The sequence below is a fragment of the Pseudomonas sp. NPDC087626 genome (assembly GCF_044743405.1).
Taxonomy (GTDB): domain Bacteria; phylum Pseudomonadota; class Gammaproteobacteria; order Pseudomonadales; family Pseudomonadaceae; genus Aquipseudomonas.
Genome location: NZ_JBIUWJ010000001.1, coordinates 112492 through 167594, shown reverse-complemented (window position 1 = coordinate 167594; position 55103 = coordinate 112492). Strand labels below are relative to the sequence as shown.

Annotated in this window: 58 protein-coding genes (2 of these 58 only partly in view); 34 read left to right on the top strand and 24 right to left on the bottom strand. The window is 62.6% G+C overall.

Features of this window, described 5'->3' with window-relative positions; translation table 11 throughout:
* Positions 1-1357: the 3' portion of an adenosylmethionine--8-amino-7-oxononanoate transaminase gene (locus tag ACIOVD_RS00805; protein WP_095164481.1), read on the top strand. 50 nt of this gene lie to the left of the window's left edge; 1357 of the gene's 1407 nt are visible here — the last part of the coding sequence; the start codon falls outside the window, past its left edge; its stop codon occupies positions 1355-1357.
* Between the two features lie 80 nt (positions 1358-1437).
* Positions 1438-2157: a 16S rRNA (uracil(1498)-N(3))-methyltransferase gene (locus ACIOVD_RS00800; RefSeq protein WP_401125545.1), complete on the top strand. Its 720-nt coding sequence runs from the start codon at positions 1438-1440 to the stop codon at positions 2155-2157.
* 31 nt (positions 2158-2188) lie between these two features.
* Here the strand turns inward: ACIOVD_RS00800 and ACIOVD_RS00795 are convergent, their stop codons facing one another.
* From ACIOVD_RS00795 to ACIOVD_RS00785, 3 genes are read right to left on the bottom strand one after another with little or no spacing between them, the layout of a single operon-like run.
* Positions 2189-3091 carry a transporter substrate-binding domain-containing protein gene (locus tag ACIOVD_RS00795; protein ID WP_095164485.1) on the bottom strand — a complete coding sequence of 301 codons (903 nt, stop codon included), beginning with the start codon at positions 3089-3091 and terminating at the stop codon, positions 2189-2191.
* A 30-nt stretch (positions 3092-3121) separates the two neighbouring features.
* Positions 3122-3472 (bottom strand): RidA family protein, encoded by a 351-nt coding sequence (locus ACIOVD_RS00790; RefSeq protein WP_320333193.1) that lies wholly within the window; start codon positions 3470-3472, stop codon positions 3122-3124.
* Between the two features lie 28 nt (positions 3473-3500).
* Positions 3501-4742 carry a D-amino acid dehydrogenase gene (locus ACIOVD_RS00785; RefSeq protein ID WP_159998382.1) on the bottom strand — a complete coding sequence of 414 codons (1242 nt, stop codon included), beginning with the start codon at positions 4740-4742 and terminating at the stop codon, positions 3501-3503.
* A 107-nt stretch (positions 4743-4849) separates the two neighbouring features.
* On the opposite strand from ACIOVD_RS00785, the gene ACIOVD_RS00780 reads away from it, so the two are divergent.
* The gene (locus tag ACIOVD_RS00780) at positions 4850-5764 is read left to right on the top strand and encodes a LysR family transcriptional regulator (protein ID WP_095164490.1); all 915 of its coding nucleotides are present in this window, start codon (positions 4850-4852) and stop codon (positions 5762-5764) included.
* 29 nt (positions 5765-5793) lie between these two features.
* On the opposite strand, the gene ACIOVD_RS00775 is transcribed toward ACIOVD_RS00780, so the two are convergent.
* The 9 genes from ACIOVD_RS00775 to pilG all read right to left on the bottom strand — a co-directional run bounded on the left by ACIOVD_RS00775 (position 5794) and on the right by pilG (position 17554).
* The gene (locus tag ACIOVD_RS00775; RefSeq protein ID WP_401125541.1) at positions 5794-6411 is read right to left on the bottom strand and encodes a hemolysin III family protein; all 618 of its coding nucleotides are present in this window, start codon (positions 6409-6411) and stop codon (positions 5794-5796) included.
* Positions 6412-6545: 134 nt separating this feature from the next.
* Complete coding sequence (locus tag ACIOVD_RS00770; RefSeq protein WP_320333195.1) at positions 6546-6968, bottom strand: hypothetical protein; 423 nt, start codon at positions 6966-6968, stop codon at positions 6546-6548.
* The gene (locus tag ACIOVD_RS00765) at positions 6931-7560 is read right to left on the bottom strand and encodes a nucleotidyltransferase domain-containing protein (protein ID WP_320333196.1); all 630 of its coding nucleotides are present in this window, start codon (positions 7558-7560) and stop codon (positions 6931-6933) included. The genes ACIOVD_RS00770 and ACIOVD_RS00765 overlap by 38 nt, the downstream gene beginning before the upstream one ends.
* A gap of 54 nt (positions 7561-7614) precedes the next feature.
* Positions 7615-8088: a chemotaxis protein CheW gene (locus ACIOVD_RS00760; protein WP_401125539.1), complete on the bottom strand. Its 474-nt coding sequence runs from the start codon at positions 8086-8088 to the stop codon at positions 7615-7617.
* Entirely contained in the window at positions 8081-13978 is a 5898-nt protein-coding gene (locus ACIOVD_RS00755; protein WP_401125537.1) for an Hpt domain-containing protein, read from the bottom strand. Before ACIOVD_RS00755 ends, ACIOVD_RS00760 begins: the two co-directional genes overlap by 8 nt.
* Positions 13979-14016: 38 nt before the next feature.
* On the bottom strand, positions 14017-16077 hold the full coding sequence (locus ACIOVD_RS00750; protein WP_401125534.1) for a methyl-accepting chemotaxis protein: 2061 nt from the start codon (positions 16075-16077) through the stop codon (positions 14017-14019).
* Between the two features lie 99 nt (positions 16078-16176).
* Entirely contained in the window at positions 16177-16716 is a 540-nt protein-coding gene (locus ACIOVD_RS00745; protein WP_095164500.1) for a chemotaxis protein CheW, read from the bottom strand.
* 10 nt (positions 16717-16726) lie between these two features.
* Positions 16727-17092: a twitching motility response regulator PilH gene (gene pilH, locus ACIOVD_RS00740; protein ID WP_095165186.1), complete on the bottom strand. Its 366-nt coding sequence runs from the start codon at positions 17090-17092 to the stop codon at positions 16727-16729.
* Positions 17093-17149: 57 nt separating this feature from the next.
* Complete coding sequence (pilG, locus tag ACIOVD_RS00735) at positions 17150-17554, bottom strand: twitching motility response regulator PilG (RefSeq protein WP_095164502.1); 405 nt, start codon at positions 17552-17554, stop codon at positions 17150-17152.
* A gap of 280 nt (positions 17555-17834) precedes the next feature.
* Between pilG and gshB the strand changes: the two genes are divergently transcribed.
* The 7 genes from gshB to ACIOVD_RS00700 all read left to right on the top strand — a co-directional run bounded on the left by gshB (position 17835) and on the right by ACIOVD_RS00700 (position 23754).
* Positions 17835-18788 carry a glutathione synthase gene (gene gshB, locus ACIOVD_RS00730; RefSeq protein ID WP_095164504.1) on the top strand — a complete coding sequence of 318 codons (954 nt, stop codon included), beginning with the start codon at positions 17835-17837 and terminating at the stop codon, positions 18786-18788.
* Positions 18789-18865: 77 nt separating this feature from the next.
* Positions 18866-19765, top strand: a complete 900-nt coding sequence (locus ACIOVD_RS00725; protein ID WP_095164506.1) for an energy transducer TonB — start codon at positions 18866-18868, stop codon at positions 19763-19765.
* Between the two features lie 94 nt (positions 19766-19859).
* The gene (locus ACIOVD_RS00720; protein WP_095164508.1) at positions 19860-20432 is read left to right on the top strand and encodes a YqgE/AlgH family protein; all 573 of its coding nucleotides are present in this window, start codon (positions 19860-19862) and stop codon (positions 20430-20432) included.
* A complete protein-coding gene (gene ruvX / locus ACIOVD_RS00715) occupies positions 20432-20869 on the top strand; it encodes a Holliday junction resolvase RuvX (protein WP_008007435.1) in 438 nt (145 codons plus the stop codon). Before ACIOVD_RS00720 ends, ruvX begins: the two co-directional genes overlap by 1 nt.
* Positions 20870-20950: 81 nt before the next feature.
* Positions 20951-21454: a bifunctional pyr operon transcriptional regulator/uracil phosphoribosyltransferase PyrR gene (gene pyrR / locus ACIOVD_RS00710; RefSeq protein ID WP_095164510.1), complete on the top strand. Its 504-nt coding sequence runs from the start codon at positions 20951-20953 to the stop codon at positions 21452-21454.
* A gap of 27 nt (positions 21455-21481) precedes the next feature.
* A complete protein-coding gene (locus tag ACIOVD_RS00705) occupies positions 21482-22486 on the top strand; it encodes an aspartate carbamoyltransferase catalytic subunit (RefSeq protein WP_095164512.1) in 1005 nt (334 codons plus the stop codon).
* Positions 22483-23754, top strand: a complete 1272-nt coding sequence (locus tag ACIOVD_RS00700) for a dihydroorotase (RefSeq protein ID WP_095164514.1) — start codon at positions 22483-22485, stop codon at positions 23752-23754. Before ACIOVD_RS00705 ends, ACIOVD_RS00700 begins: the two co-directional genes overlap by 4 nt.
* A gap of 97 nt (positions 23755-23851) precedes the next feature.
* On the opposite strand, the gene ACIOVD_RS00695 is transcribed toward ACIOVD_RS00700, so the two are convergent.
* Entirely contained in the window at positions 23852-24283 is a 432-nt protein-coding gene (locus ACIOVD_RS00695; RefSeq protein WP_095164516.1) for a TM2 domain-containing protein, read from the bottom strand.
* Between the two features lie 250 nt (positions 24284-24533).
* Here ACIOVD_RS00695 and ACIOVD_RS00690 point away from each other — a divergent pair, with 250 nt between their 5' ends.
* On the top strand, positions 24534-25154 hold the full coding sequence (locus tag ACIOVD_RS00690; RefSeq protein WP_095164518.1) for a C40 family peptidase: 621 nt from the start codon (positions 24534-24536) through the stop codon (positions 25152-25154).
* Between the two features lie 71 nt (positions 25155-25225).
* On the opposite strand, the gene ACIOVD_RS00685 is transcribed toward ACIOVD_RS00690, so the two are convergent.
* On the bottom strand, positions 25226-26260 hold the full coding sequence (locus tag ACIOVD_RS00685; RefSeq protein WP_401125526.1) for a type IV pilus twitching motility protein PilT: 1035 nt from the start codon (positions 26258-26260) through the stop codon (positions 25226-25228).
* A gap of 56 nt (positions 26261-26316) precedes the next feature.
* Between ACIOVD_RS00685 and ACIOVD_RS00680 the strand changes: the two genes are divergently transcribed.
* From ACIOVD_RS00680 to ACIOVD_RS00635, 10 genes are all read left to right on the top strand, one after another.
* Positions 26317-27009, top strand: coding sequence for a YggS family pyridoxal phosphate-dependent enzyme (locus tag ACIOVD_RS00680; RefSeq protein WP_401125524.1), 693 nt, complete (start codon positions 26317-26319; stop codon positions 27007-27009).
* A gap of 53 nt (positions 27010-27062) precedes the next feature.
* The gene (proC, locus tag ACIOVD_RS00675) at positions 27063-27881 is read left to right on the top strand and encodes a pyrroline-5-carboxylate reductase (protein WP_095164524.1); all 819 of its coding nucleotides are present in this window, start codon (positions 27063-27065) and stop codon (positions 27879-27881) included.
* 10 nt (positions 27882-27891) lie between these two features.
* On the top strand, positions 27892-28482 hold the full coding sequence (locus tag ACIOVD_RS00670) for a YggT family protein (protein WP_401125520.1): 591 nt from the start codon (positions 27892-27894) through the stop codon (positions 28480-28482).
* Positions 28482-28778: a DUF167 domain-containing protein gene (locus ACIOVD_RS00665; protein ID WP_095164528.1), complete on the top strand. Its 297-nt coding sequence runs from the start codon at positions 28482-28484 to the stop codon at positions 28776-28778. The genes ACIOVD_RS00670 and ACIOVD_RS00665 overlap by 1 nt, the downstream gene beginning before the upstream one ends.
* Positions 28779-28960: 182 nt before the next feature.
* A complete protein-coding gene (locus tag ACIOVD_RS00660; protein WP_095164530.1) occupies positions 28961-30100 on the top strand; it encodes a homoserine O-acetyltransferase in 1140 nt (379 codons plus the stop codon).
* Positions 30101-30107: 7 nt separating this feature from the next.
* The gene (metW, locus tag ACIOVD_RS00655) at positions 30108-30728 is read left to right on the top strand and encodes a methionine biosynthesis protein MetW (RefSeq protein ID WP_095164532.1); all 621 of its coding nucleotides are present in this window, start codon (positions 30108-30110) and stop codon (positions 30726-30728) included.
* 24 nt (positions 30729-30752) lie between these two features.
* Positions 30753-31187: a DUF4426 domain-containing protein gene (locus ACIOVD_RS00650; protein WP_159998394.1), complete on the top strand. Its 435-nt coding sequence runs from the start codon at positions 30753-30755 to the stop codon at positions 31185-31187.
* Entirely contained in the window at positions 31184-31780 is a 597-nt protein-coding gene (gene rdgB / locus ACIOVD_RS00645; RefSeq protein WP_095164536.1) for an RdgB/HAM1 family non-canonical purine NTP pyrophosphatase, read from the top strand. Before ACIOVD_RS00650 ends, rdgB begins: the two co-directional genes overlap by 4 nt.
* Positions 31777-32982 (top strand): radical SAM family heme chaperone HemW, encoded by a 1206-nt coding sequence (hemW, locus tag ACIOVD_RS00640; protein ID WP_095164537.1) that lies wholly within the window; start codon positions 31777-31779, stop codon positions 32980-32982. The genes rdgB and hemW overlap by 4 nt, the downstream gene beginning before the upstream one ends.
* A 23-nt stretch (positions 32983-33005) precedes the next feature.
* Entirely contained in the window at positions 33006-33329 is a 324-nt protein-coding gene (locus tag ACIOVD_RS00635; RefSeq protein ID WP_095164539.1) for a DUF3392 domain-containing protein, read from the top strand.
* Between the two features lie 158 nt (positions 33330-33487).
* On the opposite strand, the gene trmB is transcribed toward ACIOVD_RS00635, so the two are convergent.
* The 4 genes from trmB to ACIOVD_RS00615 form a co-directional block, all read right to left on the bottom strand.
* Positions 33488-34213, bottom strand: coding sequence for a tRNA (guanosine(46)-N7)-methyltransferase TrmB (gene trmB / locus ACIOVD_RS00630; RefSeq protein WP_159998400.1), 726 nt, complete (start codon positions 34211-34213; stop codon positions 33488-33490).
* A 9-nt stretch (positions 34214-34222) separates the two neighbouring features.
* Positions 34223-35017, bottom strand: a complete 795-nt coding sequence (locus tag ACIOVD_RS00625) for a thiazole synthase (RefSeq protein ID WP_095164543.1) — start codon at positions 35015-35017, stop codon at positions 34223-34225.
* 66 nt (positions 35018-35083) lie between these two features.
* Positions 35084-35284, bottom strand: coding sequence for a sulfur carrier protein ThiS (gene thiS / locus ACIOVD_RS00620; RefSeq protein ID WP_162530216.1), 201 nt, complete (start codon positions 35282-35284; stop codon positions 35084-35086).
* 71 nt (positions 35285-35355) lie between these two features.
* Positions 35356-35736 (bottom strand): DUF423 domain-containing protein, encoded by a 381-nt coding sequence (locus ACIOVD_RS00615; RefSeq protein WP_401125515.1) that lies wholly within the window; start codon positions 35734-35736, stop codon positions 35356-35358.
* Positions 35737-35810: 74 nt separating this feature from the next.
* On the opposite strand from ACIOVD_RS00615, the gene mtgA reads away from it, so the two are divergent.
* Positions 35811-36533 carry a monofunctional biosynthetic peptidoglycan transglycosylase gene (gene mtgA / locus ACIOVD_RS00610; RefSeq protein ID WP_159998404.1) on the top strand — a complete coding sequence of 241 codons (723 nt, stop codon included), beginning with the start codon at positions 35811-35813 and terminating at the stop codon, positions 36531-36533.
* A 113-nt stretch (positions 36534-36646) separates the two neighbouring features.
* On the opposite strand, the gene rpoH is transcribed toward mtgA, so the two are convergent.
* The 4 genes from rpoH to ftsY form a co-directional block, all read right to left on the bottom strand.
* Entirely contained in the window at positions 36647-37501 is an 855-nt protein-coding gene (rpoH, locus tag ACIOVD_RS00605) for an RNA polymerase sigma factor RpoH (RefSeq protein ID WP_095164548.1), read from the bottom strand.
* Between the two features lie 112 nt (positions 37502-37613).
* On the bottom strand, positions 37614-38636 hold the full coding sequence (ftsX, locus tag ACIOVD_RS00600; RefSeq protein ID WP_095164550.1) for a permease-like cell division protein FtsX: 1023 nt from the start codon (positions 38634-38636) through the stop codon (positions 37614-37616).
* A complete protein-coding gene (gene ftsE / locus ACIOVD_RS00595) occupies positions 38633-39304 on the bottom strand; it encodes a cell division ATP-binding protein FtsE (RefSeq protein WP_095164552.1) in 672 nt (223 codons plus the stop codon). Before ftsE ends, ftsX begins: the two co-directional genes overlap by 4 nt.
* Positions 39301-40860 (bottom strand): signal recognition particle-docking protein FtsY, encoded by a 1560-nt coding sequence (ftsY, locus tag ACIOVD_RS00590; protein ID WP_401125511.1) that lies wholly within the window; start codon positions 40858-40860, stop codon positions 39301-39303. The genes ftsE and ftsY overlap by 4 nt, the downstream gene beginning before the upstream one ends.
* Before the next feature lie 344 nt (positions 40861-41204).
* On the opposite strand from ftsY, the gene ACIOVD_RS00585 reads away from it, so the two are divergent.
* The 9 genes from ACIOVD_RS00585 to ACIOVD_RS00545 all read left to right on the top strand — a co-directional run bounded on the left by ACIOVD_RS00585 (position 41205) and on the right by ACIOVD_RS00545 (position 50657).
* Positions 41205-42566 (top strand): pitrilysin family protein, encoded by a 1362-nt coding sequence (locus tag ACIOVD_RS00585; protein ID WP_095164556.1) that lies wholly within the window; start codon positions 41205-41207, stop codon positions 42564-42566.
* Positions 42559-44049, top strand: coding sequence for a pitrilysin family protein (locus ACIOVD_RS00580; protein ID WP_095164558.1), 1491 nt, complete (start codon positions 42559-42561; stop codon positions 44047-44049). Before ACIOVD_RS00585 ends, ACIOVD_RS00580 begins: the two co-directional genes overlap by 8 nt.
* On the top strand, positions 44049-44660 hold the full coding sequence (rsmD, locus tag ACIOVD_RS00575; protein ID WP_095164560.1) for a 16S rRNA (guanine(966)-N(2))-methyltransferase RsmD: 612 nt from the start codon (positions 44049-44051) through the stop codon (positions 44658-44660). The genes ACIOVD_RS00580 and rsmD overlap by 1 nt, the downstream gene beginning before the upstream one ends.
* A 136-nt stretch (positions 44661-44796) precedes the next feature.
* Entirely contained in the window at positions 44797-46140 is a 1344-nt protein-coding gene (locus ACIOVD_RS00570; RefSeq protein WP_401125508.1) for a M16 family metallopeptidase, read from the top strand.
* A complete protein-coding gene (locus tag ACIOVD_RS00565) occupies positions 46133-47611 on the top strand; it encodes a M16 family metallopeptidase (RefSeq protein ID WP_401125506.1) in 1479 nt (492 codons plus the stop codon). The genes ACIOVD_RS00570 and ACIOVD_RS00565 overlap by 8 nt, the downstream gene beginning before the upstream one ends.
* Before the next feature lie 70 nt (positions 47612-47681).
* Complete coding sequence (locus ACIOVD_RS00560) at positions 47682-48692, top strand: hydrolase (protein WP_401125504.1); 1011 nt, start codon at positions 47682-47684, stop codon at positions 48690-48692.
* 4 nt (positions 48693-48696) lie between these two features.
* Positions 48697-49539: an AraC family ligand binding domain-containing protein gene (locus tag ACIOVD_RS00555; protein ID WP_401125502.1), complete on the top strand. Its 843-nt coding sequence runs from the start codon at positions 48697-48699 to the stop codon at positions 49537-49539.
* Positions 49540-49611: 72 nt separating this feature from the next.
* On the top strand, positions 49612-50331 hold the full coding sequence (locus ACIOVD_RS00550; RefSeq protein ID WP_401125500.1) for an AzlC family ABC transporter permease: 720 nt from the start codon (positions 49612-49614) through the stop codon (positions 50329-50331).
* Positions 50328-50657 carry an AzlD domain-containing protein gene (locus ACIOVD_RS00545; RefSeq protein ID WP_401125498.1) on the top strand — a complete coding sequence of 110 codons (330 nt, stop codon included), beginning with the start codon at positions 50328-50330 and terminating at the stop codon, positions 50655-50657. The genes ACIOVD_RS00550 and ACIOVD_RS00545 overlap by 4 nt, the downstream gene beginning before the upstream one ends.
* 3 nt (positions 50658-50660) lie before the next feature.
* Here the strand turns inward: ACIOVD_RS00545 and ACIOVD_RS00540 are convergent, their stop codons facing one another.
* Both ACIOVD_RS00540 and ACIOVD_RS00535 read right to left on the bottom strand, forming a co-directional pair.
* The gene (locus ACIOVD_RS00540; protein WP_401125495.1) at positions 50661-51515 is read right to left on the bottom strand and encodes a sulfurtransferase; all 855 of its coding nucleotides are present in this window, start codon (positions 51513-51515) and stop codon (positions 50661-50663) included.
* A gap of 34 nt (positions 51516-51549) precedes the next feature.
* On the bottom strand, positions 51550-52221 hold the full coding sequence (locus ACIOVD_RS00535; protein WP_095164574.1) for a TetR/AcrR family transcriptional regulator: 672 nt from the start codon (positions 52219-52221) through the stop codon (positions 51550-51552).
* 146 nt (positions 52222-52367) lie between these two features.
* Between ACIOVD_RS00535 and ACIOVD_RS00530 the strand changes: the two genes are divergently transcribed.
* The 3 genes in view from ACIOVD_RS00530 to ACIOVD_RS00520 are tightly spaced (at most 44 nt apart) and all read left to right on the top strand, a layout consistent with a single transcriptional unit that may run on beyond the window.
* The gene (locus ACIOVD_RS00530) at positions 52368-53798 is read left to right on the top strand and encodes a coniferyl aldehyde dehydrogenase (protein ID WP_401125493.1); all 1431 of its coding nucleotides are present in this window, start codon (positions 52368-52370) and stop codon (positions 53796-53798) included.
* Positions 53799-53824: 26 nt separating this feature from the next.
* The gene (locus ACIOVD_RS00525; protein WP_401125490.1) at positions 53825-54370 is read left to right on the top strand and encodes a twin-arginine translocation pathway signal protein; all 546 of its coding nucleotides are present in this window, start codon (positions 53825-53827) and stop codon (positions 54368-54370) included.
* A 44-nt stretch (positions 54371-54414) separates the two neighbouring features.
* On the top strand, positions 54415-55103 hold the start of the coding sequence (locus ACIOVD_RS00520; RefSeq protein WP_401125487.1) for a GMC family oxidoreductase N-terminal domain-containing protein. The gene runs 907 nt beyond the window's last position; only the first 689 of its 1596 coding nucleotides appear in the window; the start codon lies at positions 54415-54417; its stop codon lies beyond the right edge, outside the window.

The window sequence follows — 55103 nt, the reverse complement described above, 5'->3', positions numbered from 1 at the left end:
TCCCTGCACCCAGATGAAAGATCACGAACAACTGCCGTTGATCCCGATCAAACGCGGTGAAGGGGTGTGGCTGGAGGACTTCGAAGGCAAGCGTTACCTCGACGCCGTCAGCTCCTGGTGGGTCAACGTGTTCGGCCACGCCAATCCGCGGATCAACCAGCGGATCAAGGATCAGGTCGATCAACTCGAGCACGTGATCCTCGCCGGCTTCAGCCACCAACCGGTAATCGAACTGTCCGAGCGCCTGGTGAAAATGACGCCCGAAGGGCTGACCCGGTGTTTCTACGCCGATAACGGCTCATCGTGCATCGAAGTCGCGTTGAAAATGAGCTTTCACTACTGGCTCAACCGCGGCCAGCCGAACAAGAAGCGCTTCGTCACCCTGACCAACAGCTACCACGGCGAGACCATGGCCGCCATGTCGGTCGGCGACGTGCCCCTGTTCACCGAGACTTACAAGGCCCTGCTGCTGGACACCATCAAGGTGCCGAGCCCCGATTGCTACCTGCGCCCCGACGGCATGAGCTGGGAGGAACACTCGCGGAACATGTTCGCGGCGATGGAGCACACCCTGGCCGAGCATCACGACAGCGTTGCAGCAGTGATAGTCGAGCCGTTGATCCAGGGCGCGGGCGGCATGCGCATGTACCACCCGGTGTACCTGAAACTGCTGCGCGAGGCCTGTGACCGCTACGGCGTGCACCTGATCCACGACGAAATCGCCGTCGGTTTCGGCCGCACCGGGACCATGTTTGCCTGTGAGCAGGCCGGCATCCGCCCGGACTTCCTGTGCCTGTCCAAGGCCCTGACCGGCGGCTACCTGCCGCTGGCGGCCTGCGTCACCACCGACGAGGTCTACAGCGCCTTCTACGACGACTACCCGACCCTGCGCGCGTTCCTCCATTCCCACAGCTACACCGGCAACCCGCTGGCCTGTGCCGCCGCGTTGGCGACCCTGGATATCTTCGAGCAGGACAACGTCATCGAGAACAACAAGGCCCTGGCCCAGCGCATGGCGACCTCGACCGCACACCTGGCCGATCACCCGAACGTGTCGGAGGTGCGTCAGACCGGCATGGTGCTGGCCATCGAGATGGTCAAGGACAAGGCCAGCAAAGAAGCCTATCCCTGGCAAGAACGTCGGGGCCTGAAAGTATTCCAGCACGCCCTGGAGCGCGGCGCGCTGTTGCGCCCGCTGGGCAGCGTGGTGTACTTCCTGCCGCCCTACGTGATCACCCCCGAGCAGATCGACTTCCTCGCCGAAGTGGCCAGCGAAGGCATCGACATCGCCACCCGCGACTCGGTCAGTGTCGCCGTGCCGAAGGACTTCCACCCAGGGTTCCGTGATCCGGGCTAGCAGCCACGAGCTCCTACAAGGGCTGTGCCTAAGCAGGCAAATCCAACTCAGATGAACGACCCCTTTTACAGAGACCCCGCATGAGACTGTCGCGCTTTTTTATCGATGCCCCCTTGAGCCTTGGCGAGCATGAGCTGCCGGAGGCCCAAGCCCATTACATCAGCCGCGTGCTGCGCATGGCCGAGGGCGATGCGCTGCAGGTGTTCGATGGCTCAGGCCAGGAATACCTCGGCACACTGGTGGAAGTCGGCAAGAAACGCGTGCGCGTGGCGTTGAGCGAAAGTTTCGCCGGGCAAATCGAGTCGCCGCTGCAGATTCACCTGGGCCAGGGCCTGTCCCGGGGTGAGCGCATGGATTGGGCGATTCAGAAAGCCACGGAGCTGGGGGTGAGTGAAATCACGCCGATCTTCAGTGACCGCTGCGAAGTACGACTCAAGGACGAGCGCGCCGACAAACGCCTGCAGCACTGGCGCCAGGTCGCGATCAGCGCCTGCGAGCAATGTGGGCGCTCGCGGGTGCCTGTGATCCATCCGCCGATGCTGCTGGCAGACTGGATCAAGCAGGTCCCGGCCGAGCTGAAACTGGTGCTGCACCCGGTGGCAGAGCCATGGGCCAGCCACGCCAAGCCCGCGACCCTGGCATTTCTGATCGGCCCCGAAGGTGGCTTGTCGGACACTGAAGTAGAGCAGGCCAAGGCGGGCGGTTTTCACGCCGCACGCCTCGGCCCTCGCGTGTTGCGCACCGAAACCGCGCCGGTAGTGGCGCTGGCGGTAGCACAACAGCTATGGGGCGATTTCTAAGCCCTTAGCCTGCGAGTTCTTGAGCTGAAAATCACTGCACCGGATCACTGGTCGGCTTGGCAATGATCGCCTTGAGTTCGCTGGTCATCGGGAACTCGAGGTTCAAGCCTTTTGGCGGGATCGGCTGTTCAAACCAGCGCTGGTAGATCCCGTTGATTTCCCCTGAGCTGTACAGCTCGCCCAACGTCGAGTTCACCAGCGCCAGGAACTGCGGATCGTCCTTGCGCACCATGCAGCTGTAGATCTCCCGCGACTGCTCTTCCCCGACCACCACCCACTTGTGCGGGTCGCGAGCCTTGGCGCGCTCGCCGTAGAGCAATGCATCGTCCATGTAGAACGCCGCTGCCCGACCGGACTGCAACATCTGGAAGGCTTCGCCGTGGTCCTTGGCGCTGATCACGAACATGTCGATCTTGTTATCGACGTTGTAGCTCTTCAGATAGCGCTCGTTGGTGGTGCCGGCGGTGGTCACCACGTTCTTGCCGCGCAGGTCGGCGAAGCTCTTGACCCCACTGTCGTTGGCGGTCAGCAACTGGCCTTTGACATAGATAAAGCCGTAGGAAAACGCCACCTGCTTTTGCCGCTCAGCGGTCACGCCGGTCGAACCACATTCCAGGTCGACCGTGCCGTTCTGCACCAGCGGAATACGGGTTTGCGAGGTCACCAGGTTGTATTTGACCTTGAGCTGGGGCGCTGCGAGCTTCTGCTGCACACGCTCGACTATCTTGCTCGCCAGGTCCACCGAGTAACCCATCGGTTGACCCGAGTGATCACCCACGTAGGAGAAGGGCACCGACGCATCGCGATAACCCAGGGTAATGCTGTTAGTGCTGGCAATCTTGCTCAGGGTCGGGCCCAGCGGGGCTTCTTCAGCCTGCACTTGAGTGCCGAGCAACACGCCCAGGGTGCAGCCGAGCAACGTGATTTTTTGCATTGTTATTCTCCGTTGTGGGTGATGGATTACTTAGCGGCGGGCCGCGATAACGCTGATTTCGACTCGCACCTGCGGGCGGGCCAACTCGGCCTGCAAGGTCGTGCGACTCGGTGCCTGGCCAGGCGACAACCAGGCCGACCAGACGTCATTCATCGCCGCGAAATCCTCACCAATATCCTTCAGGTAAATGGTCGCGCTGAGCAGATGATCCTTGTCGCTGCCCGCCTCGGCCAGCAGCGCGTCGATTTTTTCCAGCACCTGGCGAGTCTGGCCAGTGGCGTCGGTGGCATCACCCGGTACTTGGCCGGAGAGAAACACCAGCTCGCCAAAGGTCACGGCAGCGGACAAGCGTGGATTGGTCTGGATACGGCTGATGGTCATCGGATAGTCCTTCTCTTGGGTAATGGTTTCAGGCCGCACGGGGCGTAAAGCCCTGCAGGTCAATGGAGGGGCGGCGCTGGCCGATCAGCTCACTGAGCAACTGCGCGCTGCCGCAAGCCAGGGTGAAACCCAGGGCGCCATGGCCGAGGTTAAGCCACAGGTTGCAATACGCCGTTGCGCCCAGCAGCGGCACGCCGCTAGGGGTCGCCGGGCGCATGCCGGCCCACTCGATGGCCTGCTCGTAGTCGCCGGCATTGGCAAAGGTGTCGCGTGCCTGGCGCTTGATCAGGGCCAGCCGCTTGGGGTCCAGCGCCGGGTCAAAACCGACGATGTCGACCATGGCCGCCACCCGCAGTTGCTCGCCAATGCGGGCGTAGACGATCTTGCGGTCATAGTCGGTGATGCTCAGGTCCGGGGCCCGATGTTGGGCGCCGATCGGCACAGTCAGGCTATAACCCTTGAGCGGGTACAGTGGCAGGTGCACCCCAGGCAACGCCAGCAGTGGGCTGCGATGACCGGCGGCAATCACCAGATGTTCCACTGGCAGCACTTCATCCCCCAGTTCGATTGCGCTCACCACACCATTGGCCTGGCGAATGCCGGTCACGGCCTGGCCCAGGCGGAACTCGCAACGACCTGAGGCCCGCAAACGCGCCGCCAGTTGCTGGCAAAAACCGTGGCAGTCACCGACTTCCTCATCCGGGGTGTAAATCGCACCCACGAAGGGTGCATCGGCCAGTGCCGGGTCCAGGCGGGCGCACTCGGCGGGCGACAGCACCTGTTGTTGCTGGGGGTCGGCCAGTTTTTGGCGGGCATGCTCGAAGCTGGCGGTGCTGCGAAAGGTCACCAGCTTGCCGTTGCGCCGCCAGTGGAAACCCTCCAGGGCATCGGCTTCGCGCCAGGTCTGCAGGGTGGACTGGCTGAACAGCGCCAGGCGCAACAGATGGGCTGCGTTGGCGCGGTTGACCGAAGAACGGCAGGCACCCAGGAAGGACGCCATCCAGCGCCACTGCGCCGGGTCGAAGCGTGGACGCAGCTTCAGCGGTGAGTCACCACGCAACATCCAGCCAATGGCCTGCAACGGCACGCCTGCATCGGCCAGGGGCGCCACGTAGCGATAGGACAACTGGCCGCCATTGGCAAAGCTGGTTTCGCTGCCCAGCGAATCCCGCGCCTCGACCAGGGTCACCTCAACGCCATCGCGCACCAGTGCGTAGGCCGTTGCCAGGCCGATGACGCCGCCGCCGATGATGCATACACGCTGAGCCATGTCAGTCCTTAATCGTGGTTGAGACGAGCCCGAGGTTAGAGCCAGGTGACAGGCGCCGAACAATGAATAAAGATGGTCATCCCATAAACAAAGGTTATGGACTCACCATGCGCCTTCGCCACATCGAGATTTTCCAGGCCATCCGCCAGACCGGTTCGGTCAGCGCTGCCGCGCAATTGCTGCACGTCTCCCAACCCGCCGTGACCAAAGTGCTGCAACACGCCGAGCAGCACCTGGGCTTCCCGCTGTTTCTGCGGGTGCGCGGCAAACTCCAGGCCACCCCGGAGGCGCTGGAACTGGAGCGTGAGGTCGACAAGGTCACCGAAAGCCTGCAAGGAGTGCGACGCCTGGCCCAGAGCCTGCGCCGCGAGCCGGGCCATAGCCTGCGGATCGGCGCGACCCCGGCCCTGGCCCTGTCGTTATTGCCCCCGGCCATTCATGAGTGGACGCAACGCTATCCGGAGATCGCCTGCGAGCTGTCCAGCGCCCACAGTCGTGAGTTGGTGCAGAACCTGCTGATGCGTGAAATCGATGTCGCCCTGACCCTGCAACTGCCCGATCACCCGGGACTCAAGGCCCAGGCGCTGGCCAGCGGGGTGTTGGTGGCGCTGGCGCCGGCGGGTTACTGGCCCCTGGAAGAAGAAGGCCAACCGCTGCCGCTGCAGGCCCTGGCCGATGCGCCGTTGATCGGGCTATCCAGTGCCGATCCACTGTCGGCCCGGCTCGACAGTTACCTCAAGGCGGTCGAGCCGCCGCCCCGGGTCAGCATCGCGGTGCAGACGTACTCACTGGCCAGGGCGATGGTCGAATCCGGGGCCGGCCTGACCGTGATCGACCCCTTCACCGCCCTGGGCGCCTCACCCGGGACCACCGCCATCCGCCCCCTGGCGCCGGCGCTGCCGATCACCCTGTACGCGGTGACCCGCGCGACCGAGCCGCCACCGCACACCCTGAACGAGCTACTGAGCATCTTCAGCAGCCGCGCGCAGGAGCAACTGGACAGGTTGGTCGGGCGGGCGTAGTTACGCCGCCAAAGCGCAGCCCCCTGCGATCAGATCACATAAAGCGCAATCGCCACGAAATGCAGCAGGCTGCCGGTGATGACAAACAGGTGCCAGATCCCGTGGGCATGGCGCAGCCGGCTGTCGAGGGCGAAAAATATGATACCGACGGTGTAAAACACTCCGCCGGCCGCCAGCCAGGCAAACCCCGTGATGCCCAGCGCGGCAATCAGCGGCTTGACCGCCACCAGCACAATCCAGCCCATCACCGCGTAGATCACCAGCGACAGGATCCGCGCCTCGGAGCGCGGCTTGATCTCTTGCAGCATGCCGATCACCGCCAGCGTCCAGACAATCGCGAACAGCGACCAGCCCCAGGGCCCGCGCAGGGTCACCAGGCAAAAAGGCGTGTAGCTGCCGGCAATCAGCAGGTAGATCGACAAATGATCGACCTTCTGCATGATCACCTTCGCCCGTCCGCGCACGCTGTGATAGACCGTCGACACGCTGTACAGCACCAGCAGTGTGACCCCGTAGATCGCCACGCTGACGATCTTCCATGGACTGCCATCGAGACTGGCCACCACCAACAACCAGACCGCCCCGACAAACGCCGCAACCGCCCCGAACAAATGGCTCCAGGCGTTGAATCTTTCTCCGTGGTACATGGGCCTCTCACCTCGAAATCACAAAAACAGTGCGCAAGGCCAAAGCTGACAGCCTGAAAGAGCATTATTTCCAACGCATAGTGGTTGAATCAGACTGGTGCGCCAGCGACTCCACCTGCACAGATTCATAACCCTCAATCGGCCATGGCTTTCTCTACACGGATCAACAGTTCATGGGTACTGCCGAGCAATTGTGCAAGCAGTGACTCGTCGTCATCCATGTAACCTTCGTACTCAGCCAGATTCCTGCGCTCATGACACAAGGCAAACAACCGAACCTGAAGCTTGCTCAATTGCACGGTATGAATCAGACACTGAAAAACCAGATATCGCTTGTCTGATCGATACCCATGCAACCGTAACGCAGTCAGCGCGAGGGCATGAGCAGCGTTGTAGGCCAGATCGAACCGGCTGGCAAACGAGAGTTGAGGGCTGCTCGCATCCCTCAGTCGATCGGTCGCCGAGCGCATCAACCCTTCACATTCCTTTCGATCAGGTGGCTCGGCTTTGAGGGATCCACTACGTAGAAGGTTCTCCAGACTCTCGCTGCTGCCCATCCTTGGCCTCCAAAGGGTTTACCCCTATCAAATTGATTTTTTCCTGTTGCGCCACCCGCAGCACGAAGCTGTTGCCCGCAGCCAACTTTCCGGCCCAGTCCTCAGGGGTGTAGAGCGTCGGATTAAGCGGACGACCCAGTTGCTCTTCCATGGGTATCAATCGTTCCATGACTTCACTGTAGTGCAGACCTTCGCCAATCAGCATCAGGTCTATGTCACTGGATGCGTTGGCCTGATCCTTGGCGATAGAGCCATAGACAAAGGCCCAGATAAGTTGCTCCGCAAAGGGCGCTAGGGCACGGCGCAAGGGGTCGGCAATGCCAAAGGTCTTGCGCACAATGCCTGCCAATTCACGATAGATCGGGCACTGTTCATTGGCCTGGTAGTGGGTCTGATTACCCCTGCGCGTCATCTTCAGTACGCCCGCCGAATTCAAACGCTCCAGTTCACGCATAAGGCTGCCCTTGCCCACTTGAGCCCAGCGAGCGATCTCATTGGCATAAAAGCTCTGATCGGGTTTGCCGTAGAGTAACCCCAGCACTTTTTGCTGGGTCACCGTGAATAGGGCGTTGCTGAGTGAAAGGGTTTGCACAGCCAGCACCAATAAGTCTCAAAAAGGGAACGATAGGTCCCTTTTTGAGACTTATCAAGAAATCCCATGTTCTATGACCAACCCCGCCCCCACCAACAACGCCTCCAACGCCAGCAAATCGGGGATTTTTGCTACGTGATCGACGACTTGTACCGCTGCCTGTTCCAGTGCACACAGCGGCACGTCGACGTAGCTCAACTGGCTGTCGAGCTTGCAGGAGCGTGGGATGCCCTGGACCAGCAGGGCGATGAACCTGAGGTTGGCTCGCCCGCCCAGGGTGTTGAGGATGACGATGCGGGCGCGTTCGCCGATCACGGTTTTGCTGCCGCAGGCCGACTCGAAACTCAGCAGGGGGATCTGGCGGTCGCGCCAGTTGACCTGGCCCAGGTACCAGGGCGGTGAGTCGAGGTCGAAGGTTCCGGGCTGGTAGTCGATCAGCTCGGCAACGGCGACGTTGGGCAGGATCAGGGTGCGGTCGGCCAGGGGCAGCAGCAGCCCGGTGAGGTGGCTGGTACGGTGCTCAAGCATGGGCCTTGCTCCACAGGGCGATACTGTCGAGCAGCACCGATTCCTGGTACGGCTTGCCGAGGTAGTCGTTGACGCCGATGGCCATTGCCCGGTCGCGGTGTTTTTGCCCGGTGCGCGAGGTAATCATGATGATCGGCAGGTGCTGCAGGCGGGGATCGTTGCGCACCTGGGTGGCCACTTCGAAGCCGTCCATGCGCGGCATTTCGATGTCCAGCAGCATCAGGTCGGGCATGTGCTCTTCCAGCAACTGCATCGCGTCCACCCCGTCCTTGGCCGTGAGCACGCTCATGCCGTGGCGCTCCAGCAGCCGGCTGGTGACTTTGCGCACGGTGACCGAATCGTCCACCACCAGCACCAGCATCGAGCGCTGCGGCTCGCCTTCCGGGCTGGTCGCGGCCGGCGCCGGCAAACGTACCTGCATCGCCCGCAACGGCGCCAGCAGGTCGAGAATCAGCACCACCCGGCCATCACCGAGAATCGTCGCGCCGGACAGGCCCTGGACCGCGGCAAACTGCGGGCCGAGGCTCTTGACCACGATTTCCCGGGTGCCGGCCATGGCGTCGACCTGCACCGCGATATGCCGCTCGTTGCACTGCACCAGCAGCACCGGCAGCGGCAGGTTCTGCCCCAGCAAGCGCGGGCGAATACTGGTCTTGAGCAACTCGCCCAGGTAGCACAGCTCGTAACATTGCCCGGCGTACTCGTACCGGGGCGGATCCAGTTGATAGCGGGCCTCCAGTTCGCTGGGCAGGACTCGCACCATGCCCTCGATGGTATTGAGCGGGATCGCGTACAGATCCTCGCCACACTGCACCATCAACGCGCGGTTGACCGACACCGTGAACGGCAGGCGAATGCGAAAATGCACGCCCTTGCCCGGGACCGAGTCAATGCTCATCAGGCCGCCGAGCTGGCGCACTTCTTCATGCACCACGTCCATGCCCACCCCTCGCCCGGAGATCTGGGTGATTTTCTCGGCAGTAGAGAAGCCGGGCTGCAGGATGAACTGCAGCACATCGCGGTCACTCAGGCTGCTTTCGGGGGCCAGCAGCCCGCGCTTGATCGCCTTGCGCCGTACGGCATCGAGGGGCACGCCGGCACCGTCGTCACGGATGTCGAAAATGATATCGCCGCCCTCGCGGGACAGGTCCAGGCTGATCCGCCCCTGCTCGGGCTTGCCGGCAGCGCGGCGTACTTGCGCAGACTCCAGGCCATGGTCGATGGCGTTGCGCAACATGTGCTCCAGCGGGGCGGCCATGCGCTCAAGGACATTACGGTCCATCTCGCCTTCGGCGTTGCCGACGATAAACTCAACGTCTTTGCCCAGCTCGCTGGAGACCTGGCGGACGATGCGTTTGAGGCGCGGCAGCATCCGTTCGAACGGCACCATGCGCGTGCGCATCAGGCCTTCTTGCAGCTCACTGTTAATCCGCCCCTGTTGCTGCAACAGGTTCTCGGCGTCGAGATTGCGCCGATCGAGGGTTTCCTTGAGGTCGAGCAGATCGGAAGCAGACTCGAACATCGCCCGCGACAACTGCTGCAGTTGCGAATGGCGATCCATTTCCAGCGGGTCGAATTCTTCGTAGCCCAGGCGCTCGGCGTCGACGTGCTGGCGACTGAGGATGCGTCCCTGGGTTTCGGTGTCGAGGCGGCGCAGTTGATCGCGCATGCGCTCGATGGTGGTTTCCATCTCGCTCAAGGTCACCCGGGCATCGTTGACCTGTTGCTCGACACGCCCACGAAAAATCGAAGTCTCGGCGGCCAGGTTGACCAGGTCGTCGAGCAGTTCGGCGGACACCTTGACCATATCGGCGCCCGCTTCAGCGGGCGGCGCGGACGGCTCCGGCTTGTTCTGCGCCAGGCTGTCGAGCGCCACCGATGGCGCAGCACGCTCGACCGCCGAGGGGTGACTGAAGGCCTGGATGGCCTCGAGCAGGCGCTCGGCCGGCGCTACCGGTTGACCGGCACGGGTAGCGTCGAGCATCTGCGCCAGCCGGTCATGGCTGCGCTGCAACAGCCCGAACAGCGCCGGTGTGGCCTGCAGCAAGCCGGTCGACAGGCCTTCGTAGAGAAATTCCAGTTCATGGGCCAGGTCGCCAATCGGCGCAATCTCGACCATTCGCGCGCCACCTTTGAGGGTGTGCAGATCGCGCAGCAGGGTTTCCATTTCCTGGCGGCTTTGCGGGTCGGCCTGCCAGCGCAGCAAGGCTGCGCCCGAACTGTCGATGATGTCGAAGCCTTCCTCGAGGAAGATCTCCAGCAACTCCGGGTCATTACCCGGCGCATCGTCGGCGGGCACCTGTGCAGCGGCGTCGGCAGGGTTGGCGCTGCCTTGGCGCCACTGCGCGATGGCCTCGATCAATGCCGTGCAATCGCCCAGCGGTTGTTGGCGTTGCAGTTGCTCCAGCAGTTGCGCGAGGCGGTCGTGGCTCTGCTGCAACAACTGGCCAAGCTCGGTGCTATAGCTCAAGCGCCGGTCCACCAACCCCTCGTAAAGGCTTTCCAGCTCGTGGGCCAGGTCACCCACCGGTCCGATCTCGGCCATCCGCGCCCCACCCTTGAGGGTGTGCAAGTCGCGCTGCAGCGACAACAACGGCGCAGGGTTCTGCGGTTCCGTGAGCCAACGCTGCAAGGCCTGCCCGGCGCTCTCCAGAATGTCCACGGCCTCTTCGAGAAAAATCGCCTCCATTTCATCGTCCGCCGCCAACGGCGTCGGCGAGGACTGCCCGAGTTCGGCGGTGACGCTGCCAAGTTCGGTAATGCTCAGGGTGCGGCTGCCGTCGCTGCGGATCAGGCCCATCGCGGACGGATCCAGGCCCTCATTAAGCAGATCGCGCAGGGCGTGCACACGAGCCGATTGGTGACTGACTTCCTGGCCTGCCGCCAGTTCGTCGAGCATGTTGATCAAGGCTTCATGGGCACTTTGGGCCTCGTGAAAGAACCGCTCGCTGACCGCCAGGCTGCTTTCCTCCACGGCGCCATACAGGTCGAGCAAGGCCTCGCACAACTCATCCATCGGGTGCAGGTCGGCCAGGTGTGCGCCCTCACCCAGGGTCGTCAGCTCATCCAGCAAGGCCGTCAGTTCCTGGCGCTCGCCGGGGTGTTGCTGCCAGCGTTGCAACAGGCTTTCGGCGTCCAGCAGGATGTCCATGCCCTGGGCCAGGAAGTTGTTGATCAACTGCGGGTCACGCTTGATCCGCACACCGCTGTCGGGCGAGCTGTGCAAGGCTTCCAGGCGCTCGGCGAGCAGGGCCTGGGTGCGCAGGATCAGATCAGGCGCGCCGCGGATTTCCACCAGCGGGTTGCCCTGCAATTGCGCCAAGCCGCGGCGCAGCAAGCCTTCGGCCTCCAGCAGCAGTTCGACTTCATCCAGGTCCAGGGCCAACAGGTGCGCCTTGTATTCGCGGGCCAGTTGGTCGAAGGGTGCCGCCAGCTCGGCGATCGGTACCACACCGGCCACCGACGCGCTGCCCTTGAGGGTGTGCAGCGCACGCTGCAACTCGTCAGTGGCCTGCAACGGCAGATGTTCGGCGGCCTGCTCGAGAAAGCGCTGGAGGCTGTTGAGGTGGCTGTCGGCTTCGTTGCGGAAGATCTCCAGCAACTGCGGATCGGCGGCGCCAGCGTGCGCTCCGCTCGCTTGCTCGGGCAGGGCCGCGCCCCGGGCCAACGCGTGGGCACGGGCTGCCAGGTGGTCCACGTCATCGCGTTGGCGCTGGTGGCTGGCGGCGAATTCCGCCACCAGCTCTGGCAGCAGGTGCAGCGTGTCGCGCAACAGCTCATCGACCTGCGGCCCAGGCTCGACACTGTGTTCGAGTATTCGGTTGAGCAGGTTTTCCACGGCCCAGGCGAGTTCGCCGAGCACCAGCGCGCGGACCATCCGTCCACTGCCCTTCAAGGTATGAAAGGCCCGCCGCAGTTCGCCCAGGAGCGCAGCACTGCCTGGGTTGGCCGACCAGCGCGGCAGGTACTCGCGCAGGATATCCAGGACTTCGGCGGTCTCCTCGAGGAACACCTCGCGCAACTCGTCATCCACCGGTTCTTCATCGGCCGGCGGTGGTTGCAGGCTGTCGGGGGTACTCACGGCCGGCGGGTTGACGGCCGACACCGGGCTGGCCAGGGCATCTGCCAGCGACTGCTGGGCGGCCGGGTCAGCTTCGGCGAACCGACCGCCATCGGCACTCGGCGACGGATTGAACGGTGGCAGATGAACCGCGCTGGGCTGATAGCCGAGTGTCGCCAGACTCTGTTCGGCCACATCCAGCACCTGCTCGCCGAGGGTTTGCGGGTCCTCGCTCAAGCGCTCCAGGTAATACTCGATGCTGGTGATGGCATCGGCCAGGTTGTCCAGGTGCTGCCAATCCGGCGGCGTGCGGTCCGCCAGCAGGTGTTCACGAATGTAACTGTTGCAGGCTTCCAGCAGGCTCGCCGCACGGTGCAGGGGAATCATCGCCAGCGCACCACGAACCTGGGTCAGCAAGTCCGGCAGTAACTGCAACGGCTGGCGATCCCAGTGGGCATCGATGTATTCGACGATCATGTCCTTGGCCTGTTGCAGGCAGAGGCGGGCTTCCTTGATGACGATCTGGTGGATCTGCGTCAGGTCGGTGGTCGGCAGCCGGCTTTCTTCACGGTTTTCCTCGACGATACCGACCATGCCCGCCAGGGTCGCCTCGACGTAGAGCAAGGCACCGGCGACGTCCATCAGGATCGCATCGTTGGGCTCGCGCTGCCCCTGGGCCAGGCTCAGCACCACGCCTAACTGGTCGATGATGACCTTGCGCGGCTGGCCAAAACCGAGCACCGCCAGGGTGTCGGCAATCTGCCGCAGTGGCGCCAGCAGGCTGTCGAGGTCCGAGGCATGCTGGCGGTCGCTGCGCACGAACAGGTCCAGGCGTTCCTTGACCCGCACCAGTTCCTCGCACAAGGCGGCCAGCACCGAGCGCATGGCGTCGCGGTCAGGCCCAGCCAGGCGCGCGCGCTCTGCATCGAGCAAGGCGTTGTCAGGCAAGGCGTCATCCAGTCCGTAGCGATCTTTCATGATTAACATCCGGGCACTGGGGGATTGCGCCTTGGCGATATAAAACAGCAGGCTTTTCAGCAATTCGGGCGGCGCTGCCTGGTTGATGGCCGGCATGCCGTGTTCCAGCAGGCGCTTGAGTTCCTTGTCGGTGTCCTTGAACAAGCTGCGCAGTGCCGGACTGTTATCGATACGGCCACTGAGCATGCCTTCGACCAGCGCTGAAGCCACCTGCCACAGCGGGCTCAATGGCGCGTCGGCACACAGCGCCTCAAGGCGTGCAAAGACCTTGGCCAGGTATCCCAGGTTAGTGCTGTCGTCCTGTTCGCGCAGCAGGCCGACCAGGCCCATCTGCAGCATCTGCCGCAGTTTGCGCAACACATTGGGCAAGTCTGCCGGCGCCAGCAGCGCCAGTTGCGCCTCCGTCAGGGCCGGCAGTTCTTGCAGTTGTGGACTGAACAGGCTGGTTTCCGCGAGCAGGCCTTCGCCACGGGCGCTGCGCAAGTCATTGATCAGCGGCAGCACCACCAGGGGCAAGTCGCGCCGGGCGCTGAGCACGCGGTCGAGGTAAATCGGCAATTGGCCGAGGGCCTGTTGCAGCAGGCGAATAGCTTCGTCGCGATGGGCCACCATGCCACGCTGCAAGGCTGCCGCCAGTTGCTCCATCTCTTCGGCGAGCAGGGCCGCACCGTAGAACTCGACCATCTGCAGACTGCCATGGACCTGATGGATACCTGCCAGGCATTGCTCGAGCGCGTGCAGCGCCTGCGGGTCCTCGACCAGTTGATCGAGGGCAAGGTAAGCCTGCTTCAGCGTTTCGGCAATTTCGCCCTTGACCCACTCAAGGGCCACATAGTCGTGCCGATCACCCATAACCACTCCAGTCAAAATTCGTTCCCAGCGTGCAGGGTTCAGGTCTTGTCGGTACCGCGCTCCGGTACCGCCGGCAAGGTGAAGCCGGACACCGAGCGCCGCAACTGACTGGCCATTTTCGCCAGGTTGCCAATGCTCTCTGCGGTGGCCGTGGAGCCCGACGAGGTTTGCGTGGTGATCTGCTGGATCACGTTCATGGTCAAGGAAATCTGTCCCGCCGACGACGTCTGTTGCTGCGCCGCATTGGAAATGCTCTGGATCAGCGCCGCAAGAGTTTTCGAAACGCCTTCGATTTCTTCCAGGGCTACTCCGGCATCCTGCGCCAGCCGCGCGCCGCGCACCACCTCGGTGGTGGTCTGCTCCATGGAAATCACCGCCTCATTGGTGTCGGTCTGGATCGCCCGCACCAGGGTTTCGATCTGCCGGGTGGCGGCGGAAGAACGTTCAGCCAGGCGCTGCACCTCGTCGGCCACCACGGCAAACCCGCGCCCGGCGTCGCCGGCCATGGACGCCTGGATCGCCGCGTTGAGGGCCAGGATATTGGTCTGGTCGGCGATGTCGTCGATCAGGCTGACGATATCGCCGATTTCCTGGGACGACTCGCCCAGGCGCTTGATGCGCTTGGCGGTGTCCTGGATCTGCTCACGAATGTTGTCCATGCCGTGAATGGTGTTGTGCACCACCTCGTTGCCCTTGTTGGCGATCTCCACCGAACGCTCGGCCACAGCCGATGATTCGGCGGCGTTCGCCGACACCTGGTCGATGGACTGGGCCATGTCGTTGATCGAAGCCGACGCTTCGCTGATCTGCTGGGCCTGATGCTCCGAGGCCTGGGCCAGGTGCATCGCCGTGGCCTGGGTTTCCTGCACAGCGGCGGCGACCTGGCCGGCCGTGAGGTTGATGGTAGCCACCAGGTCGCGCAGTTGATCGACCGAGTAGTTGATGGAGTCGGCAATGGTCCCGGTGAAGTCTTCAGTCACCGACGCCGTGACCGTCAGGTCGCCATCTGCCAGGTCCTCGATTTCGTCGAGCAGGCGCATGATCGCGTTCTGGTTGCGCTCGTTCTTCTCGGCGGTCTCGCGCAACTGGCGGTTGGTTTCACGCACCATCACCAGGCCAATCAGGATGATCGAGGTCAGCGCCAGCAGGCCCAGCACGTAACCGCCGATGGTGTCGGTGGAGCGTCCGCCCACCAGGTTCTCGAAGCCGTTGGCCAGGTGCGAGGCTTCCTCCAGCAGGGTCTGCGAGAGGTTGAAGATATTGCCCGCCGACTCACGGACCTTGAACAGCTGGGGCGAGGTCTCGAGGATTTCATCCACCGAACCGGAGACAAACTGGAACAGCTCGGCAATTTCGGTCAGACGAGCACGGGCATCGCGGTCCTCGACCTGGCTGACCTTGAGCGCCGGATTGCCCTGCAGCATGCCGTTGAGCACCTGGCCGAAGCGCGCCGCGTCCCGGCCAAACACATCGGCGGCCTGCTGGGCGTTTTCATCGCCGGCCAGCACCGTGTTGACGGCGCCAAGGATGCGCTCGGCAAGCAGCGACTGGCGCTGGGCCATGGCCACCTGAGTAGCTGGCGCGCCGCGCTGCAGCAGGATTTCGACGACTTTTTCGTACTCGACCTGCAACTGCGGCACGGTCTCGGCCAACGTCGCGGCCACTTGGTGCAGCGACAGCACGGTCTGCTCGCTGGAGAGGATCGCGTCGGTGTTTTTCAGCAAGCGCTCCCAATCCAGCTGCACGGCGCGCATTTGCGGACGCACCACCGCCGGTGCTGGCGGCAGGCCCGTGGCCGGGTCGCCTTTCTTCAGGTAGCCCCAACGCAGTGCAAAGTCATTGCGCGCGTCGCTGAGCAGCTTGAACGCCGCGGCTTTGCCGGCAGCCGCTTCGGTGGCGTTCTTGGCAATACGCTGGGACAGCACGCGCAACTCACCAGCATGGCCGATGTACTGCTTGTCGTAGGAGGCTTGAGTATTGAGGTAGGCAAAGTTGGCGAACAACAGCACGATAAACACGATCAGCGCGATGAACAGCGCAATGATCTGCGAACGACTGCGCGATCCATCGCTTGAGGTGCCCGTGTTGACTTTAATCATCGATCTTCGCCTGTTGACCCACATTGTGTAACCCGTCCGGCGTCCTTGCGCGTGCTGCGCACTCGGACGCAGCCTTCGGCAGCTGCTACAGGTACCCGCCTACACCGCCACATCCATGAAGCGTGGCGACTGCGCCACGGCAAACGGACTGAACACCTGCCAGCGTTGCTCACGCTCGAACCGACCCTTGATGAAAGCCGCCGCCGGGTCGTCCTGGCTGCCTGCCGCTCCCGGCTCGAACCGGGCCTGGTCGAAGTGCTGCATGCCCAGCACCTCATCGACCATCAGGCCGACGAACGTTTCCTTGTACTCGACCACCAGGACCCGGCGCTGCTTGCGCTGAGCCGACAACTCGGCGCCCAGGAAGCCGCACAGGTCCATCACCGGCAGCAAGCGGCCACGCAGGTTGGCCACCCCCCGAACCCACGGCTTGACCCCGGGCAACTGGGTCAGGCGCGGCTCATGCAGGACTTCGCTGACCTCGCCCATGGGCGCCACGTACCAGTGTTCGCCCAGGCGAAAGCCAATGCCGCTCCAGCCGTGATTGCGGGTTGGCTGGGACGGCAAGTCAGCCGCCAGCAAACGACAACGCTGGTCGATCTGCAGCAACAGTTCAAAGGCGCTCAGCGACTCGGCCATGGCGCGGCCGTCAGCCTGCCAGCACAGCGTTCAGAGTCTTGATCAGGGTGTCTTCGTCCACCGGCTTGGTCAGGTAGTCCTTGGCGCCCTGGCGAGTGCCCCAGACCTTGTCGGTATCCTGATCCTTGGTGGTGATGATGATTACCGGAATATGGCCGGTCTCCGGGTCCTTGGTCAGTTGACGGGTCGCCTGGAAGCCGTTGAGGCCGGGCATGACGATGTCCATCAAGACCGCGTCGGGCTTTTCCTGACGGGCCAGCGCCACGCCATCGGCACCGTTTTGTGCCTTCAACACTTCATGGCCGTGCTTTTCCAGCATGCCGGTGAGTTTGTACATTTCGGTCGGCGAGTCATCGACGATCAGAATACGTGCCATGGTCTTCCCCATTCTTGTAGACGCCAGGCCGGTTGGCCGGGCATCACTGTGCGTGTCTTACAGCGGCGCATCGGCAGCGAAGCCCGGTACATGAGCGCGAATCGCGTTCAACAGTTCTTCCTTGCTGAATGGCTTGGTCAAAAACTGATCGGAACCGACAATCCGCCCCTTGGCCTTGTCGAACAAGCCGTCCTTGGACGACAGCATGATCACTGGCGTGGCCTTGAACGCGCTGTTGTTCTTGATTAAAGCGCAGGTCTGATAACCATCCAGACGCGGCATCATGATGTCGACAAAAATGATCCCCGGATGGTTGTCGGTGATCTTGGCCAGCGCATCAAAACCATCGATGGCGGTGATCACCTCGCAGCCCGCATTGCGTAACAAGGTTTCAGCGGTACGGCGAATGGTCTTCGAATCGTCGATCACCATGACCTTCAAGGCGTTGGAATGCTGTTCCATATCTGCTCTACCATCGCCTGGGCGAATCAGTTTGTCCGTTTGCGGCTGCCCGTTGGCTCGAAACCCTTGATGTTCAAGGGCCAGCGCGACATGCCAGCCTTTTTAGCACAGTCTCCATGTCCAATCTATCGGCCGACCCGCGAGGCGGTTTTTCCTTGACCGGGAACCCACCGGGCGCCACTCTGACGCCACTTTTTCTGGCCTTCGGCTGGTTTTTTTGCAGGAGCGAGCTCGCTCCTGCACAAGACACACCCAGCCCTTCAAACTCGAGGAAACACCCATGAGCGTTCGCGTCGGGATTGTCATGGACCCTATCGCCAGCATTTCCTATAAAAAGGATAGCTCGCTGGCCATGCTGCTGGCCGCCCAGGCACGCGGTTGGGAACTGTTCTATATGGAACAGAGCGACCTGTACCAGGGCGAAGGCGAGGCGCGGGCCCGCATGCGACCGTTGAAAGTCTTCGCCGACCCGCAGAAATGGTTCGAGCTCGAAGCCGAGACCGACGCGCTGCTGAGCGACCTGGATGTGATCCTGATGCGCAAGGATCCGCCCTTTGACATGGAGTTCGTCTACTCCACCTACCTGCTCGAGCAAGCCGAACGCGCCGGTGTCCTGGTGGTCAACAAGCCGCAAAGCCTGCGCGACTGCAATGAAAAACTGTTCGCCACCCTGTTCCCCCAGTGCACCCCGCCGACCGTGGTCAGCCGCCGCGCCGACGTGCTGCGTGAGTTCGCCGCCAAACACGGCGATGTGATCCTCAAGCCGCTGGACGGCATGGGTGGCACCTCGATCTTCCGTCACCGCGCGGGCGATCCGAACCTGTCGGTGATTCTTGAAACCCTGACCGCCCTGGGCACCCAGCAGATCATGGGCCAGGCTTACCTGCCTGCAATCAAGGACGGTGACAAGCGCATCCTGATGATCGACGGCGAACCGGTGGACTACTGCCTGGCGCGCATCCCGGCCCAGGGCGAAACCCGTGGCAACCTGGCCGCCGGCGGCCGTGGCGAAGCCCGTCCATTGACCGACAAGGACCGCTGGATCGCTGCCCAGGTCGGCCCGACCCTGCGGGAAAAAGGCCTGCTGTTTGTCGGCCTCGACGTGATTGGTGAGCACCTGACCGAAATCAACGTCACCAGCCCGACCTGTATTCGCGAGATCGACAATGCATTTGGCACGAACATCGGCGAAATGCTGATGGCAGCCATCGATCAGAAGCTCAAGGCTCGTTGATATAGAACCCCCAAGGGCAGACCAACATTGCGTTATCATGCGCGGCCTGTGCAAAACGCGATGTTGGTTTCCTTGTCATGACCCTGCCGTCCGATCTGCCCCCTGAACTCGCCCACCGCGGCGTGCGCCCGGCCGATCGCCTCGGATTTACCCTGTTCCTGGCGGCGCTGATCCACCTGGCACTGATCCTCGGCCTGGGGTTTACCTTTGCCGAACCCAAGCAGATCAGTAAAACCCTGGAAATCACCCTCGCCACCTTCAAAAGCGAAACCAAGCCGAAAAAAGCCGACTTCCTGGCCCAGGAAAATCAGCAAGGCAGCGGCACCCTGGATAAAAAGGCGATCCCCAAGACCACCGAGATCGCGCCGTTCCAGGACAACAAGGTGCAAAAGGTCACGCCACCGCCCGCGGTCAAACCCCAAGTACCGGTCGCTGCTCCCAAGGCCGCCGTGACCACCGTGGCGCCAGCCCCGAAGAAAGCCGCGACCAAGAAGGAAGAAGTGAAATCGGCACCGACGCCCAAGCCGGTGACGCCGACCTTCGACAGCGCCCAGCTGTCCAGCGACATCGCCAGCCTCGAGGCGGAACTGGCCAACGAACAACAGCTGTATGCCAAGCGCCCGCGCATCCACCGCCTGAGTGCGGCCTCGACCATGCGCGACAAGGGTGCCTGGTACAAGGATGAATGGCGCAAGAAGGTCGAGCGCATCGGCAACCTGAACTATCCCGACGAAGCGCGGCGCAAACAGATCTACGGCAATTTGCGCCTGATGGTCTCGATCAACCGCGACGGCTCGCTGTACGAAGTGCTGGTCCTGGAGTCTTCCGGCCAGCCACTGCTGGACCAGGCGGCCCAGCGTATCGTGCGTCTGGCAGCACCCTTTGCGCCGTTTACCGGCGACCTGTCGGACATTGACCGATTGGAGATCATCCGCACCTGGAGGTTTGCCCGCGGGGACAGGCTTTCCAGCAACTGACCCCACAGATGATCTGTGTTGTTCGGGATATTCTGGGCTTTTCGTATGCATCCCCAGCTTGTCAGTTTGCCCCTCCAACGCCACACTAGCGCACATGAAAAACGTCATTCCCAGCTACCTCAAGCATCACTTCCTGATCGCCATGCCCCACATGGCCGACCCGAACTTTGCGCACACCTTGACCTACATCGTCGAGCACACGGCCAATGGTGCCATGGGGCTGGTGATCAACCGCCCGCAGGACCTGAGCCTGGCGGATATCCTTGAGCAGTTGCGCCCTGACGTCGAACCACCGGTGTTGTGCCAGCATGTACCGATTTTCATCGGTGGCCCGGTGCAGACCGACCGTGGTTTTGTGCTGCACCCCTCGGGCATGACGTTCCAGGCGACCGTTGATCTGGAGGGCGAGCTGTCCTTGTCCACCTCCCAGGACGTGCTGTTTGCGATTGCCGACGGCGTCGGTCCGGCCAAGAGCCTGATCGCCCTCGGCTATGCCGGCTGGGAAGCCGGGCAACTGGAGGCCGAACTGGCCGACAACGCCTGGCTGACCTGCCCGTTCGACACCGACATCCTGTTCAACACCAGCAGCGAACTGCGCCTGGACGCGGCGGCCAAGCACCTGGGCGTCAACCTCAGCCTGCTCACCAGCCAGGCGGGGCACGCCTGATGGCCCTGCGTCTGATCCTCGGTTTTGACTACGGCACCAAACAGATCGGCGTGGCCGTTGGCCAGGTAATTACCGGCCAGGCCCGCGAGCTGTGCACCCTCAAGGCGCAAAACGGCATTCCCGACTGGAACCAGGTCGAAGCCCTGATCAAGGAGTGGAAGCCTGACGCGGTGGTGGTCGGCTTGCCGCTGAACATGGACGGCACGCCCAGCGACATGTGCCTGCGCGCGGAAAAATTCGCCCGGCGCCTCAATGGCCGCTACAACCTGCCCTTTTATACCCACGATGAACGCCTGACCACTTTCGAGGCCAAAGGCGAACGCCTGGTCCGTGGCGGGCAGAAAGGCAGCTACCGCGACAACCCGGTCGACGCCATCGCCGCCGCCCTGCTGCTGCAAGGCTGGCTCGACGAAAACAGCGCACTGTTCGAATCCTGAAGAGCCGCAGCAAGCGACTCTCTTAGCTACAACCCGAGCCTCTCCCTGCAAGTCCCGGCTCGGGCCCAAGAAGGAGCAACCATGAGCCTGCCCAATCCCGTCGAACTGATCAGCCAGATGGCGACCCAGCTTGACGCCTACCTGGCCAAACGCGGAATCAGCGAGCCGCGCTACATCGGCATTCGCACCGGCGGCGTGTGGGTCGCTCAGGCCCTGCTCGAAGCACTGGGCAGCGACGCGCCACTGGGTACCCTGGACGTTTCCTTCTACCGCGACGACTTCAGCCAGAATGGCCTGCACCCGCAAGTGCGCCCATCGGCCCTGCCCTTCGAGATCGAAGGCCAGCACCTGGTGCTGATCGACGACGTGCTGATGAGCGGGCGGACCATCCGCGCCGCCATGAACGAACTCTTCGACTATGGCCGCCCAGCCAGCGTGACCCTGGTCTGCCTGCTGGACCTGGACGCCGGCGAGCTGCCGATCCGCCCGAACGTGGTCGGCGCGACCCTGTCCCTGGCCGCCCACGAACGGGTCAAGCTGTCCGGTCCGGAACTTGCGCTCGAACTGCAAGACCTCGCCCTTTAATCCGCCCTATTGAGAGTCCCCCTCGCGATGACGCCTCTAGATACCAAGCGCCCGCTGCAGCTCAATGATCAGGGCCAGCTGCGCCACTTCCTCTCCCTCGACGGCCTGCGCCGCGAGTTGTTGACGGAAATCCTCGACACCGCCGACTCATTCCTCGAAGTCGGCGCCCGGGCGGTGAAAAAAGTCCCGTTGCTGCGCGGCAAGACCGTGTGCAACGTGTTCTTCGAGAACTCCACCCGCACCCGCACCACCTTCGAACTGGCCGCCCAGCGGTTGTCGGCGGACGTGATCACCCTCAATGTGTCGACATCGTCGGCGAGCAAGGGCGAAACCCTGCTCGATACCCTGCGCAACCTCGAGGCCATGGCGGCCGACATGTTCGTCGTGCGTCACGGCGACTCCGGCGCCGCGCACTTCATTGCCGAACACGTCTGCCCACAAGTGGCGATCATCAATGGCGGTGACGGCCGGCACGCCCACCCGACCCAGGGCATGCTCGACATGCTCACCATTCGTCGGCACAAGGGCAGCTTCGAGAACCTCTCGGTGGCCATCGTCGGCGACATCCTGCATTCGCGGGTCGCGCGCTCGAACATGCTCGCGCTGAAAACCCTCGGCTGCCCGGATATCCGCGTGATCGCCCCCAAGACCCTGCTGCCGATCGGCATCGAGCAATACGGGGTGAAGGTCTACACCGACATGACCGAAGGCCTGAAGGACGTCGACGTGGTGATCATGCTGCGCCTGCAGCGTGAACGCATGACCGGCGGCCTGCTGCCGAGCGAAGGCGAGTTCTACCGCCTGTTCGGCCTGACCACCGCACGCCTGGCCGGCGCCAAGCCGGACTGCATCGTCATGCACCCGGGGCCGATCAACCGTGGGGTGGAGATCGAGTCGGCGGTGGCCGACGGTCCGCACTCGGTGATCCTCAATCAGGTGACCTACGGGATCGCCATTCGTATGGCCGTGTTGTCCATGGCCATGAGCGGGCAGACTGCCCAGCGCCAATTCGAGCAGGAGAACGCCCAGTGAAGCTCAGCATTCTCGGCGCCCGCGTCATCGATCCGAGCAGTGGCCTGGATCAAGTCACCGATATCCACATCGAAGCCTGCAAGATCGTCGCCCTGGGCGCCGCACCCGCCGGCTTCGTCGCCGTGCAAACCATCGAGGCCCAGGGCCTGGTGGTCGCGCCCGGGCTGGTCGACCTCAACGTCGCGCTGCGCGAACCGGGTTACAGCCGCAAAGGCACGATTGCCAGCGAAACCCGCGCCGCCGCGGCCGGTGGTGTCACCAGCCTGTGCTGCCCGCCCCGCACCAAGCCGGTGCTGGACACCTCGGCCGTCGCCGAACTGATCCTCGACCGCGCCCGTGAAGCCGGCAATGCCAAGGTGTTCCCGATCGGTGCCCTGAGCAAGGGTCTGGAAGGCGAGCAACTGGCCGAACTGATTGCCCTGCGCGACACCGGTTGCGTGGCCTTCGGCAACGGACTGGACAGCTTTCGCAACACCCGCACCCTGTGCCGGGCCCTGGAATACGCGGCGACCTTCGACCTGACGGTGATCTTTCACTCCCAGGACCATGACCTGGCCGAAGGTGGCCTGGCCCACGAAGGCCCGACCGCCAGCTTCCTCGGCCTGCCGGGGATTCCCGAGACAGCGGAAACCGTGGCCCTGGCCCGTGACCTGCTGCTGGTGGAGCAAACCGGGGTGCGTGCGCACTTCAGCCAGCTCACCAGTGCCCGCGGCGTAGCCTTGATCGCCCAGGCCCAGGCCCGGGGCTTGAAGGTCACGGCCGACGTGGCGCTGTATCAGTTGATCCTCACCGATGAGGCGTTGATCGACTTCAACAGCCTGTACCACGTGCAACCGCCGCTGCGCACCCGCGCCGACCGCGATGGCCTGCGCGAGGCAGTGAAGTCCGGGGTGGTGCAAGCCATCTCCAGCCATCACCAGCCCCACGAGCGCGACGCCAAGCTGGCGCCGTTCGGCGCCACCGAACCCGGGATCAGCAGCGTTGAACTGCTGCTGCCGTTGGCCATGACCCTGGTCGAAGACGGCCTGCTCGATCTGCCGACCCTGCTGGCACGCCTCAGCGCCGGTCCGGCCGAGGCCCTGCGCCTGCCGGCGGGCAAGCTGGCGGTGGGCGCTGCGGCTGACCTGGTGGTGTTCGACCCGGCCGCCTCGACCGTCGCCGGCGAGACCTGGCTGTCGAAGGGCGAAAACTGCCCGTTTCTCGGCCACAGCCTACCGGGCGTGGTGCGCTACACCCTGGTGGATGGACGGATCAGCCACCAGGCCTGAACCGTGTCGCTCCAATCGCGGGCAGGCGGAGCGCCGCCCGGCCCGCTCCCACAGGTCTGATGCAGCTCCTGTGGGAGCGGGCTCGCCCGCGATGCTTTTACTGGAAGGCGCCGCGATTCTGCGCGTTGCGCACCGAAACCTGGTCATTCAGGGTCCAGAAGTCATACAACACCCCCAGAAAGAACAACCCGCCCGTCACCAGGTACAGCAAACCGCTGATCCACTTCCCCTGATACATGCGGTGTACACCGAACACGCCGAGGAACGTCAGCAGAATCCAGGCCACGTTGTATTCGATCGGCCCTGCGGTAAAACGCAGATCCGCCTCACGGTCCATGGCCGGGATCAGGAACAGGTCGATCAACCAGCCGATGCCCAGCAAACCGAAGGTGAAAAACCAGATCGTGCCAGTCACCGGCTTGCCGTAATAAAAGCGGTGCGCCCCGGTAAAGCCGAGAATCCACAACAGATAACCGATCACCTTGCTGTGGGTGTCCTGGGGTGAAACATCCTGACGATAGGTGTTCATGTAGTCCCTCATATGCCGCGATAGAAAAATAATTTTGTGACTTGTGTGACTTTTTTATGTCGTGCCGACAAGTGGTTTGCCAGCCAGGCACTTCGCGCAAAGCCTTGTACCACCTGACTTGTGTCCGACAATCGAGCCAATTTGCCGCGGCTTCGACGGTTTTGAGCCCCGGTTTGAATCGACCAACGGCCCCGAAAAGGACAAAAAAGCTGTTATAAAGTTGCGCGTTCCTTATATAGAGCCTTGCCTAATGCGTCCATTTTTCAAGACATGGCTAACCATTTGCCTATTATTGCCACTGGCCGCCCACGCCACCAATCGTGAGCAACGTCTTCCAAACGTTAATGGTTACACCCCTAAATCCCATGTTTCTGCTGCTACCAGCAAAAACAAACACAGTGTAAAAGCGCCACAACTGAGCAAGGCCAACAGCTCGCTGGTGCCGCCAATGGCCACCAAGCAGAGCAGCGATGTCTTGAGTCGCGCAGTCAATGTGCTCGGCACTCCCTATCGTTGGGGTGGCAGCAGCCCAAGTAAAGGCTTTGATTGCAGCGGCCTGGTGAAATACGCCTTCAATGACGTAGCCGCCGTAGACCTGCCGCGCACCTCCAATGCCATGGCCTCCGGCCACGGGCTGAAAGTCGATCGCAAGGACCTGAAACCCGGCGACCTGATTTTCTTCAAGCTCAAGAGCCGCAGGGTCAATCATGTTGCCATCTACCTGGGCAACGACCGCTTCATCCACGCACCACGCCGTGGCAAGTCGGTCTCCATCGACACCCTGAAGAAGCCGTACTGGGATAACCACTACGTGGTTGCCAAGCGGGTCCTGCCGAAAGAGCCGAACACCATGCGGATTGTTCAGCGCTGAGTTGAGCTGAGTCAAAGCAAGATCAACAGATCGCAGCCGGTGGCATTCCCGCCGGCTGCGATTTTTTGTATTTACAGGCCTTCGGCCGAGCGCGCCCGCTCTCGCGCATGCTCACGGCTGATCAACCCCCTGCCCAGCAGCGACCTCAGGCTCATGTCCAGGGTCTGCATGCCCAGCGCGCCACCCGTCTGGATCGCCGAATACATCTGCGCCACCTTGTTCTCACGGATCAGGTTACGGATTGCCGGGGTACCCAGCATGATCTCGTGGGCCGCCACCCGACCGCCTCCGACCTTCTTCAACAGCGCCTGGGACACCACCGCCTGCAGCGACTCCGAGAGCATCGAGCGGACCATGGCTTTCTCTTCACCGGGAAACACGTCCACCACCCGGTCGACGGTTTTCGCCGCCGAACTGGTGTGCAACGTGCCGAACACCAAGTGCCCGGTCTCGGCGGCGGTGAGGGCCAGGCGAATGGTTTCCAGGTCTCGCATCTCCCCTACCAGGATCACGTCCGGGTCCTCGCGCAGGGCCGAACGCAGCGCAGCCGCGAAGCTGTGGCTATCGCGGTGCACTTCACGCTGGTTGATCAGGCACTTGCGCGGCTCGTGGACAAACTCGATCGGGTCTTCAATGGTCAGGATGTGTTGATGCCGGTGGTTGTTGAGGTGATCGATCATTGCCGCCAGGGTGGTCGACTTGCCGGAGCCCGTGGGCCCGGTGACCAGCACCAGGCCCCGGGGAAGCTCGGCAATACGACGAAACACATCCCCCAGTCCCAGCTCGTCCAGGCTCGGCACCTTCGACGGGATGATCCGTAATACCGCGCCCGGTCCCCGGTGCTGATGGAAGACATTGACCCGAAAGCGCGCCACACCTGGCGCCGAGTAGCAGAAGTCGAGCTCCAGTGCCTGCGCGAACTCGACCTGCTGTGGTTCGCTCATGAGCCCATGGATCAGCGCCGTCACCTGGCGGGCATCCTGTGGCGGCAGGTTGATCCGCCGCACATCGCCATCCACCCGGATCATCGGTGGCAGGCCGGTGGACAAGTGCAAGTCGCAGGCGCCCTGTTTGACGCTGAAGGCCAGCAGCTCAGTGATATCCATAGCACTCCTCAATTCCAGTAGAATGCCGCGAACCTCAGACTGCCGGCGTCCCTTGAATGTCCACGATAGCAGACAACATCTCCCAGGTAGCGGCACGCATCCGCAGTGCTGAACAGGCCGCGCAACGTGCCGCAAACAGCGTCCAGCTGCTGGCCGTGAGCAAGACCAAACCCGCCGCCGCAGTCCGCGAAGCGTACGCTGCCGGGGTCCGCGACTTTGGTGAAAACTACCTGCAGGAAGCGTTGGGCAAACAACGGGAATTGACCGACCTGCCCTTGTGTTGGCACTTCATCGGCCCCATTCAATCGAACAAGACGCGAGATATCGCGCAAAACTTCGCTTGGGTGCACTCCGTGGATCGCTTGAAAATCGCACAACGCCTGTCCGAACAACGCCCCGCTGAATTGCCAGCCCTGAACATCTGCATCCAGGTCAACGTCAGCGGTGAAGCCAGCAAGTCCGGCTGCACCCCGGCCGACCTGCCGGCCCTGGCGGCGGCGATCAAGGCCCTGCCGCGCCTGACCTTGCGCGGATTGATGGCGATTCCCGAGCCCACCGACCATCGCGCCGAGCAGGACGCTGCCTTTGCCGCCGTACGCGAGCTGAACACCAGCCTGCAAGACAGCCTCAACCTGCCGCTCGACACACTGTCCATGGGCATGAGCCACGACCTCGAGTCGGCCATTGCCCAAGGCGCCACCTGGGTCCGCATCGGTACAGCCCTGTTTGGTGCGCGCGACTATCAGTAAAAACATCACCAGCCATGAACCCTGGCTGGCACCCCACTTTAAAAGGACCTGACATGAGCAAGACGCGTATTGCCTTTATCGGTGCCGGAAACATGGCCGCCAGCCTGATCGGCGGCCTACGTGCCAAGGGCCTGGACGCCGCGCAGATCCGCGCCAGCGATCCGGGCGCCGAGACCCGTGCGCGGGTGGCCGCAGAGCACGGCATCGAAGTATTCGCCGACAACGCAGACGCCATCGCCGGCGCCGATGTGGTGGTTCTGGCAGTCAAGCCGCAGGCAATGAAAGTAGTCTGCGAAGCACTGCGCCCGAGCCTGCAACCGCAGCAACTGGTGGTCTCGATTGCCGCTGGCATCACCTGCGCCAGCATGAACAACTGGCTAGGTGCCCAGCCGATCGTGCGCTGCATGCCCAACACCCCAGCCCTGCTGCGCCAGGGCGTGAGCGGCCTGTTCGCGACCACCCAGGTGACAGCCGAGCAACGCCAGCAAGCGCAAGACCTGTTGTCGGCCGTGGGCATCGCCCTGTGGCTGGACGAAGAGCAGCAACTGGATGCGGTCACCGCCGTGTCTGGCAGTGGCCCGGCATATTTCTTCCTGCTGATCGAAGCCATGACCGCCGCCGGCGAGAAGCTCGGCCTGCCACGGGAAACCGCCGCCCAACTGACCCTGCAAACCGCCCTTGGCGCCGCGCACATGGCAGTTGCCAGTGACGTCGACGCCGCCGAACTGCGCCGCCGCGTCACTTCACCTGCCGGCACCACCGAAGCTGCGATCAAGGCCTTCCAGGCCGGCGGATTCGAAGCCCTGGTGGAACACGCACTGGGTGCCGCTGCACACCGTTCAGCCGAGATGGCTGAGCAACTGGGTCAATAAGGAGCCATACATGATTGGATTGAACACTGCAGCGGTGTACGTGCTGCAAACCCTCGGCAGCCTGTACCTGCTGATCGTACTCCTGCGTTTTGTACTGCAACTGGTGCGCGCCAACTTCTACAACCCACTGTGCCAGTTCGCCGTGAAGGCCACTCAACCCCTGCTCAAGCCACTGCGCCGGATCATTCCGAGCGTGTTCGGCCTCGACATGTCGTCGCTGGTCCTGGCGATCCTGGTGCAACTGGCGTTGATGGCCCTGACCCTGCTGCTGACTTACGACACCACCGGCAACCCGCTGCAACTGCTGATCTGGTCGCTCATCGGGGTCACCGCGCTGTTCCTCAACATCTTCTTCTATGCCCTGATCATCAGCGTGATCCTCTCGTGGGTCGCGCCTGGCAGCCATAACCCGGGTGCCGAACTGGTCAATCAGATCTGCGAGCCGGCCCTGGCGCCATTCCGCAAGATCCTGCCGAACCTGGGCGGCCTGGATATTTCGCCGATCCTGGCGTTCATGGCGCTCAAGCTGATCGACATGCTGGTGATCAACAACCTCGCCGCCATGACGCAGATGCCGGAAATCCTGCGCCTGCTGATCTGATGAGCTATTACCGCTGGGACGGCGCGGACCTGATCCTCGAATGTCACCTGCAACCGGCGGCCCGCAGCGATGATTTCGCGGGCCTGCACGGTGATCGCCTGAAGATCCGCCTGACCGCCCCGCCCGTCGAAGGCAAGGCCAATGCCTACCTGATGGCCTTCCTGGCCAAGGCCTTTGGCGTCTCCAAGAGCCAGGTGAGCCTGCTCAGCGGCGAGCTGAGCCGGCAGAAGCGGGTACGGATCTGCTCACCACAGAAGCTCCCGGACTTGCCGGATCTGGTGCGACAGCCGGGGTGACCGCGTCATCGTTCATCGCGGGCAAGCCACGCTCCCACATGGGAATGCGCCCCCTTGTGGGAGCGTGGCTTGCCCGCGATGGCCGCGCCTCGGTCTGACAGGAAAAATCATCCCCGCCCTTTGCTTGCCGCTGACCACAGCGGTCTTTAGACTTACGCCTCATTTCAACGAGAGCAGGGTCGATGCCAACTGCCTTTCCCGCCGATTCTGTTGGTCTGGTGACGCCCCAAGTGGCGCACTTCAACGAGCCCCTGGCCCTTGCCTGCGGCCGCTCCTTGTCAGCCTATGACCTGATCTACGAAACCTACGGCACGCTGAACGCCACGGCGAGCAATGCCGTGCTGATCTGCCATGCCTTGTCCGGGCACCATCACGCGGCCGGCTTCCACAGCCCCGACGACCGCAAGCCCGGTTGGTGGGACAGTTGCATCGGCCCCGGCAAGCCGATCGACACCGACAAGTTTTTCGTCGTCAGCCTGAACAACCTCGGCGGTTGCAACGGCTCCACCGGCCCCAGCAGCACCAACCCTGAGACCGGCAAGCCATTCGGCGCCGAGTTCCCGGTGCTGACCGTCGAAGACTGGGTCCATAGCCAAGCGCGCCTGGCCGACCGCATCGGCATCACGCAGTGGGCTGCCGTGATCGGTGGCAGCCTGGGTGGCATGCAGGCGATGCAATGGAGCATCACCTACCCCGACCGCATCCGCCACTGCCTGGCCATTGCCTCGGCACCCAAACTCTCGGCACAGAACATTGCCTTCAACGAAGTCGCGCGCCAGGCGATCCTCACCGATCCGGAGTTCCATGGCGGTTCGTTCCAGGAAGCCGGGGTGATCCCCAAGCGTGGCCTGATGCTGGCGCGCATGGTCGGGCACATCACTTACCTGTCGGACGACTCGATGGGTGAGAAATTCGGCCGCGGCCTGAAGAGCGAAAAGCTCAACTACGACTTCCACAGCGTCGAGTTCCAGGTCGAGAGCTACCTGCGTTATCAGGGTGAAGAGTTCTCCGGACGGTTCGACGCCAACACCTACCTGCTGATGACCAAGGCGCTGGACTACTTCGATCCGGCGGCGAACTTCGACGATAACCTGGCGAAAACCTTCGCCGGCGCCAAGGCCAAGTTCTGCGTGATGTCGTTCACCACCGACTGGCGCTTCTCCCCGGCCCGCTCCCGCGAGCTGGTAGATGCCCTGATGGCCGCCAAGAAAGACGTTTGCTACCTGGAGATCGACGCTCCGCAAGGCCACGACGCCTTCCTGATTCCGATCCCGCGCTACCTGCAAGCGTTCAGCAATTACATGAAGCGAATTACGGTGTGAACAAGCCATGAGAGCTGATCTGGAAATCATCCAGGAATGGATCCCCGCCGGCAGCCGCGTGCTCGACCTGGGCTGCGGTGATGGCGAGCTGCTGACCTGGCTGCGCGACAACAAGCAAGTCACCGGCTATGGCCTGGAAAACGACCCGGACAACATTGCCGAGTGCGTGGCCAAGGGCATCAACGTCATCGAGCAGGACCTGGACAAAGGCCTGGGCAACTTTGCCAGCAACAGCTTCGACATCGTGGTCATGACTCAGGCCCTGCAGGCCGTGCATTACCCCGACAAGATCCTCGACGAAATGCTGCGGGTCGGTCGCCAGTGCATCATCACCTTCCCCAACTTCGGGCACTGGCGCTGCCGCTGGTACTTGGCGAGCAAGGGTCGGATGCCGGTTTCGGAGTTCTTGCCGTACACCTGGTACAACACGCCGAACATTCACTTCTGCACCTTCGAAGACTTCGAAGCCTTGTGCAGTGCACGTGAAGCCAAGGTCATTGATCGGCTTGCCGTGGATCAACAGCATCGGCATGGGTGGGCCAGTAAGCTATGGCCTAATCTATTAGGTGAGATTGGTATCTACCGTGTCAGCAGTCCTGGCCTGCAGGATCACCAGGTAGCGGTCTAACCCGTTTTTCAAAGGAGTACGATCATGAGTCGTCTAGCTCTGTTTGCCTTAACCGCCTGCCTGAGCGTCAGCGCCATGGCGGCCGACGTCATCAAGGGCGAGCGCCAGGAAACCTTCGGCGATGTGACGGTGCACTACAACACCTTCAACTCGACCTTCATTCAGCCGGACATCGCCAAGGCCGCCGAACTGATCCGCAGCAAGAACCAGGGCGTGATCAACGTCTCGGTGATCAAGGCCGGCCAGCCCATGGTTGCCAGCGTCACCGGCAGCGTGAAAGACCTGACCAGCAAGACCGTGCCGCTGAACTTCAAGCAAATCACCGAACAAGGGGCGATCTACTACCTCGCCCAATACCCGGTGGACCAGCAAGAAGTCCGCACTTTTGAGATCAAGGTCCAGGCCGGCGACAAGATCAACACCATTAACTTCAACCAAGAGCTCTTCCCCGGCGAATGATCACTTTCACCCAACTCGTACTGGCCAGCCATAACGCCGGCAAACTCAAGGAACTCCAGGCCATGCTCGGCGAATCGGTGCAACTGCGCTCGATTGGCGAGTTCAGCAGCGTGGAGCCTGAAGAAACCGGTCTGTCATTCGTCGAAAACGCCATTCTCAAGGCCCGTAATGCCGCCCGCATCTCCGGCTTGCCGGCGCTGGCCGACGACTCGGGGCTGGCGGTGGACTTTCTCGGCGGTGCGCCGGGCATCTACTCGGCGCGCTACGCCAACGGCCAGGGTGATGCGGCGAACAACGCCAAGCTGCTCGACGTGCTCAAGGACGTCCCGGCCGCCGAGCGTGGCGCCCAGTTCGTCTGCGTCCTGGCCCTGGTGCGCCACGCCGATGACCCGCTGCCGATTCTCTGCGAAGGGCTTTGGCACGGGCGCATCCTGACCCAGGCCAGCGGCGAACACGGCTTTGGCTACGACCCGCTGTTCTGGGTGCCGGAGCGTGACTGCTCGAGCGCCGAACTGAGCCCGGCCGACAAGAACCTCATCAGCCACCGCGCCCGCGCAATGGATCTGCTGCGCCAGCGTCTGGGCCTGAAATGACCCACGAGCCCTCTGCGTCGCCGCTGATTTTCGGCGGCGCCGCGCCATCGCCACGGGCCGCCCTGCCTACGCTGCCGCCCCTGGCGCTGTACATCCACATCCCGTGGTGTGTGCGCAAATGCCCCTATTGCGATTTCAACTCGCACACCGCCAGCCCGGTGTTGCCGGAAGAAGAGTACGTCGACGCCCTGCTGGCGGACCTCGATCAGGACCTGCACGCAGTCTACGGCCGAGAGCTGAGTTCGATCTTCTTTGGCGGCGGCACCCCGAGCCTGTTCAGTGCCGTGGCCCTGGGCCGCTTGCTCAAGGGTGTGGAGCAACGCATCCCGTTCGCCAGTGACATCGAAATCACCCTGGAGGCCAACCCGGGCACCTTCGAGCAGGAGAAGTTCGTCGCCTACCGGGCGTTGGGCATCAATCGCCTATCGATCGGTATCCAGAGCTTCCAGCAGGAAAAACTCCAGGCCCTGGGCCGCATCCACAACGGTGACGAAGCGATTCGTGCCGCTGGCATGGCGCGCCAGGCCGGGTTCGACAACTTCAACCTGGACCTGATGCACGGCTTGCCCGATCAGTCCCTCGACGACGCCCTGGACGACCTGCGCCAGGCCATCGCCCTCAAGCCCACCCACCTGTCCTGGTATCAGCTGACGCTGGAACCCAATACGGTGTTCTGGAACCAGCCGCCAACACTGCCGGAAGACGACACCCTGTGGGACATCCAGGAGGCCGGCCAGGCATTGTTGGCCGAGCACGGCTACGCCCAGTACGAAGTCTCGGCTTACGCCCAGGACGGCCGTGCGGCGCGGCATAACCTCAACTACTGGAGCTTTGGCGACTTCATCGGCATTGGCGCCGGAGCCCACGGCAAGCTAAGCCATCCGGACGGGCGCATCGTGCGCACCTGGAAGACCCGCCTGCCCAAGGACTACCTCAACCCGGCAAAAAGCTTCAAGGCGGGCGAGAAAGCCCTGAGCAATGACGAGCTGCCGTTCGAGTTCCTGATGAATGCCTTGCGCCTGACCGAGGGTGTCGAGGCGCGGTTGTACCCGCAACGTACCGGGCTGCCCCTGGAAAGTCTTGCCGAAGGCCGACGCGAGGCCGAACAAAGTGGTTTGTTGCAGGTCGAACCGTCACGCCTTGCGGCGACGCTGCGTGGACAGCTGTTTCTCAATGACTTGCTGCAGAATTTTCTGAGCTGATTTTCAGAACTAAGGGAAAACGAATGGATTTGGTACTCGACCTGCTCGCCACCGTCTCTCGCTGGAGCCGCAGTAACCTCTCGGAAATCGCCCTGGCATTAGTGGGCTGCTTGCTGGTGTTGTTTGGCGCGGACTTCAAAGGCTGGGTCGAGCAACGCCTGGGCAACATCGCTGGAGCATTGCGCGTGCCGATGATGGCCCTGCTGTGCGTGATCGGCAGCGGTGCGTCGCTGATCTACGCCACACCCTGGATCGTCAAGGGCCTGAGCCAGTTCAACAACTACAGCCTGGCGCCGGTGTTGCTGGTGGTGCTGGTGTTGATTGGGGTCGTGGCTGATCGCCGCTAGCCCCCTTAGACCAATACAAAACAACTGTGGGGGCGGCGGTGCGGCGATCCGACTTGCCCGCGAAGACGGTGTAACAGCCAACAGAGATGTTGAATGTTATGACCTCTTCGCGGGCAAGCCCGCTCCCACAGTTGATTGTATTTCAGGCTGGCAGCCGCTTAAGCCTGCTTTTCGAACTTCAAGTCCCACACACCATGCCCAAGACGTTCGCCGCGGCGCTCGAACTTGGTGATCGGGCGCTCGGCCGGGCGCGGTACGCACTTGCCGTCCTCGGCCAGGTTGCGGTAACCCGGCGCGACGTTCATCACTTCCAGCATGTATTCAGCGTACGGTTCCCAGTCGGTGGCCATGTGCAGCACACCGCCGACCTTCAACTTGCTGCGTACCAGCTCAGCGAAGGACGCCTGGACGATCCGGCGCTTGTGGTGACGGCTCTTGTGCCACGGGTCCGGGAAAAACAGCATCAGGCGATCCAGGCTGTTGTCCGCCACGCAGCGGTTGAGCACTTCGATCGCATCACAATCGTAGACCCGCAGGTTAGTCAGGCCCTGGGTCAGCACGCCATTGAGCAGCGCGCCCACACCTGGACGGTGCACTTCAACCCCGATGAAATCCTGTTCCGGCGCCGCCGCGGCCATTTCCAGCAGCGAGTGGCCCATGCCGAAGCCGATTTCCAGCGAGCGCGGGGCCGAGCGACCGAACACCTGGTCGAAGTCCACCGGCGCGTCGGCCAATGGCAGGACGAACAGCGGCGTGCCCTGCTCCAGGCCCTTTTGCTGGCCTTCGGTCATGCGCCCGGCGCGCATCACAAAGCTCTTGATGCGGCGGTGTTGGCGCTCTTCGCCTTCTTCCGTCTGGATAGGCGTGTCGTTCGATTCAGTCATCAATGGCTCTTACTTGATCAGACCATCCAGCGGCGAGGAGGCGCTGGCATAGAGTTTTTTCGGCATGCGGCCAGCGAGGTACGCCAGGCGACCTGCGACAATCGCGTGTTTCATGGCTTCGGCCATCAGGATCGGTTGCTGGGCATGGGCAATGGCCGAGTTCATCAGCACCGCCTCGCAGCCCAGCTCCATGGCGATGGTGGCGTCGGACGCGGTACCGACACCGGCATCCACCAGCACGGGCACTTTGGTTTCTTCGAGGATGATCTGCAGGTTGTACGGGTTGCAGATCCCCAGGCCCGAACCGATCAGGCCAGCCAGCGGCATGATCGCGATGCAGCCGATCTCCGCCAGTTGCCGGGCGATGATCGGGTCATCACTGGTGTAGACCATCACGTCGAAACCTTCCTTGACCAGCGTCTCGGCGGCCTTGAGGGTTTCGATCACGTTGGGGAACAGGGTTTTCTGGTCGGCCAGTACTTCCAGCTTCACCAGGTTGTGCCCACCGAGCAGCTCACGGGCCAGGCGACAGGTGCGCACAGCCTCGATCGCGTCGTAGCACCCGGCAGTATTCGGCAGGAAGGTATAGCGCTCTGGCGACAGCACATCGAGCAGGTTCGGCTCGCCCTCGTTCTGGCCCAGGTTGGTGCGGCGTACGGCGAAGGTGACGATCTCAGCGCCCGAGGCCTCGATGGCCAAGCGGGTTTCTTCCATGTCACGGTACTTGCCGGTACCTACCAGCAAACGCGACTGGTAAGTACGACCGGCCAGGACGAAAGGCTTATCGCTGCGAACGTTGCTCATCGGAAATCCTCTGGTGGGGTGAGGGTCTTGCACAATGCGGGTGGGCGCGGTTGTCGCTGCGGGCGACTAGCCGCCACCGATGGCGTGCACCACTTCCACCGAGTCGCCCTCGGTGAGGGTGGTGTCAGCGTGCTGGCTGCGCGGGACGATATCCAGGTTGAGCTCGACCGCCACCCGGCGACCGGTCAGGTCCAGACGGGTCAGCAGGGCCGCAACGGTTTCACCGTCGGGCAGTTCAAGGGATTCGCCGTTCAACTGAATGCGCATGCCGGATGCCGCCATCATTTTTAGGGGCCAGCATTCTAGCCCGATCATGACCTAAAGGTCAGCTACAAGTGTCAGGCGGTTATCTGCAAGCGCCAGGCGGTAATCCCCAGCTGCAGCCAGCCCACGAGGAATGCCAGGCCGCCAAACGGGGTGACGATCCCCAGCTTGCTGATGCCCGTCAGCGTCAGCAGGTACAGGCTGCCGGAAAACAGCAGGATGCCCACGGCAAAACTAACCCCTGCCCAGGTCACCAGGCGCCCGGGAACCTGCGTGGCCAGCAGCGCGACACCCAGCAACGCCAGGGTATGCACCAGTTGATAAGTGACGCCGGTATGAAAAATCGCCAGGTATTCGCTGCTCAAGCGGCCCTTGAGGCCATGGGCGGCAAATGCACCCAGGGCGACACCGGTAAAACCGAAAAAAGCGGCCAGCATCAAAAAGCCACGCAGCATGGGGAACTCCAGTCAGAATCATTGGGCAGGGTCTGTATAATGGCCCGCTCGACGGGTTCGGCCAAGCCATCTCTATGCTGCCAATATTTGTGCGCCGCTTCATGAAAGCCCTGCTCTGGTTTGCCGGTGGCAGCGTAGTGCTGGTCCTGCTGTTGCGTTTTATTCCGCCACCGGGGACCGCGCTGATGGTCGAGCGCAAGATCGAATCCTGGTTCGATGGCGAACCCATCGACCTGCAGCGTGACTGGCAGTCCTGGGACAACATCAGCGACGACCTGAAAGTCGCGGTGATGGCCGGTGAAGACCAGAAATTCCCCGAGCACTGGGGTTTTGACTTCGGCGCGATCCAGGCCGCGCTGGCCCACAACGAACGCGGCGGCTCGATCCGTGGCGCCAGCACCCTGAGCCAGCAGGTGGCGAAAAACCTGTTCCTCTGGTCCGGCCGCAGCTGGCTGCGCAAAGGCCTGGAAGCCTGGTTTACTGCGCTGATCGAGGTGTTCTGGCCCAAGCAGCGGATTCTCGAGGTGTACCTCAATAGCGTGGAATGGGATGCCGGTGTGTTTGGCGCCGAGGCTGCAGCGCGCCATCACTTCGGCGTCAGCGCCCGCTCATTGAGCCGTCAGCAGGCCAGCCTGCTGGCGGCCGTGCTGCCGAATCCGCGGGTGTATAGCGCCAGCCATCCGAGCGCCTACGTGGCCCGGCGTGCAGGCTGGATTCGCCAGCAGATGAGCCAGTTGGGCGGCGACAGCTACCTGATCGGCCTCAACGATTCACGCCGGGCGCCTTGGGCGCAGTAGCCGAACACATTCTTCCAGACACTGCCCCCACAAGGGCCAAGATGAATCAGGAAAATGGGCACAAACAAAAACGCCCCGATCAATGATCGGGGCGTTTTTGTTTGTGCCGCAGGTTAGGCGGCGATCGACAACTTGAGCTTGTTCATCGCGCTCTTCTCGAGCTGACGGATCCGCTCGGCCGACACGTTGTACTTCTGTGCCAGGTCGTGCAGCGTGGCTTTTTCTTCTGCCAGCCAGCGCTGGTAGAGAATGTCACGGCTGCGGTCGTCCAGTACATCCAACGCCTCGTGCAGGTTGTTGGTGGAGTTGTCGCTCCAGTCCGCATCCTCCAGTTGACGGGCCGGGTCGTACCGGTGGTCTTCCAGGTAGTTGGCTGGCGACTGGAAGGCGCTGTCGTCGTCCGCTTCAGCGGCCGGGTCGAAAGCCATGTCATGGCCGGTCAGGCGGCTTTCCATCTCGCGCACTTCGCGCGGCTCTACACCGAGGCTTTCAGCCACACGATGGACTTCTTCATTGTTCAGCCACGCCAGGCGTTTTTTCTGGCTGCGCAGGTTGAAGAACAGCTTGCGCTGGGCCTTGGTGGTCGCCACTTTGACGATGCGCCAGTTGCGCAGGATGAACTCGTGGATTTCCGCCTTGATCCAGTGCACGGCAAAGGACACCAGGCGTACACCCATTTCCGGGTTGAAGCGCTTGACCGCTTTCATCAGGCCAACGTTGCCTTCCTGGATCAGGTCAGCCTGGGCCAGGCCGTAGCCGCTATAGCTACGGGCGATATGTACAACAAAACGCAGGTGGGCGAGCACCATCTGCCGAGCCGCCCCCAAATCCTGCTCATAGTAGAGACTCTCGGCCAGTTCACGCTCCTGCTCTGGCGTCAGCAATGGAATGCTGTTGACCGTGTGCACATAGGCCTCCAGGTTTGCGCCTGGGACTAGAGCATAAGCAGGTTGCAAAGAAGTGGTCATACGAAAAAACCTCCGACTCACATAACTCGTGCAGTTCAGCACTGCGAAAATTGACCGGAAACCGAAGGACAAGTTCCCCTACACGCTGAAAGGATATACAAGCAAAAAGACACTATTTCGGTGCAAGCTCTCTCAAATGGCGTGCTACCGCAATCCACGCACCGATATAACCCAACAACACCGCACCAAGCAAGAGCGACAGACCATCGGCTACTGGCACACCTGCCAAGGCAAAATTACTGCCATACAGACCGGCTAGCCCGGTGACCGCATCATTCAGCCAGTTCAGGCCAAACGCCAGGACACCCCAGGAAAGAACCCCGGCGCCAAAGCCATAAAGCGCACCCATATAGAGAAAAGGTCTACGCACATAGCTATCAGTGCCGCCGACCAGTTTAATCACTTCTATCTCGGTGCGGCGGTTTTCAATATGAAGACGAATGGTATTGCCTATCACCAAAAGTAATGCAGAAACCAGCAACACCGTCAGGCCGAAGACAAACCGCTCGCCCAGCTTGAGAATCGCTGCCAGGCGCTCGACCCAGACCAGGTCAAGTTGCGCCTGCTGCACCTTCGGCAGCTCGGCCAGGCGCTGACGCAAGCCTTCCAGGGTCGCCTTGTCGACTTCCTTGGGGGTCACCAGCACTACGCCCGGCAGCGGGTTTTCCGGCAACTCCTTGAGCGCTTCGCCCAGGCCGGACTGCTGCTGGAACTCCTGCAGCGCCTGCTCACGGCTGATGTACTCGGCCTCGGCGACGCCCGGCATGGCCTTGATCTGCTCACGCAGCTGCTCGCCTTCGCTGGCACTCGCATCCAGTTGCAGGTACAGGGAAATCTGCGCCGCACGCTGCCAGGAGCCGCCCAGGCGCTCGACGTTACTCAGCAAAAGTGACAGCCCCATCGGCAAACTCAGGGCAACGGCCATTACCAGGCAGGTAAAGAAGCTGCCGATCGGCTGCTTGCCCAGGCGACGCAGGCTGTCGAGCAGGCTGGCGCGATGGCTTTCGATCCAGGCGCGCAACAGGGTGCGGAAATCCGGGCCATCGTCTTCATCGCGTTTTTTCTTCTGCGGTTGCGGATCGGCGGCCTTGGGGGCCACGCGCTCGGAAACCTTAGGGCTGCGCGTCGCACTCATACCCCGGCCTCCCCGTCGCCGATCAATCGGCCACGTTGCAGGGTCAGCATGCGGTGACGCATGCGGGCGATCAGCGCCAGGTCGTGACTGGCGATCAGCACGCTGGTGCCCAGGCGGTTGATGTCTTCGAACACGCCCATGATTTCGGCCGCCAGGCGCGGGTCGAGGTTACCGGTCGGTTCGTCCGCCAGCAGCAAGGCCGGGCGATGGACGATGGCGCGGGCAATGCCGACACGCTGTTGCTGGCCGGTGGACAGGTCGCCCGGGTACAGGTCGGTCTTGTCCGAAAGCGCCACGCGTTCCAGGGCCGAATCCACGCGCTTGACGATCTCGGCCTTGGACAGGCCAAGGATCTGCAGCGGCAGCGCGACGTTGTTGAACACCGTGCGATCGAACAGCAACTGGTGGTTCTGGAACACCACGCCGATCTGTCGGCGCAGGAACGGGATCTGTGCATTGCTGATGGTCGCCAGGTCCTGACCGGCCAGCAGCAACTTGCCGGTGGTGGGACGCTCCATCGCCAGCAATAAGCGCAGCAGGGTACTTTTACCGGCACCCGAGTGCCCGGTGACAAACAAGAACTCGCCCCGACGGACTCGAAAGCTCAGCTCATGCAAGCCGACGTGACCGTTCGGATAGCGCTTACCGACCTGTTCGAAACGAATCATGAACGCTCCCGCTCGGCAAACAGTGCCTGGACAAAGGGTTCTGCTTCAAAGGTACGCAAGTCATCGATGCCTTCACCGACACCGATGTAGCGAATTGGCAAACCAAACTGCTTGGCCAGGGCGAAGATCACCCCGCCCTTGGCCGTACCATCGAGCTTGGTCAGGGCCAGGCCGGTCAGGGCGACCGTCTGGTTGAATTGCTTGGCCTGGTTGATGGCGTTCTGCCCGGTGCCGGCGTCGAGCACCAGCAGCACCTCGTGCGGAGCCTCGGCGTCGAGCTTGCCGATGACCCGGCGAACCTTCTTCAACTCTTCCATCAGGTTGTCTTTGGTGTGCAGGCGACCAGCGGTATCGGCAATCAACACATCGATATTGCGCGCCTTGGCTGCCTGCACCGCATCGAAGATCACCGACGCAGAGTCGGCACCGGTGTGCTGGGCGATCACCGCAATGTTGTTGCGCTCACCCCAGACCTGCAACTGCTCGACTGCGGCCGCGCGGAAGGTGTCACCCGCCGCCAGCATGACTTTCTTGCCTTCGAGTTGCAGCTTCTTGGCCAGCTTGCCGATGGTGGTGGTCTTGCCGGCGCCGTTGACGCCCACCACCAGGATCACGAATGGCTTGTTCTGCGAGGTGATTTTCAGCGGTTGCTCGACAGGCTTGAGCATCGCCGCCAGTTCCGCCTGCAGGGATTTGTACAGGGCATCGGCGTCAGCCAATTCCTTGCGCGCCACCTTCTGGGTCAGGCGCTGGATGATCACCGACGTGGCCTCGACGCCAACATCGGCAGTCAGCAGGCGGGTTTCGATGTCTTCGAGCAGTTCGTCATCAATGATCTTCTTGCCCAGGAACAGGCTGGCCATGCCCTCGCCGATGCTGGCGCTGGTTTTCGACAGGCCTTGCTTGAGGCGGGCGAAAAAGCCGGTCTTGGTTTCTTCGCTGCGCGCAGGCTCTGCGGCCACCGGCTCTGGAACAATCGGGGCAACGGGAGCGGGCGCGACCACAACGGGAGCGGCCACCGGTGCCGGTGCCGGGACCGGGACCGGCTCTAGAGTCGGCTGCGGCACTGGCTCTGGCGCGACGAACGCGGCAATGACCGGTTGCGGCAGGTCCGGCTCGTCAATGACCAGCGGCTCGACCAACGGCTTGGAGTCGACCACCAGCATTTCGACTGCTTGCTGAACCACGGTAGGCGCGGGAATCGGCGGGGTAATGTGCGGCGCCTGTTCGTCTGCAACCAAGGCCACCGGCTCTTCAGGGACCGGCAGGGTCAGCCACGGCGTGTGCACCGGCTCAGGAACAGGTTCTGGTGTAGGGGCTGGCGCAGACGCGAGCTCGACCACCGGCTGCAACACCGGCTCGGCCAATGGCAATACGACAGGGGCTACGGTTTCGACCACCGGAGCGGCTTCTATTACCGGCTCTGGCGCCACCTCAGGCAGTGGCTGTGGCTGTTCGACGACGGGTTCCTGCGGTTTTTTGCGCAGCCACCCGAACAGGCTTTTTTTCTCGCCAGCCGCAGCTGGGTTCTTCTTGTCGTCGTTGGAACCAAACATGGAGGACGGCTATCTCACGGTAGCGACGCGCCAATGGCGCCTCGGCAATTGAATATTCGATGCAGAACAGACTGTGTTTCACTCAGCTTGTTCACGCGCAACATTTTGTCGAGGTGCTCAATGGCACCTCAAAGCTCGACTAACACCAAGGACTAAAACGGTATCTTCGGCGAAAACGCAGAGTTTAGCTGATAAACCCAAAGCTTCTTGCGCAAACCTATACAGCCTACTGACCGATCAATGGCCTCATAGGCGTGGCCGCCAGTAAAACGGATCAGTATCCTAGCACCTCCTCGCCCGCCGACGCTAAGACCAAGCGGGCAGCCCAACAGGTTAAAAAACGAATGAATGCTCTAGCCCGCCGCGCTGCTGGCCTGCTGCTCAGCACAGTTTGTCTGCCCCTCGCAGCCCTGGCTGCCGACCCTCAACCGACCCACGAATTCACCCTCGACAATGGCCTGAAGGTCATCGTGCGTGAAGATCACCGTGCGCCCGTGGTGGTTTCCCAGGTCTGGTACAAGGTTGGCTCCAGCTACGAAACCCCAGGCCAGACCGGTTTGTCCCACGCCCTGGAGCACATGATGTTCAAGGGCAGCGAGAAAGTCGGCCCTGGCGAAGCGTCGCTGATCCTGCGCGACCTTGGCGCCGAGGAGAACGCTTTCACCAGCGACGACTTCACCGCCTACTACCAGGTGCTGGCCCGTGATCGCCTGGCCGTGGCCTTCGAACTTGAAGCCGACCGCATGGCCACCCTGCGCCTGCCGGCCGACGAGTTCAGCCGCGAGATCGAGGTAATCAAGGAAGAGCGCCGCCTGCGCACCGACGACAAACCAATGTCCAAGGCCTATGAGCGCTTCAAGGCCATGGCCTACCCGGCCAGCGGCTACCACACGCCGACCATCGGCTGGATGGCCGATCTCGATCGCATGAAGGTCGAGGAACTGCGCCACTGGTACGAATCCTGGTACGCACCGAACAACGCGACCCTGGTAGTGGTCGGCGACGTGACCCCGGAAGAAGTCAAAACCCTGGCCCAACGCTACTTCGGTCCAATCGCCAAGCGCGCCGTGCCACCGACGAAAATCCCCCTGGAGCTGTCCGAGCCCGGCGAGCGGCAGATCACCCTGCACGTGCAGACCCAACTGCCGGCCCTGATGCTGGCCTTTAACGTTCCGAGCATTGCCACCACCCAGGACAAACGCTCGGTCAACGCCTTGCGCCTGATTTCCGCCTTGCTCGATGGCGGCTACAGTGGGCGCATCCCGACCCAGTTGGAGCGCGGTGAAGAGCTGGTCTCCGGCGGTTCGTCGAGTTACGACGCCTACACCCGTGGCGACAGCCTGTTCACCCTGTCGGCAACCCCCAACACCCAGAAGCAGAAAACCATGGCCCAGGCGCAAGCCGGCCTGTGGAAACTGCTTGAACAGCTTAAAACCACCGCACCTTCCGCCGAAGAACTGGAACGTGTGCGAGCACAAGTGATTGCCGGCCTGGTCTACGAGCGTGACTCGATCACCAGCCAGGCCACCGCCATCGGCCAGCTGGAAACCGTCGGCCTGTCCTGGAAACTGATGGACACCGAACTGGCCGAGCTGGAAAGCGTGACCCCGCAAGACATCCAGAACGCTGCCCGCACCTATTTCACCCGCGAACGTCTGAGCGTTGCGCATGTACTGCCACTGCCCCAGGAGAACGCGCATGAGTGAGATCAACAAGTCACGGGTGGCCCTGGTCGCCCTGGCCGTCGTCGCGCTTGCCGCTTCGGCGGTGTTCTACGTGATCCGCCCAGGCGAGATCAACGCCAGCGAAGCCCTCGACAAGGCCAAATCGAGCCAGAAGCTGCAATCGCTGGCCGAGCTCGACGGCAAGGCGCCGAGCCGACGCACCCTCGACGTGCAGACCTGGAACACCGCCGAAGGGGCCAAGGTGCTGTTCGTCGCCGCGCCTGAGTTGCCGATGTTCGACCTGCGCCTGATTTTCGCCGCCGGCAGCAGCCAGGATGGCGCCAGACCGGGCCTGGCGATGCTGACCAACGCCATGCTCAACGAAGGCGTGGCCGGCCAGGACGTCAGCCAGATCGCCCAGGGCTTCGAAGGATTGGGGGCCGACTTCGGCAATGGCGCCTACAAGGACATGGCCATTGCCTCGCTGCGCAGCCTGAGTGCCGTGGACAAACGCGAGCCGGCCCTCAAGCTGTTCGCCGAAGTGGTGGGCAAACCGACCTTCCCGGCCGATTCCCTGGCCCGGATCAAGAACCAGATGCTCGCCGGCTTTGAATACCAGAAGCAGAACTCGGCCAAGGTGGCCAGCCTGGAGCTGATGCGTCGCCTGTATGGCCAACACCCCTACGCCCACGCCAGCGACGGTAACGCGCTGAGCATCCCGGACATCACCCTGGCGCAACTCAAGGCCTTCCACGCCAAGGCCTACACGGCGGGCAACGTGGTGATCGCACTGGTCGGCGACCTGTCGCGCAGTGACGCCGAGGCGATTGCTGCCCAGGTGTCCGCCGCCCTGCCCAAGGGCCCGGCGCTGGCGAAAATCGCCCAGCCTGAGGAACCCAAGCCTGGCACCAGCCGCGTCGAGTTCCCGGCCAAGCAGACCAACCTGATGCTCGCGCAATTGGGCATCGACCGTGACGATCCGGACTACGCCGCCGTCTCCATGGGCAACCAGATTCTTGGTGGCGGCGGTTTCGGTACCCGGTTGATGAGCGAAGTGCGGGAGAAACGTGGCCTGACCTATGGTGTGTACTCGGGCTTTTCGCCGATGCAGGCCCGCGGCCCGTTCCTGATCAACCTGCAAACCCGTGCCGAAATGAGCGAAGGCACGCTCAAGCTGGTGCAGGACGTCATGGCCGACTACCTTAAAACCGGGCCGACCCAGAAAGAACTCGACGACGCCAAGCGCGAACTGGCGGGCAGCTTCCCGCTGTCGACGGCCAGCAATGCCGACATCGTCGGCCAACTGGGCGCCATGGGTTTCTACAACTTGCCGCTGAGCTACCTCGAAGACTTCATGCAGCAGTCGCAGAACCTGACTGTCGAGCAAGTTACCGCGGCCATGAACAAACACTTGAGCATGGATAAAATGGTGATCGTTACCGTCGGTCCTACCGTGCCGCAAAAGCCGTTACCGGCCCCTACTGACAAACCTTCCGAGCAGCCGCTCGGGGTTCCGGAGCATTAATGGCCACTCGCCCTAAAAAACCCGTGCACAACGTCCACAACGGTGTGAACCAACTACGCATCATCGGTGGTGAATGGCGCAGCCGTCGCCTGAGCTTCCCCGACGCCCCGGGCTTGCGCCCGACGCCGGACCGCGTGCGTGAGACCCTGTTCAACTGGCTCGCGCCCTATGTCGCCGGGGCCAAGGTACTCGACCCGTTCGCCGGCAGCGGCGCGCTGTTCCTAGAGGCGCTGTCCCGTGGCGCCGCCATGGGCCAGGCGCTGGATGCCAGCAGCCTCGCGGTGTCGAGCCTGAAGGAACACCTGGGCACCCTGCGCTGCACCGTCGGCCAGGTGCAGACCGCCGATGCCCTGCGCTACCTGGAAACCCAGCCAGCGAGCGCCTACGACCTGGTCTTCCTTGACCCGCCGTTCAACCAGAACCTGCTGCCTGCGGTGTGCTCGCTACTGGAAGAACGCCAGTGGCTGGCCGACGACGCCTGGATCTACACCGAAAGCGAGAACGCACCATCGACCCTCGGCCTGCCGGGCGCCTGGCGCCTGCACCGGGAGCAGAAATCCGGTCGGGTGTACTACGCGCTGTGGCATCGCCTCGTGGAACAATCCGCTTGATACCATGCCTGGGCAGCCAAACCTGACTGCCCAGGCACTGGCTTCACTCAAGATACATAGTTAATACCAGCCCCCTCTACGCATCGCCGACATTGATTGAGCGTTTTTCACATCAATCAATGAGGATGCACATCCAATGAACATCTACTGCAGCGCCCTGCTGCTCCTGAGTGGGCTGATGCCCATGATGGCGTTCACGGCCAGCGCGTCAACCACCCATGAGTTCAGCCTGGACAACGGCCTGAAAGTCGTAGTTCGCGAGGACCACCGCGCGCCCGTGGCCACCTCCCAGCTGTGGATCAAAGTCGGTTCCAGCCAGGAACCGCCGGGCCAGTCCGGGCTGTCCCATGCACTCGAACACATGCTTTACCAGGGCAGCAGCAAAACCTGCGCCGGTGAAGCCTCGGCCATCCTGGAGCGGCTCGGCGCCGAGGAAAACGCCGTCACCAGCAACGACTACACTGCCTACTACCAAACCCTGGCACCCGATCACCTGGGCGTGGCGTTTGAACTGATGGCCGACCTGATGACCACCGCGCACCTGCGCACCGAATCGTTTGCCACTGAAATCGAAGTGATCAAGCAAGAGCGCCGCGAACACACCGATGACGCGCCCCAAGGCCTGGCCATGGAGCGGCTGCAGGCCATTGCCTTCCCCTCCAGCGCCCATGCCACGCCGACCATCGGCTGGATGCACGACCTGCAAAGGATGAGCGCGACCCAGCTACGCGAGTGGTACCAACGCTGGTACGCCCCCAACAACGCGACCCTGGTCATCGTCGGTGATGTCAGCCTGGGCCAGATAAAACCCTTGGTCGAACGCTATTTCGGCGACATTCCCCGCAAGACCCTGCCCCAGGTGTACGCCCCTCTGGAACTGGCCGAGCCCGGCGAGCGCAAAATCGCCTTGAGCCAAGCCATTCATGCGCCGCAATTGCTCATGAGTTTCAACCTGCCCAGCCTGACCACTGCGCCCGACCGGCGTACGGTGCAGGCCTTGCGGTTGCTAGACATACTGCTAGCCGGGTCCAACAGTGCTCGCTTGAAAAAGCACCTGCAATTTAATGAGGACCTGTTCTCCCAGATATCTTCCGGGTACGACCCGTTCAACCGTGGCGACAGCCTGCTGTTACTCAGCGCTCAACTCAACAGCCATCAGCGGATCAGCCTGGACCAGGCTCAGGCGCGTATCTGGCAGGTGATAGAACAACTGAAAACCACGCCCCCCGACCCCGAAGAACTGGAGCGCGCGCGCACCTTGCTGATTGCCAGCCAGGTGTACCAGCAAGACTCGATCTCTGAGCAAGCCACGCGAATGGGCACGCTGGAAAGCATTGGCCTGTCATGGCGCCTCATGGAAGAAGACATCGAGACACTGAACCAGGTGAGTGCCAAGGATATCCAGCAGGCGGCCGTAACCTATCTGACTCGACAACGCATGAGCGTGGCGCACCTAATGCCGGAGAACAGCCATGAATAAGTCCGCACCTTCACGTTATGTGCAACCGCTGATCAGCCTGATTTTTTGCTGCTGCCTGTCAGCCCAGGCCCAGCCACCCTCCCCATCGCCCCCCGCCGGGTCGAAACTGCAATCACTGGCCCAGTCGCCGGCGACGCCATCCGTCCCACGCGCGCTGAAGATCCAGGCCTGGAAAACCGTGACAGGAACCAAGGTGCTGTTTATCCAGACGTCGGAACTGCCGATGTTCGACGTGCTCGTCAGCTTCGCCGCAGGCAGTGCACGAGATCCACAACATCCGGCCCTGGCCGCCGCCACGTTCAGCCTGTTGAACGAAGGCATCCAGGGCAAGAGCCTGGCGCAGACCAATGAAATCTTCGACGGTCTTGGGGCCCGCTGGGGCATGGGCATCAACCATGACCGCACCTGGTTCTCGTTGCGCAGCCTCAGTGCGCCGCAAAAGCGTGAACCGGCCCTGCAATTGTTCGCGCAGATGCTTGGCCAGCCGCTGCTGGCCGATGACGCTTTGCTGCGAGTCAAGAGCGAGCTGCTGCAGATTATTGAGAGCCAGCAGCAAGACCCACTGACCAAGGTGTTCCGGGGCATGGGCGGACTATTGTTCAACGGCCACCCCTATGCCCAGTCGATCTACGGAACAGCGCAGGACCTGGCAACTCTCAGCCGTGAACAGGTCCAGGCCTTCCACAAAGCCAATTACCACACAGGCAACACCCAGATCACTCTGGTCGGGGACCTGACCCTGAAACAAGCGCAGGACCTTAGTCTGCAAATCAGTAACAGTTTGCCCGTCAAACCTACTACGTCGACCGTGCCGGATCTCCCGGTCACGCCGCCCCCCGTAGCCTCGCGGCATATTGAGCAAGCCCAGAACCAGACCCACCTGATACTGGCGCAACTCGGTGTCAGCCGTAAGCACCCCGACTATGTGGCACTGAAGGTGGCCAACCTGATATTCGCCGGTGGCAGCTCCGGATCGCGGCTGATGCAAGAACTGCGCGAGAAACGCGGCCTGACTTACAGCGTGTCCATGGAAACTGCCGACAAGCAATGGGCCAATCCCACGGGGATCCATGTGCAAACCCAACCGCAATTCAGCGAAGGCACGCTAACCCTGATCAAAAGCCTGTTCCGCGATTACCTGCACACCGGGCCGACCCCGCGGGAACTGGACGACGCCAAGCGCCTGATCCTCGGCAGTACCGCACTGGCCAGTGCCAGCAATGCGCAGATACTCTCCGGACTGTCGGAGATCAGCCGTCATGATTTGCCCTTCGACCTGGATTTTTCCGAGCATCAAGCCCAATCGTTGACGGTCGAGCAAATCAAGGCGGCACTCAACCGGCACTACAACGCTGATCACTGGAGCGTGGTCACGCTGGGGCCGACCACGACCCAGCAAGCCCTGCCAGAACCCGTCGATCGAGCCGGCCTGGGCATGTGTCGCGCTGAGGAGCAGATTGTGGCAAGTTAGTTTTCCAGTTGCACCGGCAGAACGAGCACTTCGTTCTGCCACCTTGTCCATCCGCAGCAACGAGATCGTCGTGCCCCAACCCTCCCCAGCACCGGCAAGCCCCTTCACCCCGGCATTTGGCCTCGGCAACCCGCACCTGCAAACCCTGTGGGGGCCGCTGTGGCGCAAGACCACCCACCTGGAGCGGCAGCGCGAACGCCTGTGGCTCGACGACGGCGACTTCCTCGATCTCGACTGGCACGGCCCGCACAGCGTCGACGCGCCCCTGGTACTGGTGCTGCACGGGCTGACCGGCTCCTCCAATTCGCCCTATGTCGCTGGCCTGCAACGTGCCCTCGCCGCACAAGGCTGGGCCAGCGCCGCGTTGAACTGGCGCGGCTGCTCGGGCGAACCAAATCTGCTACCACGCAGTTACCACTCCGGCGCCAGCGAGGACCTCGCCGCGGCGATCAACCACCTGCGGGCAACGCGCCCCCTGGCCCCGCTGTATGCGGTCGGTTATTCCCTGGGGGGCAACATCCTGCTCAAACACCTGGGCGAAACCGGCAGCGCCAGCCAGCTACAAGGCGCGGTGGCGGTTTCGGTGCCCTTTCGCCTGGATCAGTGCGCCGACCGCATCGGCCAGGGCTTTTCCAAGGTCTACCAGGCGCACTTCATGCGCGAAATGCTCGCGTACATCAAGAACAAGCAGCGCCAGTTTCTCCAGGACGGACGCCACGAAGGCCTGGCGACCCTGGCCAGCCTCGGCTCGCTGGACAAGATGCGCACCTTCTGGGACTTCGACGGTCGGGTCACCGCGCCGCTGCATGGCTACGCCGATGCCCAGGACTACTACCGACGCGCTTCCAGCCGCTATTTCCTCGGTGAAATCCGCACCCCGACCCTGATCATCCAGGCCGCCGACGACCCCTTCGTCTACCCCCACAGCCTGCCTGAAGCCGGCGAGCTGTCGACCTGCACCCGCTTCGAGCTGCAGGCCAAGGGTGGGCACGTCGGTTTTGTCGACGGCACCTTGCGCACCCCGGGTTATTACCTGGAACGGCGCATCCCCCAGTGGCTGGCCCAGCCGGGGCGCGACTAGGACCATGGACAGTCAATCGGGCGAGTCGATCCGTTTCTGGCACACCGCCCCCTTGGCCGGGGTCGAACTGCTGTCGGCGCGCTACATCGAGCAACGCTTCGTGCCCCATGTGCACGACGGCTTTGTGATCGGCATGATCATGGCGGGCGCCCAGCGCTACCGTTATCGCGGTGCCGAGCACCTGGCCGGCAGCGGCACCCTGGTGGTGATCAATCCGGACGAACTGCACACCGGGCACAAGGGCACCGAGGATGGCTGGCTGTACCGCGCGTTCTACCCGGACAACGGGCAGATCCTCGGGCTGCTGGCCGAACTCGAATTGCCCTCCCGCAGCTTGCCGGCTTTCGGCGCCACGCTGTATCGCGACCCGGACCTGGTCAGTGGTTTCTGTCAGTTGCACCGCTTGCTGGAAAGCCCGGCCAGCGCCCTGCAACAACAAACCCTGTGGCGGGAAACGATGCTCTCGCTGCTGCAACGCCATGCCGCCGTGGCCACGCCTGGGCAGCCGGGCCGAGAGCACCGCGCGATCGCCAGGGCCAAGGAATTGCTGCATGCGCAACTGGCCGCACCGCCGTCCCTGGAAGCGCTTGCGGCGGCGGTCAACCTGTCGCCCTTCCACTTCGCCCGAGTGTTCCGCCACGCCACCGGCATGCCACCGCACACCTGGCTGATGCAACAGCGCATCGCCCAGGCCCGGGCGTTACTGCGCGAAGGCTGCCTGCCGCTGGCGGTTGCCACACAACTGGGGTTTGCCGACCAGAGCCATTTAAGCCGGCAATTCAAGAAGGTCTACGGCGTCGGCCCCGGCGCCTACCGCACCGCCAGAATGATGCCACCCAACCCCTGAGGGAAATCTGCAAGATCGTTCAAGACAACTCTTTGCCCCGTCGCGCAAGATGCCGGCACAAGGAGAGTCTCCATGACCCGTCAGCAACTTTTTTCCCGTGGTATCCGCGACAGTTTCGCCATGGCGGTGGGCATCCTGCCGTTCGGCCTGATCTTCGGCACCCTGGCCGGCGCGGCGGGCCTGACGCTGTGGCAGGCGGTCGGCATGTCACTGCTGGTGTATGCCGGCTCCGCACAACTGATCGCCCTCAGCCTGTTGGGCACCGGCGCCAGTGTGCTGGTGATCCTGTTGACCACCTTCATCGTCAACCTGCGTCATGTGCTCTACAGCGCCACCCTGCAGCCCCATGTCGGCCGTCTGCCGCAGCACTGGCGGCTACTCCTGGCCTTCTGGCTGACCGATGAAACCTTTGCCGTGGTCCAGCGGTTTTACCTGCTGCACGGCGACAAGCCCCTGGCGCAGTGGTACTGGCTGGGCGTCGCCAGCTCGCTGTATGCCTGCTGGGTGGGCAGTTCGCTGGCCGGCGTGCTGTTTGGCCAGGCAGTGCCGGACCTGGCGAGCTGGGGCCTGGAGTTCGCGATGCTGGCGACCTTTATCGGGATTGTCGTGCCGCTGCTGCGCAACCAGCCGCAAATTGCCGCGGCCCTGGCCGCCGGCGCCGTAGCCCTGGCCACCCTGCACTGGCCCTACAAACTGGGCCTGATGGCCGCGGCGTTCAGCGGGATCGCCGTGGGCGTGCTGCTGGAGCGCCGCCAACTGCAGCAACACCAAGCCAGGGAGCTGCGCTCATGAGTTACGGCTGGCTGATTCTAGGAATGATGGCGATCACGTTTGCCCTGCGCTACAGCCTGTTCGCCTGGCCCAACCTGAAGTTCCCGCCACTGGTACGCCAGGGGCTGCACTACGTACCGACGGCGGTACTGACAGCCATCGTGGTGCCAGGCATGTTGTTGCCCGATGGCCAGCACTGGGCGCTGACCATGAACAATGCCTACCTGCTGGCTGGGTTGGCAGCCATCGCCATCGCAGCCACCACCCGCCACCTGTTGGCGACCATCGGTGGCGGCATGCTGGTGTTTTTTGGCTTGCGCTGGCTGCTGGGGCAGTTACCGCTTTAAGGCTCAGTCGCCGATGGCAATCGCCCGCTGCGGATCGGTGATCCATTCGCTCCACGAGCCGGCGTACAGCGCCCCCAACGGGTAGCCGGCGAGGCACAGGGCAAACAGGTTGTGGCAGGCTGTCACGCCCGAACCGCAGTACGCCACCAGTTCACTCGGCGAGCGCTGCGCCAGCTTCTCGGCAAACCGCTGCTGGAGTTGCGCAGCCGGCAGAAAGCGTCCGTCCGGCCCCAGGTTATCGGTGAAGGCCGCACATGACGCGCCGGGGATATGCCCGGCCACCGGATCGATCGGTTCGACCTCGCCGCGAAACCGCGGCAGCCCACGGGCATCGAGCAGGGTCAGCTCCGGCCGGGCGAGGCGTTGCTGCAATTGGTCGGCGCTCAAGACCATGGCCGCGTCCGAGGTACCGCTGAACGTGCCACGGGTATTGCCCGGCGCATCCAGGCTCAGCGGCAGGCCGGCGGCGTGCCAGGCCTTGAGGCCACCGTCGAGGATAAACACCCCGTCACGCTTGCCCAGCCACGCCAGCAACCACCAGGCCCGGGCTGCATACGCCCCTGGACCGTCGTCATACAGCACCACCTGGCTGTCATTATCGATGCCCCAGGCTTGCAGGCGCTCGATCAGGGCCTGCGGGTCCGGCAGTGGGTGTCGGCCGGTGACACCCTTGATCACCGGCCCGCTGAGGTCACGCTCCAGATCGGCAAACGAGGCGCCGGCAATATGCCCTTCGGCATAGCTGCGCTGGCCATAATCCGGATCTTCGAGGGCAAAGCGACAATCCAGGATCACCAGGGCGGCCTGCTCCTTTTTCTGGTCCAGGGCTAGGGGGCTGATCAGTTGCGCGATGGGCATAGCGGGCTCCTGTGAGGTAAGTCTTGGCGCGATCCTACTGCACTTCTTCGAGGGCCTGGCCCAGCGGCACGTAATACTCCTCGAACAAGGCGTCGATTTCCTCGCGCGATTGTTCGGTGACAAACCCGGCTTCCAGCACCAGCACCTGGTACACGCCGCGTTTAATGGCCTGTTCACTGAGGTGGCTGGAGTTTTCTCGGGTGGTACACAAAAAGCGCACCCAGGAGGTCAGGATGATCCAGGCGTTGAGCGTCAGGGATTCGATCTGCACCTTGTCCATGGCGAGGATGCCGGCGGCGACAAAACCGGCGTAGATCGCCGTGCCCTGGATCAGGCAGCGCTGGGAAAACCGTCGATAACGGGCCGCCAGCTCCGGATCATTGTCCAGCAGGTGCTCCAGGTCGCGGTGCAAAAACCGGTAGCGCCACATTGCGTCCAGCAGTTCCTGCAGGTAGTAACGCTTGTCTTCAACCGTGGCAGCACGCCCTTGCGGCGGGCGCAGGAAGCTTTCCACCAGAGCCTCGTACTCACTGAACAACACGGCGATGATCGCCTGCTTGTTGGGGAAGTGGTAGTACAGATTGCCCGGGGATATCTCCATGTGCGCGGCGATATGGTTGGTGCTGATACTGCGTTCACCCTGCTGGTTGAACAGCTCCAGGCTGTTCTGCACGATGCGCTCGCTGGTTTTTATTCGTGGGGCCATGGCTTGAGCTTTAATTCTGCTGTGCGTTGCGGGCATCTTACGACCTATCCGTCGGCGGATAAATCATCACATCCCGAGGAAGTCATTTGACTTTTTAGAGCATAGACTCTAAAAACTTCTCCATTATAAAAAAACCTGGAGCTACCATGCCCGCCGAAATTGCCTACCTGCAAGACTCCCAGCAGCCATTGAGTGAGCTTCACGACCTGTTTACCGCCCAGCGCCAGGCGTATGCGGCCAACCCTATGCCGCCTGCGGCCCAGCGCCAGCAGTGGCTCAAGGTGTTGAGCGACGTCCTGAGTGACCAGCGCCAGGCCTTGATCGAAGCGATCAGCGCAGACTTCAGCAACCGCAGCGCCGATGAAACCCTGCTCGCCGAACTGATGCCGAGCCTGCACTGCATTCATTACGCCAGCAAACACCTCAAGGGCTGGATGAAAGCCTCGCCACGCAAAGTAGGCGTGGCGTTCCAGCCGGCCAAGGCCAAGGTGGTCTACCAACCGCTGGGGGTCGTCGGGGTCATCGTGCCGTGGAACTACCCGCTCTACCTGGCCATCGGCCCGCTGGTCGGCGCCCTGTCTGCGGGCAACCGAGTGATGCTCAAGCTCAGCGAATCCACGCCGGCCACCGGCGAGCTGCTTAAATTCCTGCTGGCCAAGATCTTCCCCCAGGACCTGGTGACCGTGGTGCTGGGCGAGGCCGATGTGGGCGTGGCGTTTTCCCAACTACCGTTCGACCACCTGCTGTTCACTGGCGCCACCAGCATTGGCAAGCACGTGATGCGCGCGGCGGCCGAGAACCTGACACCGGTAACCCTGGAACTGGGTGGAAAATCCCCGGCCATCGTCTCCCACGACGTGCCGCTCAAGGATGCCGCCGAACGCATCGCCTTCGGCAAAACCCTGAACGCCGGGCAAACCTGTGTCGCTCCGGACTATGTGCTGGTGCCGCAGGACCGGGTCGAATCCTTCGTCGAGGCCTATCGCCAGGCGGTGCGTGGCTTCTACCCGACCTTGGCGGACAACCCCGACTACACCGCCATCATCAACCCACGCCAACTGGCGCGACTGCACAGCTACCTGAGTGACGCGAGCGCCAAGGGCGCACAGTTGATCCCGCTGTTCGACCAAGACCAGGACCGGCGCATGGGCCACAGCGTGCTGCTGAATGTCAGCGACGAGATGATCGTGATGCAGGACGAAATCTTCGGCCCGCTGCTGCCAGTGGTGCCCTACACGACCCTGGACCAGGCATTTGCCTACATCAATCAACGACCACGTCCACTGGCGCTTTACTACTTTGGCTACAACAAGTCCGAACAGAATCGCGTACTCCAGGAAACCCATTCCGGCGGGGTCTGCCTCAACGACACCCTGCTGCACGTTGCCCAGGACGACATGCCGTTTGGCGGTATCGGCGCTTCCGGCATGGGCCATTACCACGGCAGGGAAGGTTTCCTGACATTCAGCAAAGCCAAGGGCGTGCTGATCAAGCAGCGCTTCAACGCGGCCAAGTTGATCTACCCACCCTATGGCAAGTCGATCCAGAAGCTGATCCAGAAACTGTTCATCCGCTGACCCTTCACTGCCGGGTAAAAACAATAATGAACCCACGCTTTTGCGATGCCCCCGCGCTGTCACGGCGCGGCCTGCTCAAATTCAGTCTCGGCGCCAGCGCCTTCCTCGCCACCGCAGGCCTGGGCGCCAGCCTCAGCGGTTGCTCGGCCAGCAGCCCGGCCAACGGGTTTGCGATTATCCGCGACACTGACCTGAGTTTTTTGCGGGCGCTGTTGCCGGTGATGCTCGAGGGCGCCGTGGCGGCCGAAAAACTCCCCGCCGCCACCGAACAAACCCTGCGCAGCCTGGACCACGGCCTCGATCACTTGTCGCCAGAAATGCTCAAGCTGACCCAGCAACTGTTCGACGTGCTGGGCATGGCAGTCACCCGCGGGCCACTGACCGGAATCTGGGGCAGTTGGGAAAATGCCAGCAGCGAAGCCATCCGCCACTTCCTGCAACGCTGGCAGAACAGCTCGTTAAGCCTGCTGCGCATGGGCCACAGTTCGATCCTGCAACTGGTGATGATGGCCTGGTACAGCCGCGCCGAGTCATGGGCCCATTGCGGCTATCCCGGGCCACCGAAAGTCTGAGATCCAGGCACCTTCACCACCTGATAAATATAAGAGAGCCCCTGATGCCCGTACCCGATCCGTTCCGCGAAGGCATGGCCCGCGGCTGGAAAACCTACAACGGCTCACAACTGGCCAATGACCTGACCCTGGAAGCCGACATCGCCATCATTGGCAGCGGCGCGGGCGGTGGCACCACGGCCGAGATCCTCAGTGCGGCCGGCTACAAGGTGCTGCTGATCGAAGAAGGCCAGCTCAAGACCAGCAGCGACTTCAAGATGCTCGAAGACCAGGCCTACGCCAACCTCTACCAGGAGGGCATCGGCCGCATGAGCAAGGACGGTGCGATCACCATCCTGCAGGGCCGCGCGGTGGGCGGCACGACGCTGATCAACTGGACCTCGAGCTTTCGCACCCCCGAGCCGACCCTCGAACACTGGGCCAGGGAGCATGCCGTCAAGGGCCATAGCCCGGCGGACATGGCGCCCTGGTTCGAAAAAATGGAACAACGCCTCGGCGTCGCACCCTGGCTGGTGCCACCCAATGCCAACAACGGAGTGATCAAGAAAGGCTGCGAGCAACTCGGCTACAGCTGGCACGTGATTCCGCGCAACGTGCGTGGGTGCTGGAACCTCGGTTATTGCGGCATGGGCTGCCCGACCAACGCCAAACAGTCGATGATGGTCACCACCATTCCCGCGACCCTGGAAAAAGGCGGCGAGCTGCTGTACCTGGCTCGCGCCGAACAGCTGTT

Excerpts from the sequence above, each read along its gene's own strand:
- ACIOVD_RS00800 (WP_401125545.1), top strand. The coding sequence starts at position 1,438 with ATGAGACTGTCGCGCTTTTTTATCGATGCCCCCTTGAGCCTTGGCGAG.
- ACIOVD_RS00795 (WP_095164485.1), bottom strand. The coding sequence starts at position 3,091 with ATGCAAAAAATCACGTTGCTCGGCTGCACCCTGGGCGTGTTGCTCGGC.
- ACIOVD_RS00790 (WP_320333193.1), bottom strand. The coding sequence starts at position 3,472 with ATGACCATCAGCCGTATCCAGACCAATCCACGCTTGTCCGCTGCCGTG.
- ACIOVD_RS00785 (WP_159998382.1), bottom strand. The coding sequence starts at position 4,742 with ATGGCTCAGCGTGTATGCATCATCGGCGGCGGCGTCATCGGCCTGGCA.
- ACIOVD_RS00780 (WP_095164490.1), top strand. The coding sequence starts at position 4,850 with ATGCGCCTTCGCCACATCGAGATTTTCCAGGCCATCCGCCAGACCGGT.
- ACIOVD_RS00775 (WP_401125541.1), bottom strand. The coding sequence starts at position 6,411 with ATGTACCACGGAGAAAGATTCAACGCCTGGAGCCATTTGTTCGGGGCG.
- ACIOVD_RS00770 (WP_320333195.1), bottom strand. The coding sequence starts at position 6,968 with ATGGGCAGCAGCGAGAGTCTGGAGAACCTTCTACGTAGTGGATCCCTC.
- ACIOVD_RS00760 (WP_401125539.1), bottom strand. The coding sequence starts at position 8,088 with ATGCTTGAGCACCGTACCAGCCACCTCACCGGGCTGCTGCTGCCCCTG.
- ACIOVD_RS00755 (WP_401125537.1), bottom strand. The coding sequence starts at position 13,978 with ATGGGTGATCGGCACGACTATGTGGCCCTTGAGTGGGTCAAGGGCGAA.
- ACIOVD_RS00750 (WP_401125534.1), bottom strand. The coding sequence starts at position 16,077 with ATGATTAAAGTCAACACGGGCACCTCAAGCGATGGATCGCGCAGTCGT.
- ACIOVD_RS00745 (WP_095164500.1), bottom strand. The coding sequence starts at position 16,716 with ATGGCCGAGTCGCTGAGCGCCTTTGAACTGTTGCTGCAGATCGACCAG.
- pilH (WP_095165186.1), bottom strand. The coding sequence starts at position 17,092 with ATGGCACGTATTCTGATCGTCGATGACTCGCCGACCGAAATGTACAAA.
- pilG (WP_095164502.1), bottom strand. The coding sequence starts at position 17,554 with ATGGAACAGCATTCCAACGCCTTGAAGGTCATGGTGATCGACGATTCG.
- gshB (WP_095164504.1), top strand. The coding sequence starts at position 17,835 with ATGAGCGTTCGCGTCGGGATTGTCATGGACCCTATCGCCAGCATTTCC.
- ACIOVD_RS00725 (WP_095164506.1), top strand. The coding sequence starts at position 18,866 with ATGACCCTGCCGTCCGATCTGCCCCCTGAACTCGCCCACCGCGGCGTG.
- ACIOVD_RS00720 (WP_095164508.1), top strand. The coding sequence starts at position 19,860 with ATGAAAAACGTCATTCCCAGCTACCTCAAGCATCACTTCCTGATCGCC.
- ruvX (WP_008007435.1), top strand. The coding sequence starts at position 20,432 with ATGGCCCTGCGTCTGATCCTCGGTTTTGACTACGGCACCAAACAGATC.
- pyrR (WP_095164510.1), top strand. The coding sequence starts at position 20,951 with ATGAGCCTGCCCAATCCCGTCGAACTGATCAGCCAGATGGCGACCCAG.
- ACIOVD_RS00705 (WP_095164512.1), top strand. The coding sequence starts at position 21,482 with ATGACGCCTCTAGATACCAAGCGCCCGCTGCAGCTCAATGATCAGGGC.
- ACIOVD_RS00695 (WP_095164516.1), bottom strand. The coding sequence starts at position 24,283 with ATGAACACCTATCGTCAGGATGTTTCACCCCAGGACACCCACAGCAAG.
- ACIOVD_RS00690 (WP_095164518.1), top strand. The coding sequence starts at position 24,534 with ATGCGTCCATTTTTCAAGACATGGCTAACCATTTGCCTATTATTGCCA.
- ACIOVD_RS00685 (WP_401125526.1), bottom strand. The coding sequence starts at position 26,260 with ATGGATATCACTGAGCTGCTGGCCTTCAGCGTCAAACAGGGCGCCTGC.
- ACIOVD_RS00680 (WP_401125524.1), top strand. The coding sequence starts at position 26,317 with ATGTCCACGATAGCAGACAACATCTCCCAGGTAGCGGCACGCATCCGC.
- proC (WP_095164524.1), top strand. The coding sequence starts at position 27,063 with ATGAGCAAGACGCGTATTGCCTTTATCGGTGCCGGAAACATGGCCGCC.
- ACIOVD_RS00670 (WP_401125520.1), top strand. The coding sequence starts at position 27,892 with ATGATTGGATTGAACACTGCAGCGGTGTACGTGCTGCAAACCCTCGGC.
- ACIOVD_RS00665 (WP_095164528.1), top strand. The coding sequence starts at position 28,482 with ATGAGCTATTACCGCTGGGACGGCGCGGACCTGATCCTCGAATGTCAC.
- ACIOVD_RS00660 (WP_095164530.1), top strand. The coding sequence starts at position 28,961 with ATGCCAACTGCCTTTCCCGCCGATTCTGTTGGTCTGGTGACGCCCCAA.
- metW (WP_095164532.1), top strand. The coding sequence starts at position 30,108 with ATGAGAGCTGATCTGGAAATCATCCAGGAATGGATCCCCGCCGGCAGC.
- ACIOVD_RS00650 (WP_159998394.1), top strand. The coding sequence starts at position 30,753 with ATGAGTCGTCTAGCTCTGTTTGCCTTAACCGCCTGCCTGAGCGTCAGC.
- rdgB (WP_095164536.1), top strand. The coding sequence starts at position 31,184 with ATGATCACTTTCACCCAACTCGTACTGGCCAGCCATAACGCCGGCAAA.
- hemW (WP_095164537.1), top strand. The coding sequence starts at position 31,777 with ATGACCCACGAGCCCTCTGCGTCGCCGCTGATTTTCGGCGGCGCCGCG.
- ACIOVD_RS00635 (WP_095164539.1), top strand. The coding sequence starts at position 33,006 with ATGGATTTGGTACTCGACCTGCTCGCCACCGTCTCTCGCTGGAGCCGC.
- trmB (WP_159998400.1), bottom strand. The coding sequence starts at position 34,213 with ATGACTGAATCGAACGACACGCCTATCCAGACGGAAGAAGGCGAAGAG.
- ACIOVD_RS00625 (WP_095164543.1), bottom strand. The coding sequence starts at position 35,017 with ATGAGCAACGTTCGCAGCGATAAGCCTTTCGTCCTGGCCGGTCGTACT.
- thiS (WP_162530216.1), bottom strand. The coding sequence starts at position 35,284 with ATGCGCATTCAGTTGAACGGCGAATCCCTTGAACTGCCCGACGGTGAA.
- ACIOVD_RS00615 (WP_401125515.1), bottom strand. The coding sequence starts at position 35,736 with ATGCTGCGTGGCTTTTTGATGCTGGCCGCTTTTTTCGGTTTTACCGGT.
- mtgA (WP_159998404.1), top strand. The coding sequence starts at position 35,811 with ATGCTGCCAATATTTGTGCGCCGCTTCATGAAAGCCCTGCTCTGGTTT.
- rpoH (WP_095164548.1), bottom strand. The coding sequence starts at position 37,501 with ATGACCACTTCTTTGCAACCTGCTTATGCTCTAGTCCCAGGCGCAAAC.
- ftsX (WP_095164550.1), bottom strand. The coding sequence starts at position 38,636 with ATGAGTGCGACGCGCAGCCCTAAGGTTTCCGAGCGCGTGGCCCCCAAG.
- ftsE (WP_095164552.1), bottom strand. The coding sequence starts at position 39,304 with ATGATTCGTTTCGAACAGGTCGGTAAGCGCTATCCGAACGGTCACGTC.
- ftsY (WP_401125511.1), bottom strand. The coding sequence starts at position 40,860 with ATGTTTGGTTCCAACGACGACAAGAAGAACCCAGCTGCGGCTGGCGAG.
- ACIOVD_RS00585 (WP_095164556.1), top strand. The coding sequence starts at position 41,205 with ATGAATGCTCTAGCCCGCCGCGCTGCTGGCCTGCTGCTCAGCACAGTT.
- ACIOVD_RS00580 (WP_095164558.1), top strand. The coding sequence starts at position 42,559 with ATGAGTGAGATCAACAAGTCACGGGTGGCCCTGGTCGCCCTGGCCGTC.
- rsmD (WP_095164560.1), top strand. The coding sequence starts at position 44,049 with ATGGCCACTCGCCCTAAAAAACCCGTGCACAACGTCCACAACGGTGTG.
- ACIOVD_RS00570 (WP_401125508.1), top strand. The coding sequence starts at position 44,797 with ATGAACATCTACTGCAGCGCCCTGCTGCTCCTGAGTGGGCTGATGCCC.
- ACIOVD_RS00565 (WP_401125506.1), top strand. The coding sequence starts at position 46,133 with ATGAATAAGTCCGCACCTTCACGTTATGTGCAACCGCTGATCAGCCTG.
- ACIOVD_RS00555 (WP_401125502.1), top strand. The coding sequence starts at position 48,697 with ATGGACAGTCAATCGGGCGAGTCGATCCGTTTCTGGCACACCGCCCCC.
- ACIOVD_RS00550 (WP_401125500.1), top strand. The coding sequence starts at position 49,612 with ATGACCCGTCAGCAACTTTTTTCCCGTGGTATCCGCGACAGTTTCGCC.
- ACIOVD_RS00545 (WP_401125498.1), top strand. The coding sequence starts at position 50,328 with ATGAGTTACGGCTGGCTGATTCTAGGAATGATGGCGATCACGTTTGCC.
- ACIOVD_RS00540 (WP_401125495.1), bottom strand. The coding sequence starts at position 51,515 with ATGCCCATCGCGCAACTGATCAGCCCCCTAGCCCTGGACCAGAAAAAG.
- ACIOVD_RS00535 (WP_095164574.1), bottom strand. The coding sequence starts at position 52,221 with ATGGCCCCACGAATAAAAACCAGCGAGCGCATCGTGCAGAACAGCCTG.
- ACIOVD_RS00530 (WP_401125493.1), top strand. The coding sequence starts at position 52,368 with ATGCCCGCCGAAATTGCCTACCTGCAAGACTCCCAGCAGCCATTGAGT.
- ACIOVD_RS00525 (WP_401125490.1), top strand. The coding sequence starts at position 53,825 with ATGAACCCACGCTTTTGCGATGCCCCCGCGCTGTCACGGCGCGGCCTG.